Source organism: Candidatus Darwinibacter acetoxidans (assembly GCF_041936445.1).
GTDB lineage: Bacteria > Bacillota > Limnochordia > Darwinibacteriales > Darwinibacteriaceae > DTU010.
Genome location: NZ_JBHGXH010000197.1, coordinates 1 through 40,923 on the forward strand (window position 1 = coordinate 1; position 40,923 = coordinate 40,923).

Sequence of the window (40,923 nt, forward strand, 5' to 3'; positions counted from 1 at the left end):
TGAACCTCCTGGTTCATTCCTATGATATAGGCCGGTACATTGTGGGTGGCGTTCCAGTGTTCTTTGCGTACTGCTTCGATGAACGCCTCCGCTTCTTCCCGGGTCTGGACGGGCTTGATGCGGGCAATGAACTTGGACTTCTTTTCAATGAGTGTTATCTCCGCCTCCCGGGCCACCGTCCTGTACTCCGCCAGCATGCAATCACCTCGCCTTAGGGTTCCACATTTCTTTGCGTCTTCCTTCCAGTTCTGCTATGCTAAGCACGGAGGCGAGAAAAGACATGGAGATCATCCGGCAGCTCGCGGCAGAGCTCCAGCTGCAACCAGATCAAGTTGAACGCACAGTCAAACTGCTCGATGAAGGCAGCACCATCCCCTTCATCGCCCGCTACCGCAAGGAAGCCACAGGTGAACTGGATGAAACGGTCCTGAGGAAACTGGCGGAACGCCTGGATTACCTGCGCAGCCTGGCCAGCCGCAAAGCAGAGGTCAGGCGGCTCATTGAGGCACAGGAAAGACTCACTACCGAAATCAGCAAAGCCATAGAAGCGGCCTCTACCCTCCAGGAACTGGAGGATATCTACCGCCCGTTTCGGCCCAAGCGCAAAACCCGGGCCTCGCTGGCCAAAGAGAAGGGCTTGGAACCCCTGGCAGATCTGCTGTTGGCCCAGGGCCAAGAAGACCCCAGGCTGCTGGCGCAGCGGTTCCTGAATGAAGAGGTGACCAGCACCGAGGAGGCGCTGCAGGGAGCTCAGGATATCCTCGCTGAGCGCTTCGCGGACGATCCTGCCCTCCGGGCCAAGATCCGCACGTTCACCTACAATACAGGCCTGATCATCACGGAAAACAGCGATGCTGAAGATAACCCAGAGGCTCAGGAGTTCCACCTCTACTTCGACCACTGTGAAGATGCGGCCAAAATCCCGCCCCACCGCATCTTGGCCGTCAATCGGGGAGAGCGGCTGGGCTTTTTGAAGGTAAGGATCCAGGTCGATGCAGCACGTGTCCACAGCCTGCTGGCGGGGGAAATCATCAAAGACAGCTCATCCCCCGCGTCGCCCCATCTCCAGGCTGCCATCGAGGATGGCTATGCGCGGCTTTTGGCCCCCAGCCTGGAGCGGGAGATCAGAAATGCCCTCACGGAAAGGGCGGAAAAGCAAGCCATCGCCATCTTTGCCCAAAACCTGCACAACCTGCTCATGCAGAGCCCCGTTAGGGGCCGGCGAGTTCTGGGCATCGACCCGGCCTACCGCACCGGGTGTAAGGTGGTGGCCGTGGACGAGTTCGGCAAGCTCCTGGAGTACACCACCATCTATCCCCATGAACCTCAGAAAAGGTGGGACGAAGCCCTGAGCACTTTGGCCTCCCTGGTGAACAAGCACGGGATCACCCTGATCACCATCGGCAACGGCACCGCCAGCCGGGAGACCGAGCAGCTGGTGGCCGAGCTGATCAAAGCAAGCTGCCCCCAGGCACAGTACTTGGTGGTCAATGAGGCGGGGGCCTCGGTCTATTCCGCCTCGGAGCTGGCCCGGGAAGAGTTCCCTGACCTGGATGTCTCCATGCGGGGCGCGGTATCCATCGCCCGCCGGGTGCAGGATCCCCTAGCGGAACTGGTGAAGATCGAGCCGAAATCCCTGGGTGTAGGCCAGTACCAGCACGATGTGAATCAAAAGGAACTGGGCCGCGCCTTAGATGCGGTTGTGGAAAGCTGTGTGAACCATGTGGGTGTTAACCTGAACACCGCATCCAGCGCCCTGCTGCGCTATGTGTCCGACCTGTCGGCCAAAACGGCCCAGGCCATCGTGGAGCACAGGGAGGCCAACGGCATCTTCCAAACCCGTGCCCAACTCAAGCAGGTGAAGGGCATAGGCCCCAAGACCTTTGAACAGGCCGCGGGCTTTCTGCGCCTCGGGGAAGGCCCAGAGCCTTTGGACAATACCGCGGTGCATCCCGAATCGTATCCCCTGGCCCGCCAAATTCTAGCCTTGATCGGCTCTAGGGCAGAAGACCTGCAGGACAATGCAGCCTTAAGGCAGATCAGGGAAAAGCTCAATAAGCTTGATCCAATCAAGGTGGCGGAAAGCCTGGGGGCGGGGGTGCCCACTGTGCGGGACATCATCGCTTCCCTGGGCCAGCCCGGCAGGGATCCCCGGGATGAGCTTCCCCCGCCGCTCTTCAGGGCGGATGTGCTCAGCCTGGATGATCTCAGGGCAGGCATGGTCCTCCAGGGCACGGTGCAGAATGTGGTTGATTTCGGGGCTTTTGTGGATATAGGTGTGGGCAAAGCGGGGCTGGTGCACATCTCCCAGCTCAGTGACGATTACGTGCGCCACCCCACCGATGTGGTCCAGGTGGGGGATATCGTCACGGTGCGGGTGCTCGCGGTCGATCCCAAGCTGCAGAGGATCAGCCTAACCATGAAGACACAAGTCTGAACACCCAGAGCCTAGGGGGCTGCTGCAGTGTCCAATAACGAGAATACGGACTCGCCAAGGAGCCCGATAGGCAAAAAGGAGCGCTGCTCCCCACTCCAGCGAGTAGTTCTGCAGCGCCCCCCTATAGCTACCTCAGTTTGAACTCAACATAGATGTGTTCGTATTCCTCCAGCACCTTGTCTACACCAATGTAGAAGCTGGTGTTGGCCGCCACCTCATCGGGGAGGTTAAGCATGGGGTTCTCCCTGTAGTAGTCGGGAAGGTACGGCTCGGCCGCCTTGTTGGGTGTGGTGAACTTGGTGATGTCGGCAATGCGGGCTGCAATCTCCGGCCGCATGATGAAGTCCAGGAACTTGTAAGCGCCGTCTTTGTTGGGCGCTTCTTTAGACATGACCCAGCAGTCGATGAAGATGGGCACGCCCTCCGTGGGGAAGACCGGCTGCAGCGCAGGGTCGGCCGCGTTGCCCTTCACCGCCTGGTTGGAGTACATAAAGCCAACCACAGCTTCCCGGTTGATCAGGGAGTCTTCGGGAGTGTTGGTCTCAAAGCGCACGATGTTGGGCTTCAGGGCAAAAAGCTTCTCCCTGGCCTGGGCCACTATGGCTGGATCCGTTTCGTTGTACTCGTAGCCCAAGGCCTTCAGGGCAATGCCCATGACCTCCACGGACCAGTCCACCGTGACCACTTTACCCCGCAGCTCCGGCTGCCAGAGATCAGCGTAGCTGGTGATGGGCTTGGCCCCCAGCTTTTCCACCTCTTCATGGTTGACCAAAAGCAGCGAGATGGAAATGGCATAGGGAATGGCGTACTCGCTCTGGGGATCGTAGTAGTTGCCCAGATACAGGGGGTTGATGTTGCCGTAGTTGGGCAGCTTGGACTTATCGAGTGCCTCCAGCAGGCCGTTCTGCCTGAGGATATCCACCATGTAGTCGGTGACGATGAGCAGATCGTATTGATCGGGGTTGGCTTCCAGCAGCGACTGCATGTCCTCGTTGGAGGTCACTTCTTTGTAGTTGACTCTAATGCCGGTTTCCTGTTCAAACTCCTCGATGACCGCCCGGGGGACAAAATCACCGCCCCACGTCATGAGGGTGATTTCCTGTGCCGCCAGGGCACCGGAAACAGCAAGGACCAAAACGGCGATAGTCAGCAGTACAGCGCTTGTTCTCTTCACTTAGCAAACCTCCTCTGTTTGGTGATGATCTGACTTAACCCTATTATGAAGAACGTTCCCACTAAAATCAACGTGCAGAGCGCGTTCACCTTAGGGGTAACGCCCACACGCATCATGGAGAAGATGTGCACCGGCAGCGTGGTGCTGCGGGGGCCGGACATGTAGGTGGAGATGATCACATCATCCAGGGACATGGCCAGGCACAAAAGGGAAGCGGTGACGATGGAGGGAGCCACCAGCGGCAAAATGATGGTGCGCACCATCTGTGGTACGCTTGCCCCCAAGTCCAGCGCCGATTCCAGGATAGCCGCATCGATCTCCTGCAGCCGCAGCCGCACCATGATGTACACGTAAGGCACGCAGAACAGGGAATGGGAAAGAACGAGGGTCAAGATCCCAAAGGGCAGCCGCAGGGCGTTGAAAAAGAAGAGAAGCGACACCCCCAAGGCCACCTCCGGGACGATGAGGGGCAGAATCATTATGCCCTGGATGGCCCTTTTCATGCGGGCGGTGACCCACATGGAGACAACTGCGGTGAAAGTGCCCAAGACTGCGGAGAGGATGGCGGTAAGCACAGCCACCTGTATACTCACCTTAAAAGCCTCCCCGATCACCCGATCCCTCAGCAGCTGGCGGTACCACTCCAGACTCCAGCCGGTCCACTGGGCCGTGGAAGAACTGGCGTTGAAGGAATAAAGAACGACGCTGAGCACAGGCAGGTACAAAACAACAAAGAACAGCGACAAGTAAAAGACGCCGAACCTGCTGGCTTTACCCCTCATTGGAACAGCCCCTCCCCGCTCTTATCCTTGGTCACCCGCCAGTAAAAGAGGAGAACCAGCAGCGCCAGGGCCACCATGCCCAAGGAGAAGGCCGCGGCCAGGGGCCGGTTTCTGCCCCGGGTGGCCAGGGTATGGATGAGATTCCCCAGAAACACCGTATTTCCTCCCCCCAAGAGATCGGAGACGAAGTACAGGCCCAGGGCCGGGATGAAGACCAGGGTAAAGCCGCCCACGATACCCGGCAGGGTGAGGGGTATGGTGATTTGGAAAAACGTCTGCCACCTGCTGGCCCCTAAATCGTAGGATGCTTCCAGAAGCGAGCGGTCCAGTTTATCCACGGAGTTAAACACCGCCACGATCATAAAGGGCAGGAGCATATAGGCGGTGCCAACCAGGCTGGTACCGAATTTGTACATCATGGGCAGGGGCTGCTGGATGATCCCCAGAGCCTTCAGCAAATTGTTGATGAGGCCCGCATTGCCCAGCAGAATCATCCAGCCATAGGTCCTGAGCAGACTGGAAATCCAGAACGGCAGCATCACAAGGCCCAAGGCCAGGGCCCGCCGGCGGGGGCTCAAGTTGGAGGTGATGTAAGCCACCGGGTAGCCCACAACCAACGTGATCAAGGCGGTGAGCAGGGCCAGACGTAAAGAGTTCCAAAACACCCGCAGGTAGATGGGATCAAAGGCCTTGCGGTAGTTATCCAGGGTGAACTGGTAGACGATGTTGCCCAGGTGGTCACGGGACAGAAAGCTGATGGCCACCACCAAGAGCATGGGTATGCCCACCAAAACCCCGATCCAGAGCAGAATAGGTACGGCCAGCAGATTATTCTTCCAGCTTCTCATCTTACCAGCCTCTCTCTTCCCAGCCGGCTTCCTTGGGGAGCAAAATCGCTCCGCTCTCTTCCCAGGCTGCGTAGACCGTATCGCCCACCGCGCAGTCGCAGTCTGTTTTCTGGTATTCCACGATGGTCAGCACCTGATCTAAAACCTTCACTTCGATGCGGATCTGCGAGCCCGCGTAGTGAATGGACAGAACCTCGCCCTTAAAGGCGTTTTCCACTGCCTCGCAGGAGAGCCGCATTTTGTCCATCAAGATGGCCAAAATCGCCTCTTCACCGGCGCGCAGGGCACCCTGGGCGCTGCAGGAGCGGCGCACGGTCACCACGTTTTCACCCAAGCGCACCCGGCAGTACTGCGAACCAGCTTCCACAACCTCCACGGGGAAGATGTTGCGGTCCCCGATGAAGCTGGTGACAAACAGGTTGGCCGGGTTGTTGTAGATCTCCCGGGGTGTGCCCAGCTGCTGTACCTCTCCCTGATCGATGACCACGATGCGGTCGGACATATTTAAAGCTTCCTCTTGGTCGTGGGTGACGTAGACAAAGGTGGTGCCCGTCTTGCGCTGCAGCCGGGAGAGCTCGGTCTGCATGTGCTTGCGCAATTTCAGATCCAGGGCACCTAAGGGTTCGTCCAAAAGCAAAATGGCCGGCTCGTTGATGAGCGCCCTGGCAATGGCAATTCTCTGCCGCTGCCCCCCGGATAGTTGATGGGGCATGCGCTGTTCATAGCCGGACATCTGCACAAGCTCCAGCACCTCCGCCACCCGCTGTTTCAACGCAGCCTCGCCCAGGGACTTTTTCATGCGGGGGCCGTAGGCAATGTTGTCGTAGACATTGAGATGGGGAAAGAGGGCGTAGTTCTGGAAAACGGTATTCACATTACGCTTATTGGGCGCCAGATCCTTGATGGAAGTGCCGCTGAGCAGAATATCTCCCGATTGAATGCGCTCCAGCCCTGCGATGCAGCGCAGCAGCGTAGTTTTGCCGCACCCCGAGGGCCCAAGCAGTGTGAGGAACTCCCCTTCGTTAATGGTGAAGGTGATATCCTTCAGAACATGGACATCGCCGTAGTACTTGTTCAAATTGACCAGTGCGAGTAGTGGCTGCTTCACAGACAACTTCCTTCCCCAGCGTACTACTAAAAAGAACCTCCAAGGTCAGTATAGTTTAGTTACTAGGCAATGTCAAAGGTAGAAGTGGCTTTTCAGCCTTCCCGCAGCGCCTCCACGGGCGGCAGCTTAGCCGCCTGCCAGGCCGGGTAGAGGCCGAAGAGCTGGCCCATGGCCACCGCCACCACAGCCGCGAGCAGCGCGGCCTGGGGGTGCAGCCCCCCTACATCAGCCAGCCTGGAATAGAACACCTCCGCCAAAATGGCGTTGAGCAGGGTGGGGGAAGTGAAATAGGCGGCCAGAAGGCCAAGGATCGACCCGGCCAGGGAGAAGACCAGGGATTCGTTGAGGATCTGGGCCACAATGGACCGCTTGGAAGCGCCCAGGGCCTGCCTTAAGCCGATTTCCCGCGTCCTTTCCACTACGCTCACCAGCATGATACTTAGAATGCCAATGGCACTCACCAAAACGGCGATAAAGGCAAAGGCGCCCAAAAAGAGGCTTACCGTCCGCAGCTGTTCACTTAAGAAGCGGTTGGAATCCTTTACGTACTCGCCGTTTACTTCCATATCCTCCACAGACCGATCCGCGAGCAGCACCCGAGCCTCTTCCACCGCTTCATACAGCCTGCCCGGCTGCGTCTTGATATAGATGTACTGGTAGGACGGCTCAAAAACGTCATAGGAAACCCACACCCTGGTGGTGCCCAGGGGAAAGAGGAGGTGAGCCTGGCTGATAAAAAACTCCAGCAGCGCGGAGTGGGGTTTGTAGACGCCGATGATCTCAAACTCCATGGGCCCTTCCCCGAAATCGCCCAGGTTGATGGTTTTACCCAGGGCCGACTGGCCGGGAAACAGCTGGGCTGCCACCACATCGGAGATCAAGACCACCCGGTTTTTCTGCTCTTCGTCGGCTTGGGTGAAGAAATGCCCCTCCACTAGCTCCAGCCCCATGGCCTCGCCGTAGTGGGCGGTGGTTTCCGCGGCGGTCTGCACGGAGTAGGTCAGACCCTCCACAATAATCCGCTGCATCCAGAGTTCTTGGAAGATAAAGGCCTGGTCAATGTGCTCACCTTGGAGAAGCTTGACCAGATCGTCGTAGCGGAGATTGCTGATACTGGAAACAACCTGCCCTCCACCGGGAATCTCTTCGGTTCTGGAGACCGAAATCTTCGCCAGGGTTTCCCCGAAGGTGCTGTGCACCCCCTCCAGGCTTCCCGCGGCCTGGAAGTTGAGGGACAGGATCAGCGCGACAATCCACACCCCCAGCCCCACCTGCAAAATGGTGAGCAGGGAGCGCAGGGGTCTCTTTTTCAAAATCCGCAGGGTAAACTTCAGGGTTTCCACCATCTTCCCCCCTCAATCGGTCCGCAGGGCATCCACGGGATTGGTGCGGGAGCCCAGGTAGGCCGGGTATACTCCGAAGAAGAGGCTGACCAACAAGCCCAGGGCGATGCCTAACCCTAAACGGGACCCCCATCCCCCGGACCAACCGCCCAAGCTCTTTTTCAAAAGCTCGGCGAAGGCAAAGGAAAGGGCGATCCCCAAGACGGAACCCGCCAGCCCCAGTACCACAGCTTCCAGCATGAACTGCCTGAACACCTGGCCGCGGGAGCTGCCCAAGGCCATGGACAAACCCACCGCCTTGGTGCGCTTCAGCACCCTGGCCAGCATCAGGTTGAGGATGTTGATCACCGCGATCACCAGGCCCACGGAGGCGAGCATCCCGATGAGCAGGGCATAGCGCTGCACCTGCTTGATGGACTCCCGCCAATCGTCCACCGGACTGCGCAGGGCAAAGGCCTCTTCCCCCCAGAGCAGCGCGGCTTCACTTTGCACCACTTCCCCAGCTGAGGCCAGGTCCACCCCGGGATCCACGCCCACATAGATCTGGTAGAAGTGGGTGGTATCATCGGGCCCCCCTCTATAGGAGGGATGCACCGTCACGGGCATCCAAGCCGTGCGGCCGTCGTTCAGAGCCATATAGGGATCGCTGTCGTCAGGTGGGGCCAGCACCCCGATGACGGTGAAATCCACCGCCTCTTCGCTGTGCAGGTCCAGGGGGACGATCTGTCCGATGGGATCCCCATCGCCAAAAAGCTCCTCCGCCAGCCTGTGGGTGATGACCAAAACGCGGCTGGCGCCCAACAGATCCGCCTCCACGAAGAAGTTTCCCTGAGCTAGCTGGGAGTTCTTGAAAGAGAAATAGGCGGGTACAGTACCGGCAATGTATATTTCGTTGCCCCGGAAGCGGTACCAATCCTCATCCTCTCCCACCTCCTCGGGGAGCAGCTCCGTGGCGGCCGACCACCCCTGCTCCACGTAAACGTGCATGGTGGGCGGCAGGCGCCGCTGCAGCTCCAGGATCTCTTCCAAAGTGACGCCGGACCAGCTCAGGCTGTCCTGCTCCGGGCCCAGGAGGGTGATGGGGACCTGCTGCCACATCAGGGAATCCTCCCTGCCCAAGATCTCCAGGGTGCGGAAGTAATCCAAGCGCTGTATACTGCTGTACTGCTGACCCACGGAAATGAACATGGACAAAACGGTGATGATCACCCCGATCCCCAGCCCGATGGCCAGGATCACCAGGATGGATTCCAACCGCTGGCGCCGGGAGTGGCGCAGCGCCCATTTCAGCTGATCCGCAACGGACATCTCAGCACCTCCTAGTTCACAACCTGGAAGAGCGCATCCTTAAGATCGCGCCCGCAGAGCTGCCACAGCTCCGCGGCCCTCAGGGCATAGTCCAGCTGGGCGTGGAAGTAGTCAAACCGGGCTTTCTCTGCGGCTAAGGCAGCTTCCGCCACCTGCAGATCGGTGACCAGCCCCGCGGCCTGCTGCCTCCGGCGCAGCTCCAAGTCCTCTTCCGCTGCGGCCAGCAGCTCTCCCAGGAGGCCTACCTGCCTCTGCGCGGATGTGAGGGCCTGGAGGCTGCTGCGCAGCTCGCCTAGGAGGGCATTTTCCTGGCCCTGCAGGTTGTGCTCCGCCTTGGCCGCGGCCAGCTCCAGTTCTTCCACCAGCACATCCCTGGGATAGAGGGCTTTGGAGGCGGTAAGCCCCACGCTCCAGTTCAGATCCTGGCCCGCCTGCACTCCACCGGAGACCTTCACCTGCCAGCCCCTGCTTTTCCGCTCCAGCTCCAGCTGGGCCCGGGCCTGCTCCAGTTCCGCTTCCGCCCGGCGCAGCTCTGGACTTGCCGCGAGAAATTCCCCCTCCAGTTCTTCCTGGGAGAATTCCAGATCCAGGCTGTGCACCTTGAGCTGCGGTTCGTAGAAGATGGGCTCCGTGCTGCCTAGAACATTTTGGAGCTGGAGCTGCAGCTGGTTTACCCTTTCCGCCGCGGCTGCCAGGGAAGCGCGCTGATCCCTCAGTTCCCGGCGCAGCTGCAGGTCATCGTAGTTGGGCACCTGTTGCGCGGCGGCCAGCTTGGCCTCCAGGTGCTCCAGGACCCCTTGGGCGTAGGCCCTCTGATCCAGCGCCTTTCTGAGGTCAACGAGGAGGCGGAAAACCTGGAGTACCAGGCTGTTCACCTGGCGCTGCCTGCTCTCCTCCACTGTCAGTTCGGGCGCCGCTTCCTGGGCGGGGGCAAAGAAGTCGTAGTCCAGGTTCAAACTGCCCTGGGGCTCGATGCCCAGCTCTTTGTCCTCCAGGCTGACTGTGACCTTCCCGCTGAGCTTCAGGTGGCTGCCCAGGGGCATGGTCAGGGACAGCGAACCGTGGGGCCCCTGCCAGGTGCCGTTCTCCAGCCCCGCGGGATGGAGCTCCGCCCCGAGCTGCGGCTGCTTCTGGAGAGCCGCCCGGCGCTGGGCCAGATCCTGCTCCCAGAGGAACAGGGCATGGCTGGTGTTGTGCTCCAGGGCTGTTTCCAGAGCCTCCGCCAAGGTTAGGGGCCTCAGCTCACCCGCGGCTGCGCAGCTGGCCGCCAGGGCGGCAAGGAGTACCAGGGTCAGTGTGAATCTGCATCTAGTCTGCATGCTGCTCACCTGATTCTTCCTGCTGACCCATGGCCTGCAGCAGCTTCACCCGGGCCAAGCTGTACTGGAGCAGACTCGCGCTGTACTCCTGTTCCAGCTGGGCCAGTCTTTCCTGCTTGGCCACGATGTCCGCGTTGCTGATTACACCCGCCTGGTACTTGCTCTGCTCCGCCTGGAGGGCTTTACGCTCCAGCTCAATATTGCGCGCGGCCAGCTCCAGGGCATGGGCCTGGTCCAACAGAGCGTAATAGTCGCCGCGGATGCGGAAATACAGGGCCTGTTCCGCCTGCTGGAGCTGGATTTTCGCCTTCTCTTCGCTAACCAGGGCCTGCTCCAGCTCCACCCTGGGGGTAAAGGGGCTTTGGGCCGCGAGCACAGCCTCCTGCGCCCTGGCCAGCCTCTCCCGGGCCTCGGCCACGGAGGCGTCCAGGGCCAAAGCCAGCTCAAAGCAGGTCTCCAAATCCCAGGTAAAGGGCACAAACGCCAATAGCAGGCGCTCTGTGAGGACAACTTCCGTATCCAGGGGCAGCCCCAGCAGTTCGTTGAAGCGCATGCGCTTGGTTTCCAAATCGATCACCGCCCGCTGGTGGCGGTGCTCCGCATCGAACAAGCTGTTGCGGCTGCGCTCGATGTCCAGTGAAGAAAGCAGGCCCGCTTTGAACTTGTTCTCATCCATGGCCAGCTGGTTTTCCGCCCGTTCTTTGGCCCGCAGGGCGTTTTCCACGGTGGTTTCACTCTGCAGAAGCTCTTGATAGGCGGAGCGCACCTGATCCTTGAGCTCCTTGGTTTTCTCGGCGTAGGTCTTTTCCGCCTGGGCCCACTCCTTTTCCGCTTCCCGCAGCATATCCGCATCGCCCACAATCTGGGCCCGCTCCAGGTTGGCCTTGGCGCTTTCCCAGTCCAGGGTGGCCAGGCGGTAACTTAGATTGTGCTGCAGGGCCAGTTCCGCCGCTTGCTCCACAGTGAGCTCCAGGGGCTGGGCCGCGGCCTTGGGGCCCGCCCCCAGGCCCAAAACCAAAGCCACCAGCACTAAAAAAGATAGGCTCCTTCGCATCTTCCGCTCCTCCCTTAAGCCTCTAGGGCAGCTTCCTGCAGGGGTCCATCGGAAACGATCTTCCCATCCCGCAGGCGCAGCAGGCGCCTTCCGTAGGCGCTCACCGCAGGGTCATGGGTCACAATTACCACGGTGGTGCCCTGCTGGTTGAGCTCTTGGAGCAGGGTCATGATCTCGGCCCCCTGGTCAGTGGCGAGATTCCCCGTGGGCTCATCCGCCAGAAGCAGGGTGGGGTTATTGGCCAGCGCCCGGGCGATGGCCACCCTCTGCTGTTCGCCCCCGGAGAGCTGGGTGGGCAGATGCTTCAGCCTGTGGGCCATACCCACCTGCGCCAGGAGCGCCTCGGCCCGCTCCCGCCTCTCCCGCCGGGGCCGGCCGGCATACATCAGGGGCACCATCACATTCTCTAAAGCAGTGAGCTCTGGGAAGAGGTTGTAGCTTTGAAAGATGAACCCAAAATGCCGGTTGCGGATTTGGGCCAGCTCCCCGTCGCGGAGCTGGGTGATATCCACCCCTTCCAGATAATAGGCGCCGCGACTGGGCTGGTCCAGGACGCCCAAAATGTTGAGCAGCGTGGATTTCCCCGAGCCGGAGGGCCCCATAATGGACACAAACTCTCCCCGCTGGATCTCCAGATCAATGCCCTCCAGCGCCTGCACCACCACATCACCCATGTAGTATTCCTTAGCAACTCCTTCCAGCCTGATCACAGCGCATGTCCTCCTTCGGACAGAATCTTGATCTCGTCCAGATGGCGAAAGGCATCGTAGGAGCTGATGATGACCTTTTCTCCCAGCTCCAGGCCACGCAGAATCTGCACCGCATTGCCCTGGAACAGCCCAAACTGGACGTCCCGCTTTTTGGCGGTACTGCCTTCGATCACATACACAAAGAGCTGCTGGCCGCTGGTCAAATAGGCTCCCCGCGGCAGGTAGAGGCTGTCTTTGTGCAGCTGCAGGTGGATACTGGCCGTAACCGTACTGTTGGGCCGCAGATGGGACACCTCTTCCAGGAAGTCCACCCGCACCAGCACCGTCGGCCCATCGCTGCCCTGCTTAGCCTGGGGAGCGATGTAGGAGACCTCTCCCGCGTATTCGCTCTGCCCCAAGCTGATGGTGACCGGGGTGCCCACCCCGAAGCGCTCGGTCTGCCCCGGGGGAACCTGCAGCTCCACCACCTGCCGGCTCAGATCCGCAAGTTCACCCAGCTCCTGGTGGGCGGTGACCACCCGGTTGCTGGGGAGTTTCAAAGAGAGAATGCGGCCGGCAAACTCCGCCGTCACTAAGAAGTTGTCGATCTTTTCCTGGGCCTTGGCCAGCTTCTCCTCGCTGATGGCGATGGTCTTGGCGATGGCCGCCTTTTCCGCCTCCTGCCTGCGGATCAGCAGTTCCAGCTCCCATTCGCTCTGGGTGATCCGGCGCTTGGCGGCCTCCACCGCCTGCTCCGCCTTTTCCAGCTCTACCCGGGGGATGGAGCCGTACTCGTAGAGCACCTTCTGCAGCTCCAGCTGTTCTTCAGCAGCCGCCAGCTGCTCCTGGGCTTCCAAAACCTTCAGGCGCTCCGCCTCCAGCTCCCGCTCGTGGATAATCTCTTTCTGGGCCAGCTCCGCCCGGGCCTCGCCCAGCTCGGTTTCGGCCGCATTTTTCTCCGCGGCGATCTCTGCCGAGTACAAACGGAAGAGGGGATCCCCCGCCGCCACGTCCTGCCCTTCCTGGACAAAGACCTCCTCAATGGTTCCGCCCACCTTGGGCGCGATAATGGCCACCTGCTCCGGGATCACCGTTCCCCTAACCGGTAAAGTCTCCAGGAAGTCCTGCAGACCCACGGAGGCGTAGGTGTAGAAGTTGAGCACAAACTCTTCTTGTTTAGGCATGAAGAAGTAGTAAGCTCCGTAGGCGATGAGCGCGATGGCCGCCAAAGTAAACAGGGCCAGGCTCAGCTGCCGCATCCTGCCCGGCGTTTTTCGCTTCTGCTGCTTACGGAGCCTTTCCGGAAGAATTGGTTCGCTCATGGGTCTGACCTCCTCCGGACGATCTTTCTGGTTTTGCCCTTCCGTTCCTGTTGTGAATTGCTGGATGAGCCCGGAAGCGGCGGGCCTGCTGCCTCATTTTTCGCCAACCTACAGGCAATTCCTCTGCAGCCCGGGTTACCCCGGGTAACCGTTTTAAAAAGAAAGCCAGGCAGCCCTGGGGCTGAATCCTGGCTCTTTGCCTTCCTCAGGCCAGAATCTCCTCGATTTTCTCCAGCAGCTCCTGGCTCAGTTCCACATCCACGGCCTTCACGTTGGCCTCGATCTGCTCGGGCCGGGAAGCGCCCACCAAGGCACTGGCCACATTGGGCTGCCGCAGCACCCAGGCCAGAGCCATCTCCACTAAGGTCATCCCCGCTTCTTCCGCCAGATCCTGCAGGGCATCCACCTTCTGGAGCACTCCCGCCTCCAGGAGGCCCTTGATGAACTCGTTGATCTCGGGGTTGGCCGCCCTGCTCCCTTCGGGGATGCGCCCGCCCCGGTATTTCCCGGTCAAAACCCCCTGGGCCAGTGGCGAGAAGACGATCTGGCCGATGCCATGCTTGGCGCAGACCGGGATAACTTCCTTTTCGATGTAGCGGTTGAGCATGTTGTACACCGGCTGGTTGACCACGATGCGGTCCAGGAGGTAGCGGTCGGCAATGCGCACCGCCTCTTCGATCTGGGCGGCTGTCCACTCGCTCACTCCGACGTAAAGCACCTTACCCTGGCGCACCAGATCGTCAATGGTGCGCAGCGTCTCCTCCACCGGCGTTTCCGGATCATAGCGGTGGCAGTAGAAGATGTCCACGTAATCCAGTTCCATCCGTTTGAGGCTGGCATGCAGCTGTTCGAAGACGTGCTTGCGGGAAAGGCCCCGGTCATTCGGGCCATCCCCCATGGGCCAGAAGGCCTTAGTGGTGATAATGTACGACTCCCGGGGGAAGACCCGCAGCGCCTTGGCCATCACCCGTTCCCCTTCTCCCCGCTCGTAGACGTTGGCGGAGTCGAAGGAGTTCACTCCCAGCTCGTAGGCGCGGCGGATGGTTTTGATGGCCCGCTCTTCCTCCACCGATTTGCCGTAGGTGAGCCAGCTTCCCAAGGAAATCTCACTGACCTTCAGACCAGAACGGCCTAACTTGCGGTACTTCATGGCAACAGCTCCTCTCTTCAGGATATTTCCGCAGTTTTTCCCGTAAGGGCACTGGACAGCATCAACTTGATCCGGTTCAGCTGGTTAACTTCGCTGGCACCGGGATCGTAATCTATGGCAACTATGTTACTATCTGGATAAGCATTCTTCAAGCCCCTGAGCACTCCCTTCCCCACCACGTGGTTGGGCAGGCAGGCAAAGGGCTGCATGCAGACGATGTTTTTCACTCCGCTTTCAATGAGGTCGATCATCTCCCCCGTGAGGAACCAGCCTTCCCCCGTCTGGTGTCCCAGGGAGATCAGTTTGGAAGCGGTCCGGGCCAGCTCCTGGATGAGCTTGGGCGGAGTGAAGCGCCTGCTTTTGGCCAGCACCTCCTTGGCGGTGCGGCGGTAGAGCTCAATAATGCCGATTATCAAGTTGCTGGCGGCAACCTCCAGCTTCTTGCCGGCCAAATAACGGTATCTGAAGCTGATACCGAAAAGCGAATAGAGGAGAAAATCGGTCAGGTCAGGGACCACCGCCTCCGCCCCCTCCGCTTCCACCAGGCTGACAATGTCGTTGTTGGCGGTGGGATGGTATTTAACCAGGATCTCCCCGACCAGGCCCACCCTGGGTTTGACCTGATCCACCGTTTCCAGGGAGTCAAACTCCTCCACCAGCTTCACTATGTTCTTCCTAAAGCGCTGCGGCGAGGGGGAACGCAGCGACAGCCTGCAGATTTCATTCCACTTCTCGTAAAGCAGATCCCCAGAGCCGGGCACCTTCTCGTAGGGTCTCACCCGCAGCAGGCATTTCATCAACAGATCGCCGTAGACCAGAGCCATCATACCCCTGTGGAGCAGGGGCGGAGTTAACTTAAAGCCGGGGTTCTTCTCAAAGCCCTGGGCGCTTAAGGAAAGGACCGGAATGTGCCCGTAACCGGCATCCTGCAGGGCCTTGCGGATAAAGCCTATATAGTTAGTGGCCCGGCACCCGCCCCCGGTTTGGCTGATGATCACCGAGGTTTTCTGCAAGTCGTACCGTCCGGAGTTCAGCTCCTTGAGGAGCTGCCCCACCACGATGATCGCCGGGTAGCAGGCATCATTGTTGACGTACTGCACCCCCACATCCACCGCCTCTTTGTCCAGGGCGGGACAGACCACCATGTTGTAGCCGGACAGGCGGAACGCTTCCTGCAGGAGGCGGAAGTGGATGGGTGCCATCTGGGGAACGATGATGGTATGCTCCTTTTTCATGTCCCTGGTGAAGATCCTCCGCACGTAGCGGTAGGGACTGCCCTGGGGCCTGCGGCCCTGCCGCTCCCTTTCCAGAACCGCAGCCTTCAGGGAACGCAGCCGGATTCTAGCCGCGCCCAGGTTGCTGATCTCATCGATTTTCAGGCAGGTGTAGATCTTGGAGCGGGCGCTTAAGATCTCCTGCACTTGATCGGTGGTGATGGCATCCAGGCCGCAGCCGAAGGAGTTGAGCTGGACCAGTTCCAGGTTTTCCTCATGGGCGACGAAGCTCGCCGCCGCGTACAGCCGGGAATGGTAAGCCCACTGATCCACAACCCTCAGGGGCCGGGCCACCTGGCCCAAATGGGCCACCGCATCTTCGGTGAGCACCGCCCAGCCCAGCTCGTTGATGAGCTTGGGGATCCCGTGGTTGATTTCCGGATCCAGGTGGTAGGGGCGCCCGGCCAAAACGATGCCCCGCAGACCCCGCTCTTTGAGGTAGGCCAGGGTTTCTTCGCCCTTGCGCCGCACATCTTTCCGGTAGCGGGCCAGCTCTGCCCAGGCCTTCTCCACCGCCCTCTCCACTTCCGGAAAACCTATGCCCAGGGGAGCGAACTCTTCGTGGAGACGCTCGGTGAGCCTGCGCTTGTGGTGGAAGGGCAGGAAGGGATACATGAAGGTGACCTGCCCGGTCTGGATGGGTGTGACGTTCTGCCTGATCACTTCGGGGTAGGAAACGACGATCGGGCAGTTGTAGTGATTGTCCGCCTGGGGCTGTTCCTTGTGTTCATGGGTCAGGCAGGGGTAGAAGATGAAATCCACGCCCTTTTCCACCAGATCCATGATGTGCCCGTGGGCCAGCTTGGCCGGATAGCAGACCGATTCGGAGGGGATGGTTTCCATGCCCTGTTCATAGATGGCCTTGGAGGAGCGGGAAGACAGCACCACGGAAAAACCCAGTTCAGTGAAGAAGGTGAACCAAAACGGGTAGTCCTCATACATGTTCAAAACCCGGGGAAGACCCACCCTGCCCCGCCTGGCCTTGGCGGGATCCAGGGGCTCGTAGGCAAAGAGCCGCTCATAGCAGTAGTCAAAGAGGTTGGGCAGCTCCTCTCCCCGCTGCTTCTCCCCGGCACCCCGGCTGCAGCGGTTGCCGGAGATGTGGCGCCGGCCCTGGCCGAAATAGTTGATGGTGAGCAGGCAGCTGTTGCCGCAGCCCCGGCATCGGGTGTGCCGGGTTTCCAGGGACAGCTCCTCCAGCGCCCTGCGGTCCAGCAGCGTAGAACGGTGTCCCGGGGTCCATCTCTCCCTGGCAATGAGGGCAGCTCCAAAGGCGCCCATGAGCCCCGCGATATCTGGTCTGACCACTTCTCGCTGGGCCAAGCGCTCAAAGGCCCGCAGCACGGCATCGTTGTAGAAGGTTCCCCCCTGGACCACCACTTTGCGGCCCAGGTCAGTGGCGCTCCGCAGCTTGATCACCTTGTACAGCGCGTTTTTGACCACGGAATAGGCCAGGCCCGCGGAAATATCGCCCACAGTCGCCCCTTCCCTTTGGGCCTGCTTGACCCGGGAGTTCATGAAAACCGTGCAGCGGGAGCCCAAATCCACGGGCTCGGAGGCAAAAAGGGCTTCCTGAGTAAACTCTTCGATGCTCAAATTCAAAGAATGGGCGAAGGTCTCCAAAAAGGAACCGCAGCCCGAAGAGCAGGCTTCATTGAGCAGGATCTCATCGATGGCCCCATCTTTGATGCGCAAACACTTCATATCCTGGCCCCCGATATCCAGGATGAAATCAACGCCGGGCAGGAAGAAGTCCGCGGCCTTGTAGTGGGCCACCGTCTCGATCTCTCCCAGATCTACCTGCAGCGCGGCTTTGATCAACCCTTCGCCATAGCCCGTCACCGCGGAGTTGGCGATCCAAGCGCCATCAGGCAGGGCAGCGTACAGCCCCAGCACCGCCTGGCGCACGGATTGCAGGGGCTTGCCTTTGTTACTGCCGTAATAGGTGTAGAGGATGGAACCCTCCTCGTCGATGAGCACCGCTTTGGTGGTGGTGGAGCCCACATCCAGCCCCAAGAAGCACCTGCCGGAAAACCCAGCCAGATCGCGCCTGGCCGCGGCATGCCGGCCGTGCCGGGCTCTGAACTCCGCCAACTCTTCCCCACTGGAAAAAAGGGCTGGCAGCCGCAGTGTCTCCTCCATCTTCACATCCTGGGCCCCCTTAACCCGGGCCATCAGGGCAGAAAAAGGCACGGGATTGCTCCCCAAGGCAGCGAGGGCGGCTCCCACGGCGATGAACAGCTGGGAGTTCTCCGGAAAGATGGCCTGACCATCTTTGAGCTGTAAGGTCTCCACGAACCGCTTCCTCAGCTCTGAGAGGAAGTACAGGGGGCCGCCTAGAAAGGCCACGTTGCCCCTGATGGGCCGGCCGCAGGCCAGGCCGCTCACCGTCTGCACCACCACCGCCTGGAAGATGGAAGCGGCGATATCCTCCGGGGCAGCCCCGTCGTTCAAAAGGGGCTGGATATCGCTCTTGGCGAACACCCCGCAGCGGGCTGCGATGGGATAGATGATCCGATGCCCCTTGGCCAGTTCGTTGAGGCCCGCGGCGTCGGTCCGCATGAGCACTGCCATCTGGTCAATAAATGCACCGGTGCCCCCGGCACAGATGCCGTTCATGCGCTGTTCTACCCCGCCGCGCAGAAAAGTGATCTTGGCATCCTCTCCACCCAGCTCGATCACCACATCCGTCTGGGGGTAAAAGGCTTGGATGGCCTGGGTGCCCGCGATCACTTCCTGCACAAAACTCACGCCTAGATGCTCCGCCACGGCAATCCCGCCGGAGCCGGTGACGGCCACGGTCACATCATCTTCCTGAAACTGCTCATACGCCTGGGTAATCAGGCTCACAACCACCTCTCTGATCTCGGCGTAGTGCCGCTGGTACCTGGAAAAGAGTACCTCGAGGTTTTCATCCAGGACAACCAGTTTGACGGTTGTGGAACCCACATCGATGCCCATGTGCACTACTCTGCCCAACCACAAGTGCCTCCGTTTCTGCGAAATCCCTAACAAGCATAGTATGCTGCGCGGCCTGGAAAACCCTTCCTAAGGGGTTCACTCAGCACTGGGAGTGTCGGATTCCAGCGCTCCAGCTCCCCGCCTTTATTGATTGAATTATCTCTCCATCTGTATTCTCCTTTAATTTTTCGGTTTAGGAACAGAACTCCCTTACGGAAAAGAGCCGATCCCGGAAGATCGGCTCCTTAGAGTTCCAACTCGTTTTTACTGCCGCGCATAGGCCGCGATGGCGTCCCGGAGAAACTCCGCTGCCCCTTGCCCTGCTTGGTCGTCGTAGTAAGCGGCGAAGCGCTCGTCGGCCACGTACATCTCCGCCAGGCCCGCATGGGCCTCCTTGGAGTAGGTGGGCCAGAAGAAACCGAGCCACTTGCGGTGCAGCTCCGCAATCCTCCATCCCGCGGGCCCCGTGGGATCCTCCTTGCCCACCGCTGCTGCCAGGGAGTCAATAATCTCCTTGCTCAGCCGCTCCACCTCCGCGTACTCCTCTTCAGTGAGGTTCATGAGCTTGGCGTTGGAAGCATCCACCGCTTCAGCGCCCCACCTCTCCCGGGCCTCCTTGCCATACTTCTCCTCGTTTTCCCTGATCAGCTTTTCCTTAAAGCCCCGGAACCTGTCTTTGTCCTCCATGGGTGTTCCTCCTTCCAGAGCAGCTAGAGTCTGGTCCACGTTTTGGAGCAGCAGATCCAGCTGCCTTCTTTTTTCCAGAAGGCGTTCACGGTGTTGGCGCAGGGCCTCCTTCTCGTCAAAGTGAGGTGCATCCATCAGTGCCTTGATGGTCTGCAGATCCACCCCCAGCTCCCGGTAAAAGAGGATCTGCTGCAGACGCTTCACCTCTGCCGGCCCGTACATCCGGTAGCCTGCCTCGCTTACCCAGGCGGGCTTGAGCAGATCGATCTGATCGTAATAGCGGAGGTTGCGGCCGCTGACCCCTGCTAGATCACCCAACTGCTTCACTGTGTACTCCATGAACTCACCTCCCAAGAAAAGTATAAACCTTGACGTTACGTCAAGGTCAAGGGGAAAAACAAAGCGTACTGCGATCATTTCTGCCTTTCCCTTTTCTCGGCTTCCATCCTCTCCTGGAAGTGTTTGAGATGATCGTGATCAGCACTCATGATCTCCGAGACGAGCTGTTGGCTTTGGGGATCAAGTTCGTCAATGCGGTCTTCGTAGGCGTGGATGCCTGTATCTTCCCCTGCGTAGACCTGTTGCAGCAGATGGGAGGGGCCCCTGAGGGCGTTGATTTTGGCCCAGATGCCCGCCATGGTTCCCGCCAAACCCGTCTCCGTCTCGGGAATCCCACCCAGTTCCCTGATGCGCTGGGTCAAGAGCCTGGCATGTTCTTCGTGATCCGCGGCAAACTGCTGCAAAAGGGCCCGGACATGCTCATCGCCCTGCAGGGCTTGGGTTTCCTTGTAGATTTTCATGGCCATGAGCTCACCCTTAAGGAGTTCGTTGAGAGTATCGATATAGCTTTGTTGTTTTGAATGTGTTGTCATCTTTCTTCCCCCATCTCTTTTCGGTTAGTGTGTGGTTAAGAAAGCCCCACCATGCCGAGCCACCTTGGAAGAAGACGGTTGAGAAAGATTGACAGCTCCTCCCCGCTAACGTAAGATCTCAGTACAGCTACGGAAGCGAGGTGGCATCATGATCCGCATTGTCAACGACCATACCGATCCCAGGATCAACTTGGCTGTGGAAGAGTACGCCCTCAACTACCTGGATCCTGGGGAAGAATACGTGATTCTCTGGCAGAACGAACCCACGGTGGTGATCGGGCGCAACCAGAACACCCTGGCGGAGGTGAACGGCCCGTTTATCAAGGAGCGGGGCATCCACGTGGTGCGGCGCCTCTCCGGCGGCGGTGCAGTGTACCACGATTTGGGCAACCTCAACTTCACCTTCATTGTGGACGCGGAAAAGGAGCGGGTGAGCAACTTCGAGTACTTCACCCGGCCGGTCATCCAGGCCCTGGCCAGCCTGGGCGTGCAGGCCGAGTTTTCCGGCCGCAATGATATTACAATTGACGGCAAGAAGTTCTCCGGCAATGCCCAGTACTGGTCCAAAGGCCGCCTGCTCCACCACGGTACCATCCTCTTCAACTCCGATCTAGCGGTGGTGCAGGAAGCCCTGAATGTGAAAGTGGACAAGCTCCAGTCCAAGGGTGTCAAGTCTGTGCGGAGCCGGGTGACCAACATCTACCCCTACCTTAAGACCCCCATTACCATCGAAGAGTTCAAGGAAGTTTTGTGGCAGTACCTGATCCCGGGGGGAGGTCAAGAATACGTTCTCAGCGCTGAGGAATGGGCCGTGGTGCACAAGATCAAAGAAGAGCGCTACGCCCGCTGGGACTGGAATTACGGCGCTTCGCCCGAGTGCGAAATAGAGAAGGAGGCCCGCTTCACAGGGGGTAAGTTGGAGCTGAAGTTCAACGTGCGGGACGGTCTCCTGCAGGATCTGCACATCTTCGGCGACTTTTTCGGCCGGAGGGACGTGAAGGAACTGGCCGCAAAGCTCAACGGCACGCAGTACCGGGAAGAAGCAGTTCGAAAGGTTCTAGCTGAAAGCGAATTTGGCGAGTACTTCTTCAATATCACCAGGGAAGAATTCCTCCAGTGCCTGTTTGACTAGAGTCGGTGAGGTGTTCCCAGGGAGAATAAGGCGGTGACCCAGCGGTGCTCTACTTCGCCGAATCTCTAAGGAAAGGCCATTAAAAAGGCTCCCCTTGCTCTGGAGCTAGCCAGCGCCGGGGAGCCTCTTTTCTTTTCCCGCCTATTTCTTCTTAAACACGTGAATCGCCTGGCCCAGGGCCGCATGGGCCGCCTCCATAACCGCCTCGGAGAAGGTGGGATGGGGATGGATCGCCCTGGCCAGTTCATGGACGGTGGCTTCCAGCTCCAGGGCCAGTACCGCTTCGGAGATGAGATCCGTGGCATGGGCCGCGACGATGTGTACCCCCAGCACTTCCCCGTATTTCCCATCGGCCACGATCTTGATCAGACCCTCCGGTTCTCCTTCGGCCAAAGCCCTGCCGTTGGCGGCCAGGGGGAAGCTGCCCACGATAACCTCGTGTCCGCGGCGAATGGCTTCCTGTTCCGTAAGGCCCACCATGGCCACCTCCGGGAAGGTGTAGATGCACGCGGGCACCCGGGCGTAGTCTATCACCGCACTGCCCCCTAAGATGTTTTCCACCGCGACCAAACCTTCCGCGGAAGCGGCATGGGCCAGCATCTGCCGCCCGTTCACATCGCCGATGGCGTACACGCCGGGGATGCTGGTTTCCAGGCGGTCGTCGGTGCGGATGGCACCCCGTTCCAGTTCCAGGGGCAGTTTGGAAACCGCGTTCAAATTGGGCCTCCTCCCCAGGCTCACCAGGACAAGATCACCTTCGAATACCCGGCTCTCCCCTTTGATCTCCGCCGTAACCCGGGAACCGTCAAAGCGCTGGATATCTGCTCCATTGTGGATCTCCACGCCCTTTTTCTGCAGCAGCCGCTCCATGTACCGCTGCAGGTCGGCATCGAGGCTCCCCAACACGGTGAATTTTTCCAGAACGGTTACCTGGGAACCTAGGGCGTTGAACAGAGCGGCAAATTCCATGCCCACAACTCCCCCGCCCACGACAACCAGCCGCTCCGGGATCTTCTTCAGCTTCAGGGCTCCCGTGCTGGTAACCGCGGCTCCGCTGTGCAGCGCTTCCTGCAGGCCGGGGATGGGGAGCACTGCGGGGCTGGAGCCGGTGGCGATGATCAGATGCTCCGCGGAGATCTTCTCCCCGTTGACCATGACGGTGTGGGGGTCCAAAACATCTCCCCAGCCCCGCACAACTTCCACTCCGTTCTGCTGGAGCAGACCCTTGACCCCTGAGTTGAGCTGCTTGACCACGCCGTCTTTGCGTTTCTGCATGGCGGCCCAGTCGATGCTCACCTTCCCCTCCACCTGCACTCCGAACTTCTCGGAGCCGAGGATGTCCTGATACACCCGGGCGCTTTTGAGCAGGGTCTTGGTGGGGATGCACCCTTCATTCAGGCACACCCCGCCCAGTTCACCGGCTTCGATCAGTACAGTCTTGGCCCCCAGCTGTGCGGCGCGGATGGCGGCCACATAGCCGCCGGGACCGCCGCCCACTATGGCAATTTTGTAGCGTGACATCTTTTTTCCCCCCTAACTCAGCAGGAGCAGGACCGGCTGCTCCAGATAGGCCCGGAGCTTGCGCATGAACCTGCCTGCGCTGCCTCCGTCAATGAAGCGGTGGTCAAAGGACAGGGTCACAGGGAGGATGTGGCGGATGGCGATCTGGTCGTCTTCGCCCACCACAGGCCTTTTGGTGATGGCACCGATTCCTAGAATCGCTGCTTCGGGATGTTTGATCACCGGTACCCCTGAAAGGGCCCCCACTGCGCCGTAGTTGGTCAGGGTAAAGGTGCCCCCCTGGATTTCCTGCAGGGAAAGGGTCCGCTCCCGGGCCTTTTCCGCCAAGCTCTGCACTTCCCTGGCCAGCCGCAGTAGTCCCTTCTGATCCGCATTCTTGATCACGGGAACCAAAAGCCCCTCGGGGGTGTCCACGGCGATGCCCAGGTTGTAGTACTTCTTCAGCACAATCTCCTCGGTCTCCGCCGAGAAGGAAGCGTTGAAAATGGGCAGTTCCTGAAGGACGAGGGCAGCTGCTTTGATGATGAAGGGCATGTAAGTGAGCTTGACGCCTTCCCGCTCAGCCCAGACCTTAGCTTCCCTTCTGAAGTTCACCAGTTCCGTGACGTCGATTTCGTCCATGACCGCGGCATGGGGAATCTCCCGCTTGGATAGGGCCATGTTCCTGGCCACCGTCTTGCCCAGGGTGGTTAAGGCCACCCGCTCTTCTCCGCCGGACGTTTGGGCCCCGGCGGGGGCTGGCGCTGGGGGCTGGATTGGGGAAGCGGGAGCTGCAGTTTCAGCCTGGCTCGCCTGGGGGGCGGGCCGTTTCTGGCCGTTGGCCGCCTTGAGGATATCTTCCTTCATCACCCGGCCCCCGGGGCCGCTGCCGACAAGGGTATTGATATCCACCCCCAGCTCCTTGGCCATCCGGCGGGCCACGGGGGTGGCCAGGGCTTTGCGCCGGGGAGGTTCCTGGGCCGCCGCCTCATGCTCGCTGCTGGTGGCCAGGACATGATCGGAGGTTTCCAGGGCACCCACCACCGCCGCGTTATCCTCCGCCACAGGTTCAGCCTGCGGGCGCGGCGCCTTGGCGCCGGCTTCACCGATCTGCACCACCACATCGCCCACGTTGATCGTATCCCCCACTTCACCAAACCTGGCCAGGATGGTGCCGTTTGCCGGTGAGGGAATCTCTGCGTTCACTTTATCCGTTTCCACGAGGAAGAGGGAGTCGCCCTCCTTAACCTCTTGGCCTACTTCCACAAACCACTTAAGAATCACACCTTCGGTAATCCCTTCCCCGATATCCGGGAATCTGAATTCCAGCACGGCTGACCCTCCTCGCCTTTAAAAGTTTGCCACCTGGCGCAGACCGGCGGCCATGCGCTGGGCATCCATGAAGTAGTGGTGTTCGCCCCGGGGCAGGGGAATGGTAATGTCAAAGCCCGCCAGGCGCAGGGGCGGCGCCTCCAGGTAGAGGAATGCCCCTTCGTTGACCAGGGCCACCAGTTCTGCTCCGGGCCCGAAGGACTTGGCCGCCTCGTGCACCACCGCAAACCTGCCGGTCTTCTTCACCGATTCCAGGATGGTCTCCCGGTCCAAAGGAGAGATGGTGCGCAGGTCGATCACTTCGGCGTCGATTCCCTCAGCCTGGAGCAGTTCAGCGGCTTTCAGCGCTTCGTGGAGGTAGGCACCCCAGCTCACCACGGTCAAATCGCTGCCGGGCTTGACCACCTTGGCTTTGCCGATGGGAATGGTGTAATCCTCCTCGGGCACTTCCTGCCGGAAGGCTCTGTAGAGCTTGGAGGGTTCCAAAAAGATCACAGGATCATCGTCCCGGATGGCCGACAGGAGCAGCCCCTTGGCATCATAGGGCGTAGAGGGCACCACCACTTTCAGGCCGGGGATGTGGCCGAAGAAGGTATCTAAGCTCTCCGAGTGATGCTCCAAAGCCTTAATGCCGCCCCCATGGGGCATGCGGATGACCATGGGCAGGTAGCGCTGGCCCCGGGTGCGGTTGCGCATCCTGGCCACATGGGAGATGATCTGGTTGAAGGCCGGGTAGACAAAGCCGGAAAACTGGATCTCCGCCACCGGCCGCAGCCCATTTAAGGCCATGCCCACCGCGGTGCCCACAATGGCCGACTCGGCCAGGGGCGTGTCGAAAACCCGCTCCTCGCCGTATTTTTTCTGCAGGCCCACGGTGGCCCTGAACACGCCTCCCTCAACCCCCACATCTTCGCCGAAGACCACCACCCGCTCATCCTGGGCCAGGGCCAGGTCCAGGGTATGGTTAATCGCGGTGATCAGGTTCATAAGGGCCATTTAGTCCACCTTCCCTTCTAGATACTGGAGATACTCCTCGTACTGCTCACGGACGTGGGCAGGCATTTCCTTGTAGGTGTACTTGAACAGATCCTCCACCCTGGGCTCGCCCTCCGCCTCAACCTGGCGGAACACCTCCAGGGCGTAAGCACCGTACTCCTCGTAAAGGGCCAGATCCTGCTCTTCGCTCCAGAGACCCTTGCTGATCAAGTAAGCCTTCATCCTGCCCAGGGGGTCCCGGGGCTTCCAGGCTTCCACTTCGCTGTCCTCCCGGTACTTGGTGGGATCATCCGACGTGGTGTGGGCGCCCAGGCGGTAGGTGTAGGCTTCGATCAGGGTCGGGCCTCCGCCGGAGCGGGCACGCTCAATGGCCTCCTTAACCGCCGCGTACATGGCGAAAAGGTCATTGCCATCCACCACCATGCCGGGGATGCCTGCGGCCACCGCCTTCTGGGCTATGGTCTTGGCTATGGTCTGCTTGGTCCTGGGCACGGAGATGGCATACTGGTTGTTCTGGACGATAAAGACAACGGGAGCATTGAACACCCCGGCGAAGTTCAGCGCCTCGTTGAAATCGCCGGTGGAAGTCCCGCCATCGCCGATATATGCTACGGTTACGTCGTTTTCACCTTTGATCTTGGAAGCCATGGCCACCCCCACTGCATGATGCAGCTGGGTCCCGATGGGCACGGCGATGGGCAGTACCCTCACTCCTTCTGGAAAATGGCTGCCGTACTCGTTGCCGTACCAGTAGAGGTAGACGGTCTTCAGGGGAACTCCCCTGTAGAGCCAAGCACCAAGTTCCCTAAAGGCCGGAACCAGCCAGTCGTTTTTCGCCATGGCCGCGGCCGGCCCCACCTGGGCCGCTTCCTGCCCAGTGTTGGGGGCATAGGTGAGCATGCGCCCCTGCCTCTGCAGCTGCAGCGCCTTGTCATCCGCGGCTCTGGTGAGCACCATGGTCTTGTACAGTTCCAGCCACTCTGCGTCGGAGAGGGCGGGCATCAGTTCCGGTTCTTTCACGACTCCATTCTCATCCAGGATCTGCAGCATCCGCCCGGAGAGGGCATCGTAGTCCCGGATCAGCTGAGCGGTATATTCTTGAATCAACACAGCAACCCCACCTTTCCGGCTTAATTTATTAGTTGGTCGCTTAGTTTTAGCATAGCAGATGTGAGAATGGTTTTCAATCTCATTCAGCCAGGAAAGCCCTTCTTTACAATTTCTTTCCAAATACAGCAGGAAAAGGCTTGGACAGGCGCGCAAACACCCCCAAAACGGGGGTGCCGCCAGCGTCTAGATCTGAATCGTATGTAGATCCAACTCATTCCGGTATTTCCTGGTGATCCAGGGTGAACTCGATGATCAAATATCCATCGTGATTGTCGTATTTGAAAGTATACACTTTGCCGTTGAACTCCCGTTTGATCTGGGCCTTGGGGTTCTCCCTGACCAGCGCTGCGCGGGTATAGATGGTCCTTTTCTCCGCGTTGGTCAGAGATTCATCATCGAGTTCCTGGTAGATTTGGTTTATGGTGCGGTCGTTGTAGCCCATGACCACCACTTCCTCCGCGGCCGCATCAAACTCCTCCCTGCTGATCTCCCCCTCGAAGAACTTGTAAACGAACTGGACAGCATGCTCATAAACCGCCAGGTTGCAGGGGGAGTTCTCCCAACCATACCCCCTGTCGCCGAATTTCACCGGGAGCCTAATGGTCATGACGTTGTCCGCCAGCCTAGGTATCTTCACAGAGTGCACCATAGAGTATTTCTGCAGCTGGGGATCGACTAGGCAAGAATACAGCCCCGGCGCTACCCGGGCCCACCTCTGCCCTTGGGCGAAGGTCACATCGCCCATGGGAAACTCGTGGATGGTATTGTGCTTGTACTCGTCCGTTTTGTAGAATTCTATCCACTCCCCTTCGCTGAACTGGACGATTTTCTCCCGGCTCTGCTGCAGCGCTTTGACGGAGAACTCATCGTTTCTGGCGGCGGCGTTGGCGATGGACTCATCAAAGGCCGCCAGGATCGTGGCCCGCCAGCCTTCGCCAACCTCAGCCAGAACCTCATCCCTGATCTCCCTCAGCCTCTGCAGCAGGTACATCTTTTTCCGGCCGTACCGCTTGATCTCCTCGTAGCGCTCCTGCCCGGATGTGGCCTGGGGGATCGGCCGGAAACCATCCGCAGAGCCTCCGCCGGAACATCCCGCAAGTAAGCCGGAGAGAATGAGCAGCACCGGGAGGCAAAGTCCCGCTCCTCTTTTGGTCAAATCCTCCCATCTCCTCTCCCATGCCTTGCTGCCCACATTCCACGCCTGGAAAAAATACCCTTTATTTATCCCACCCAAACGGCAGACAACAAAAAAGCCCCGGGTTTAACCCAGGGCCCTGCGCCGCGCCAAGGTGCGCAGCTGCCGCAGGAAGTTAGGCCGGCGAACTGGCTGCGGTGTTTTCTTTTTGATCTGGTTTTCCAGGAGGTAGTGGAAATAGGGGCTGTTTTTCTCAGGGTAGCTTTGGGGAGTGCGCACCAGCCTGAAGAGCTGGTCCCGGTTGGCCGCCTCACCCGGCCTGAGCCCCCGTTCCCTAAACAGCCGCACGGCCACCTCGTAGCCCCGTTCGATCATCTCGGGAATATACTCCACCTCAAAGGTCCCGATGTTGTAGATCAATGGATTGATGGTGATCAGCCTGCTGCGCACCAGCGCCCGATCCTGCAGCCGGTCTTTATACTGCGCCCAGATCATGATATCCAAAGACTGGCTCAAGATCTCCAGGGGGCCTTCCGCCAGAATCGAATCCCGGCGCATGCCCGCATAACCCATGTTCACTCCCAGAACCCGCCCGGCGCCGCCCAGGCGCACGGCAACGTTCAAGGGATAGCCGTCCCTCAGCCCGCCATCCACGTAGCAGTCCTCGTCCTGGGCAAAGGCCGCGGGGACAAACACCCCGGGGATGCTGATGCTGGCCCGCACCGCTTGGGCAATGGTGAGATCATCCCGCAGGAGATATCCCCCGTATTCCCCGTTGTCATCGGGAGTTAAGCCTAAAGCTCGGTAGTCGCAAAACACGGTGGGCTGCCCGTTATTGAGGTTCACCGCGGGGATCAACAGCTGACACTTCTTAAGGTCCTGGAACCGCCCTATAGGCAGGCTCTGGGCAATGATCTGCTCCAGGGACCGGCCCCGGACAATCCCCGTGAGCCTGCGGAAATCCCAGGTCAGCAGGGCTAACACCGCGCCGGGCCAGTTCAAATCCACAATTCTGCCCTGGGCCCTGCTGTATTCCTGAAACAAACCCTCTAGTTCCCCGGCGCTGAGCCCCGCGGCATAGAGGGCCGCGACGATGGAACCGCCGGAAGTGCCCACCACCAGATCGGGCTCTAGATCGTATTCTTCCACTGCCTGCAGCACACCTACCTGGGCAGCGGCGCGCACGCTGCCTCCGGAAAGAACCAGTGCTAGTTTCTCGCTCAACTTGCAGCCTCCTTCACAGCCTAAGTTTGCTTGAGATTTGGGGAAGCAGGCTCGGCACAGATCAGGGGAAAAGGACTAGCAGAACTTGGTCAACATAGTGTATGTACCAGACCTCCGCCCGGTCCCTATAATGCAATTCCAAACATTCTGTCAATTTTGGCCCTAAAAGGACCCGCCCTGCGGGCCTAAAAGCCTAAAAGGTTGTGCTGGTAAACACCGCGGGACGGGGCATGAGGCTGATGCGGTCCAGGGGCCAGTAGCGCCAGATAGCGCGCCCGATGATCAGCTCCCTGGGCAGAAATCCCACCCGGCTGAAACGGCTGTCTTCGCTGTTGTTGCGGTTATCGCCCAGGACGAAATAAGTACCCTCGGGAACGATCTGGGGAGCGAACCCGATGCGGGCCGGCGCCAAGGTGTAATCCTCCTCTATGGGCTGGTCGTTGATGTAGACCACACCTTGAATGATGGCCACTTTGTCACCGGGCAGGCCGATCACGCGCTTGACGAACTGCTCGCTGGGATTGGACGGGTTCTTGAAGACGATGATCTCGCCCCGGGAAGGCTCGACAAAGCGGTAAGAGATCTTATCAACCAGAAGCCTCTCTCCGTGATGCAGCGTGGGCAGCATGGAATCCCCGTTCACGGTGTAGGCTCTAGCAATGAAGATCATGATGAAGGCGGCTATGATAATTGCGGAACCCAGGGTTTCCACAAGTTCGCGCAGCTGGCTTTTTGGTTTTCTGTGGACTACTGGTTTCAACCCGTTTACCTCCAAGGCTGTAGCTGAATGCATCCATATGAGAGTTCCACGTTGCGGGGGTAAATCCTGCCTAGTTTCCCCCACTGGACCCTGGAAACGGAATCCAGTTCAAAGTTCCCAAAAACAGGACTGGCGCACTTGCTTGTACAGCCGCACTGATTCCTGGAAGAGCCGCTTGTCCCGCTTGTCCAGGGCCTCATCGATGCGGGCCTTGAGGGCAATACCCCAAAGGACCAACTCCGCCTGCTCCCTAAGGAAGGAGGCAAAGCCCGCAGCCAGCTCCGGAGGGACGGCCTCGTTGGGCACGGCAACTTCGGCATACCAATCGGGCGTGTCCCCATGGAAGACAAGCTGCACATGGAGGAGCCCGCAGTAGCTCTGCAGGGCTTCCCAGGCCTGCGCAGGGTCGGTAAGGCAGAGTTCTGTGGTCTTCTGGGTTTTGCGCAGAAGCCCGCCATTTACCAGGATCAGCTGCTCCGACTCGCTGCCCAGGCTCAGTTCAAAGGGTATTTCCTCACTGCCCAACTGCGAGACCACCATGGTGTTGGGCAGGTAATCCCTGGTGGTGACAAAAACCAGCCGCTGAAGCTGGGCTGGCTCCGCCCAGATCCTGGCCAGCAGCTTCCGGCAGCCCTCGTCTTTCAGGGGAGCTTCGCAAAAACGGCGCAGCGCATATTCTTTGTGAATGACCATCTCGCCCCTCCTTGCAGAGAAGATCACTACACTATATGCGCGCGCCGCCTAAGAATGCAGGTGCAGGGTGAGCCCGTCATAGGCCAGGTGAATTCCCGGGGGAAGGCTGCTGCTCACCTTGCTGTGTTCCAGGAGATGGGAAATGTGGGTGAAATAGGTTTGTTTGGGCTGAAGCTCTCTGACCAAGGCCAGGGCCTGGTCCAGATGCATGTGGGCAGGGTGGGGGTTGAAGCCCACCACACCCAGGATCAGAAGATCCAGATCCCGCAGAAGTTCCAGTGATTCAGGGGGGATGCGGCTGCAGTCGGTGATGTAAGCTAGCTTCCCGATGCGGTAGCCCAAAATGGGCAGGGCATCGTGGAAGATGGGAATGGGCTCCACCAGGACATTCCCCACCTGGAAGGGCCCTTCCACCACGATGGTTTCGATCCAAGCCCGGTCCTCGTGGCGCTTTTTTTGGCGGAAGATATAGGCAAAGACTTCCCGCAGCTCAGCAATGGTGGGGGCGTTGCCGTACACGGGAACGTGCTTGTTGGTCAGGCGGCTGAAGACCCGCAGATCATCGAAGCCAAAGACGTGATCCGCGTGGCAGTGGGTGTAGAGCACCGCATCAACCTGGCGCAGACCTGCCTGCAGGGCCTGCAGGCGGAACTCGGTGGCGGTGTCAATCAAAAGGCTCGTCCCCTTCCAGCGCAGCCACAGGGAACTGCGGGTGCGCTTGTTTTTGGGATCCTGACTGGTACACACAGGGCAGGTGCAGGTTAAGACGGGGACGCCGTAGGATGTGCCGGTACCCAGGAAGGTGATCTGCATATTACCATCCTTTCCCTCCTTGACCAGAACGCTTGTTCTGTATTATAATTTAGGCGAACAGATGTTCCGGAGGAGGAGTGTCATGATCGTTTACTGTGGCTTGCGCCACTTTTATATTCGCCATTTTCAGCCGCCTGCGGAAGCGCAGGACGCATACTTTATTCTAACACACAAAAGGAAGGTCTGGGACTTCTCCCCTGAACTGAAAGACCACGGCTTCTCCATCCACAGCAGCAGCCAGAGGGTCCTGCAGCTGGATAAACCGGTGCTCACCTTCGCCATCGAGCTGGCTGATTTCCTGCCCGCTGCCCACGGCTGGCATGAGTTTTCCCGTCAGTACACCGACGAACTGGAGGTGGAATATCCCCACGCCTGGTATCTGCGCTTTGCCCAGCCAGCCATTTTCCAGCAGTTCCTCCTGGATTTTGGGGAAAAGCTGCGCCAGGAAAACTGCGAGGGCATTTGGGGCGCGGGGCAGAGCAAACTGGTGGCGAAACTAGCCGCGCACAACCTCAGCGGCTGGGAGCGGGTGGTTCCCGCGGAGCAGACAGCGAGCTTTCTGCAGCGCATCCCCCTGCACCGCCTGCCCCTGGACGAACTGGACGCCTTGGAAAAGCTGGGCGTCAAGACCGTGGGCCAGCTGGCGGAAATACCCCTGGCGGAGCTGGGCAGCCAGTTCGGCCCCAGGGCCCAGATCCTGCAGCAGCTGGGCCGGGGTGAAGATCTGGTCCCCTTCCAGGCCCAGCAGATCCAAAAATGCAGCTGGTCCCTGGACTGCACCACCCTGGAAGGATTTCTGCGGCCCCTGCTCCCCCACGAGCTCCGGCCCTATCTGCAGCGGGGTATGGAAGAGCTCGCGGCCGCCCTAAGGGAGCAGCACAAGGTCGCGGGCCAGCTGCAGCTGACAGCCCAGCTGGCCCAAGGTCCGCCCCTGGAAAAAAGCCGTCTCTTTAAAGAGGCTTCGGCCGATGCCGGGCTGTTCCTGCGGGCTGTGGAGAGCCTGCTGCCGGCGGAGCCCCTGGCCCAGCTCACGGTGGTACTCAGCAGGTTAGAGCCCTCCGCGGCCGCGCAGCTGAGCATGTTTTGGGAACCGCAGGCGCCCAGGCCCCTGGAGGAAGAGCTGGCGCCCCTCACCCAGAGAGGGGTAGAGCTTCCCCGCCGGGAGCGGCTGCTGCTGCTCTGGAGGGAGTGCTTCACATGAGCAAACTGGTCAACCAGCCCATTGAGCTTAAGTTTAGAGGGAGTTTTCCCGCGGCCTTCCACTTCGGCCGGGAGTTTAAAATCAAGTACATCTTAAACCACTGGCGGGAAGGGGGCCAGTGGTGGCTGGATGAACCGGAGCTCTTCGTCTATGAAGTGCTCACCGACAAATGCCGCTGTGAGCTGCATTTTCTACCCGAACTGGAGCAGTGGATTCTCTACCGCTTGACCGATTAAGGGAGGGGTCAGCATGTTTGTGCACCTGCATGTCCATTCTCCCTATTCTTTTCTCGACGGTGCCTCCTCGCTGGAGGCACTGCTGCACCAAGCGGACCAGTGGGAAATGCCGGCCCTGGCCATAACGGATCACAGCAATGTCAGTGCCGCGGTGGAATTCCACAAGCTCGCCCAAGGGCTTGGCATCAAGCCCATCCAAGGGGCGGAGATCACCACCGAAGACGGGACCCACCTGACGCTGCTCGCGGAAAACAGCACCGGCTACCAGTCCCTGTGCCGGCTGATCACCGCGGGCTTCGCCCGGGGCTCCCGGCACCAATGCCTGGTGCCCTGGGAGGCCCTGCGGGAAAATGCCCGGGGGCTGATTGCCCTCAGCGGCTGCCACCATTCAGGCACCGCCCAAGCCCTGCTGCGCCGGGACTACGCCCAGGCCAAGCTAGAGGTCCTGCGCCTGCTGGAGATCTTCGGTCCCGGGCAGGTTTACCTGGAAATGATCCAAAACTACCTGCCCTTCAGTAAACGCCTCTTGGAGGGGATAGCCAAGCTCCACGGAGATCTGCGGGTGCCGCTTGTGGCCACCAACAATGTCCACTACCTGCGCAAGGAAGATTTCCCCATCCACGATCTGCTGGTCTGCGTGCGCACCCAGACCACCGTGCACCAACTCCACCCCGAGCGCCCCTTCAACGGGGAGAACTACTTGGCCGCACCGGAAGAGATGCGAAGGCGCTTTGCCGCCTTCCCAGAAGCTGTGGAAAACACGCTGGAGATCGCCGAGCGCTGCAGCCCAGCCCTGGATCTGACGGAAAATCTCTTCCCTCGCTATTTCCCGGGGGAAGAGCCGGAAAAGGCCAGCCAGTTTCTGCGGGAACTCACCTGGCAGGGGGCCAGAAGGCGCTACGGTACCATCACCCCTGCCCTCAGGGAGCGCATCGAGCACGAGCTCAACATCATCCAGCAGCTGGATGCCGCCGATTATTTTCTAGCCGTGTGGGATCTGGTACAGTACGCTCAAAAACACGGCATTCGCTATGCGGGGCGGGGCTCCGCCGCGGATTCGGTGGTGGTCTACTGCCTGGGCATCACCAATGTGGACGCCTTTGCCAGGGGGCTGCTCTTCGAACGCTTCTTAAGCCTGGAGCGGGCCCAGAAACCCGATATCGACATCGATTTCGACGCCCGCTACCGGGACCAGGTGGCCGATTATGTGTACCGGCGCTACGGGCCGGAAAAAGTGGCCTCGGTCTGCACCTTCCACACCTATCACGCCCGCTCCGCCCTGCGGGATCTGGGCAAGGCTTTAGGCTGCAGCCAGGCGGAGCTGAAGCGGCTGACCAAAAACATCACCAGCGTCCCCGCGGACGGCATCCGCGCCCTCCTGCACAGGCTGCCTGAATTGAAGCACCATCCCCTGCATGGGGAAAAATACGCCAGGCTTTTAGATTACTGCGCGGCCATCAATGCCTTCCCCCGGCAGATGGGCACCCACCTGGGGGGCTTGGTGGTGAGCGGTGAACCTTTAACCAAGGTCACTCCCCTGCAGCCTTCAGCCAAGGGAGTGCTCATCACCCAGTTTGACAAAAACACCATTGAAGACCTGGGCCTGATCAAAATTGACCTCCTTTCCCTGCGCACCCTCTCCGCGGTTTCCGACACCGTGCAGGAGCTGGGCCCCAGGCTCAACTACAACGAGATCCCCCTTGATGATGGGGCTACCTTCGCCAGGCTGCAGAGGGGCGATACGGTGGGCATCTTCCAGCTGGAAAGCCCGGCCCAAAGGAGCCTGCAGTCCCGTTTGAAAGCAGATCGCTTTGAAGATATTGTGGCCAGCGTGGCCCTAATCCGGCCCGGGCCCATCAAGGGGAACATGGTGGATCCTTTCATCGCCCGCCGTCAAGGCAAAGAGCAGGTGACCTACATCCATCCCCAGCTGGAGAAAATCCTGGCGCCCACCTATGGGGTGGTCCTCTACCAGGAGCAGGTGATTGAAATCGCCACGGAGATCGCCGGTTTTACCCCGGGGGAAGCGGATCGCCTGCGCAAGGCCATGACTAAGTTCCGCTCCCAGGCGGAAATGGAAGCCATCGGCCGGGAGTTCATTCAAAAGGCCCTGGCCCGGGGGGTGGAGCGGCAGACCGCGGAAACCATCTTCTCCTATATTGTGGGCTATGCGGGCTACGGTTTCTGTGAAGCCCATGCCGCGGCCTTCGCGGACACGGCCTACCGCACCGCCTACCTTTTGGAGCACTTCCCTGCCCAGTTCTACGCGGCGCTCCTCAATGCGCAGCCCATGGGCTTTTATCCCCCCAACACCTTGTGCGTGCAGGCCCGCAGCCGGGGGATCACCATCCTGCCCCTGCACATCAACGAAAGCGCTGCCCAGTTCACCGCGGGTGACAACAACATCCGTATCGGCCTGAAGCAGGTGGCGGGCATGGAAGCAGCCTGCCTGGAGTCCATTTTGGAAGAGCGGGAGAAGAGCAAATTCAGCTCCCTGCAGGACTTTGTCTACCGCACCAAGGTGAAAAAGGATGTGGCGGAAAACCTGATCCTGGGGGGAGCCTTTGACTGGTTCTCCCCCAACCGCCGGGCGCTTTTGTGGAAGCTGCCCCACTACTACCAAAGCAAAGGGGGAAGCCTTTTCCTGGAAACTTCCCCTGCCTGCAGCCAGATTCCCGATTTTTCCCCCTTCGAGCGCTGGCTCAAGGAGTATGCAGTCCTTCGCCTCACCGCCCAGGGGCATATCATGGATTTCTTCCGCCCGCAGCTGCCCAAAACGGTGCTCACCAGCAGAGAAGTGGCGGCGCGCCGGGAGGGACCTGCGCAGATGGCGGGCTTGGTGATCCGGCCCCACCGGCCCCCCACCCGCAGCGGCCGGACGGTTGTCTTCCTGACTTTGGAAGACGAGTACGGGCTGGTGGATGTCACCGTCTTTGAAGATGTGTACAGAAAGTACGGTAGGGTTTTGTACAGCGAACCTCTGCTTTTAGTCACAGGTACCATCTCCCGGCGGGATGAAGCGGAGCTGGCCAGCATCATCGCCACCGGCATTACAGCCCTGCGTTAAAAATACTGGGGGGAGCTCACCTGGACGATCTGCTCCTCTTCGCCCGTTGCGGCATTGAGGTAGATCAGGTAGTAGTCGTCTTTGTAGCGCACGCCCAGCCTCCTGGTGAGCACTTCCCCCTCCTCCGCGGTGGGGATCAGCGCAAGTTTTTCCTGGAGCACTTCCAGGCCATCCCTGAGCTTGCCCTCCACCACCTCCCCCCTCTTCAGGGGCTCTTCGCTCCCTTCCCGCCGGCTCTGGGCTGTGTAGAAGGAGGTGCCCCAAAAGCCCAGGATGCTCCCGTCCGCGGCACTGACCTGAACCTTCACCGGCTCGGCATAGCGCAGGATGCCTTCCCGCTCAGGTACAAAGGTCAAAGTGGCCCTGTTCTGCAGCACCTGCACATCGGTGATCTGCAGGGGAGGAAAACCCCGCTCCTCCAGAAATGCCCGGCCCGCTTCCACCATCTCCTGGGTAGAAAGCCGGCGGGAGTCCACCTCCGCCGAGTCCATCATCCAGAGCACCAGGCCGCCCCTTTGGGAAACCTCCACAACAATGCGGCCCCGCTCATCCTTGGCCTCCACCGTGTAGGTGGGGATCTGCCCCTTGGACTCGCCGGTCACCTGAAAGTGGAGCCCATCCCGACGGCAAAAACTTCGCGCGGCCTCCACAGCCTGCTCCGGCTCGATGCTCTCCCCAGTGATTTCCCCCCTTGTGAGGGGTACCCGCTCAGCCCAGGAGGCATCCAGCTCCCCCAGGCCCGCATTGATCGCGGTAAAGGCCTGAAGCAGCTGGGGTACAGTTGCTTTAGCAGCGAAGTACTCCTGCCAAGAAACCCAGGGAAATTCCTGCTGCTTATCCAGGAGCAGGCTGCCCAGTTCCCCGCTGACATACTGTACCTGCCCGTAGAGCTCCTCCAACACCTGGGGATCCGCTTCTTCCTGGACGAAATAATAGGTCTGCTCGTAAACCGCGGCCAACAGCCCGCACAGGCCCTCCAGGTCGATTTCTCCCAGGGGCAGTTCTCCCAGATTGCTCTGGGCGGCGTAGACCAGGCGCCGCAGGTTGGAGCCGATCAGGCCCCGCTGCTTGCTGCTCACCGCCAGGCGGGCCCGCCCCAGTTCCCCGGCGAGCTGCTGGAAGTGGGTGGCCAGCTCGCCTAAAGCCCTGCGGTAAGCGGCTTCCACCTGGGCTTGATAGGTGCGGTTCAGGTAGTACTGCCCCGCGGCAAACCCCACACCCAGAAGGAGCAGGGCGAAGATTATTGCTGTGAGCTTTCTGCGCAGGGTTCCGGCCATGTCACCGCCCCTCAGCTGGCAAAGACGTGTTTGCCGATGGTTTTCAGCACAGGGCGCTGGCGGATCCAGGCACTCCGTGTTTTGTTGGGGTTGTAGAAGTAGAGGGCTCCCCCCGTGGGGTCCCAGCCGTTGAGTGCGGCGTGGGCAGCCTGCAGGGCCGAGTCATTGGCAGGTTTGTTGACGGTGCCGTTGGCCACCACTGAAAAGGCCAGAGGTTCGTAGACCACCCCGGGGATGGTGTTGGGAAACTCGGGGTGTTTGACCCTGTTTAGGATCACCGCAGCCACCGCCACCTGGCCGTCGAAGGGCTCCCCTTCCGCTTCTGCCCGCACCACCCGGGCCAGAAGATCCAGGTCGGTTTCGGAAAAGGTCTGCCGCCAGCTTTCCAGCTCAGCTCCCTCTTCCGGGGGAGCTTCCGGCGCAGGCACCTGCCAGCGGCTCCAGATCAGCAGGATAATCAGCAGCAGGGCCGCGGCTAACCCCAGGCTGAGCAGCCGTCTAGCAAGTTTACCCAAGGCAGTTCATCCTTTCTCACAGTAAGAAACGGCAGGATAACCCGGCCTCATCCAGAACTATTATCTGGATGCACTTCGGTCCCTTAAGGAGGATGTTTTGATGCATTTATCCAGTTTGGCTGTGCGCCGCCCAGTGGCGGTCACTGTTTTTGTTATTATTGCCCTCATCTTCGGAGTTATTTCCCTCCAGAGAATTGGCATCGACCTGCTGCCGGATATGAACTTCCCCTATGCGGTGGTGGTCACCATCTATCCGGGCGGAGCAGCCCAGACCGTGGAGCAGAATATCACCATCCCCTTGGAGGGGGCGCTTTCGGGCATCAACGGCCTCCGGCGCATGGATTCCTACAGCCTGGAGAACGTTTCCGCTGTCCTGCTCCAGTTTGAGTGGGGCACAGACATGCTCACCGCCCTGGATGCGGTGCGCAACAACATGGCCCAGGCAGCCCTAACCCTGCCCGATGGCGCCCAGACCCCCGTGGTGGTGCAGATCAACCCCAACGACTTCCCCTTGATGCTGGTGGGCGTAACCTCCCAGGGCCTTTCCCCTGTTGAGCTGTCGGAAGAGCTGGAAAAGCTCCGGCCGCAGCTGGAGCAGATCTCCGGTGTGGCCCAGGTGAGCCTGCTGGGCACCGCCAGCGAAGAGATCCAGGTGCTCTTTGATCCCGACCACCTCAATGAACTGGGTCTAACCCCGGTGATTCTGCAGCAGCTGATCTCGTACCAGAATATCGTGGTGCCCGGCGGAGCAGTGACCGCGGACGGCGTGCGCTACATCACCCGGGCGGGCAGTATGATCAACAGTATCGAAGAGCTGGAAAACATCATTGTCGGTATGAAGCAGGGCAGCGGCATCCTGGGTCTGGGAGGCTTGGTTCCTTCCTTGATTTACCTGAGCGATGTGGCCGAAGTTTCCACGCGGGTGGCACCCCGGGAAGGCATCACCCGCTACAACGGGCAGGATACCGTGCTCATCCAAGTGATGCGCCAGAGCGGGGCGAACACGGTCCGGGTGGCCGAAAGGGTCAAGGACACCCTCAGGAAGATAGAGGCGGAATACCCGCATCTAGAGTTTACGACCATCACCGATCAATCGCTGTTCATCAGCCAGAGCATCAGCTCCCTGGCTTCCAGCGGCATGATCGGCGCGCTTTTGGCCGTGGCGGTACTCCTCTTCTTCCTGCGGAATATCTCCAGTATTGTCATTATCGCCTTGTCCATTCCCGTCTCCGTCATCGCCAGCTTTGTCCTGATCTACCTCTCCAACCTTTCCCTCAACCTCATGACCCTGGGCGGGCTGGCTCTGGGTGTGGGCATGCTGGTGGACTCATCCATCGTGGTTTTGGAGAACATCTACAGGCACCTCACGGAAGGGCGGGATCGCCTGGCGGCCTCCCGGGACGGCGCGGGTGAACTGGCCAGTGCTCTTTTGGCTTCCACCCTCACCAACGTGGTGGTGTTCCTACCGGTGATTATCCTGGAAAGCCTGGCCGGACAGCTGCTCAGGGAGTTCGGCCTGTCCATCTCCTTTGCCCTCACCGCTTCCTTCTTGGTCGCTTTGACGGTGGTGCCGGCCTTGACATCCAAGCTGCTTAGGGCAGGGCGAGCCATGAAACCCCAGGGCCAGTCCTTCGCGGGCAGGGCCCGGGCCGTCTATGCCCGGCTTTTGGAAAAGGTCCTGGCCCGCAAGGGCTACACATTCGCCCTGGTGATCATCCTCCTGGCGGTGGCCCTGGCGGTCTATCCCCTGCTGAATCAGGAGTTTCTACCCAGTTTTGACGAAGGTTTCTTAGGGGTACAGGCTATGCTCCCGGCTGGTCTGCCCCTGGAGAGGGTGCGGGAGAAGATCATGGCCATCGAAACAGACCTTCTGGCCATTCCTGAGGTGGCGGCTGTGGCCGTGCAGGCGGGCGACCAGGGCGAACTGGATGTGGTCAGCCTGGTCCGGGGAACGGACGCCAGTGCCGCCCAGTTTTTCCTGACCCTCGTCCCCCATGACCAGCGCCAGCGCAAGGCCCGGGAGCTTACAGATGAAATCCAGGAAATCACGGCCAGGCACGGAGTTCTGCGGACCAATATTTCCGACAGTTCGCTGTTCGGCTCCACGGCCAGCACCCTGTTGACGCCCAATCTATCCGTTGAGATCCGCGGCGAGGATTGGGACGTCTTAGTCGAACTGGCCCAGGAACTCAAAGGCAGACTCCAGCAGATCGGCGGTTTCCGGGACGTGCAGGACACCACCTTCCGGCCGGCCCAGGAGCTGTTCCTCAACGTGGACACCTCCCGGAGCATCCTGGGAGGCTTCACCGCCGGACAGGTGGGGCTGGGTATGCGTTATGCCACAGCGGGGCTGGTGGCCACCGATATCCAGATTGGAAAACGGAGCCTGCCGGTTGTGCTCAGACCCAACTCGTCCATTGACTCGGTGGATGACCTGCTCAACACCAAAATCACCTCGCCCGTGACCATCGCCGGCCTGGGTGAAAACCCCATCGTGCTCAAGGAAGTGGTGCAGCCGGAGACGATCACCACCGACGCGGTGGCGCAGCGCACCGACCGCCTGCCGGTGATCTACGTAACCGGCATTTTGGGCGATCTGTCCCTGACCGAAGCTGTGCGCAAGAGCGAAGAGATCATTGCCACCATGAACATTCCTCCTGGATACCACATCAGGGTAGGCGGCCTGCAGGATGTGATATCCGAATCCATAGGCGAACTGACCCTGGCCCTAATTTTAGCTGTGGCCTTGGTTTACCTGGTCATGGCCGCGCAGTTTGAATCGTTCCTCCAGCCCTTCATCATCATGTTCACCATCCCCCTGGCCCTGATCGGTGCCCTGGCCGGCTTGTGGGCAGTGGGCGGCAGCCTGGGCATCATGTCCATCATCGGTATGATTGCCCTGGCGGGGATTGTGGTGAACAACGCCATCGTGCTGGTGGATTACATCAACCTTAGGCGCCGGCAGAACCCCGAGCTTCCCGTGCGGGAGGCCATCCTCGAGGCCTGCCAGGTGCGCCTGCGGCCGATCCTCATGACCGCGATCACCACCATTTTCGGCCTGCTGCCGGTGGCCATCGGTTTTGGTGTGGGTGCAGAATTCCAGAGGCCCCTGGCCGCAACCATCATGGGCGGCATGGTCTCTTCCACCCTCCTGACCTTGTTCGTTATCCCCACCGTCTACGAGTTCTTCGCCAACCTGGAACGCAAGCCCAAAAAGCAGGCACAGCACCAGGCGGTATAAGCTCTATAGGGCGCCCTCGGATCTTCCACCCCTGCATGAACCCTCGACCTAAAGGATGCAACGCACACATTCAAAAGCCCAACGTGTTCCCACGTTGGGCTTTCGGCTGTCTGTGATTTGTACCTTTCCGCTCCCCATGGGCGTCACGTTCCGACGTTTCGCCCAAAGCCTGCTTGCCCGGGGATGCCAAGATCCGATCCGCTGGCAGACTAGTCCCCCTTACTTCTTCTACCGGAATATGATGGTTTAAAAGAACATCATGTTCGTACGTATCGTCAAAGCGAAAGACAAGAAGTATGCTCAAGTCGTAGAGTCTTTCCGAAATGGGAAGCAGGTCAGCCATAGAGTTCTTTGGTCGTTAGG

32 protein-coding genes are annotated in these 40,923 nt (G+C 59.9%); 6 read left to right on the top strand and 26 right to left on the bottom strand.

The features are described 5' to 3' along the window. Positions 1 to 197 (bottom strand): YigZ family protein (locus ACE4YL_RS07485; RefSeq protein ID WP_461367199.1); only part of this gene is annotated, 197 nt, incomplete at its 3' end. 83 nt (positions 198 to 280) lie between these two features. Here ACE4YL_RS07485 and ACE4YL_RS07490 point away from each other — a divergent pair. Further along, entirely contained in the window at positions 281 to 2,437 is a 2,157-nt protein-coding gene (locus ACE4YL_RS07490) for a Tex family protein (RefSeq protein ID WP_461360333.1), read from the top strand. A gap of 127 nt (positions 2,438 to 2,564) precedes the next feature. Here the strand turns inward: ACE4YL_RS07490 and ACE4YL_RS07495 are convergent, their stop codons facing one another. The 14 genes from ACE4YL_RS07495 to ACE4YL_RS07560 all read right to left on the bottom strand — a co-directional run bounded on the left by ACE4YL_RS07495 (position 2,565) and on the right by ACE4YL_RS07560 (position 20,328). Beyond that, complete coding sequence (locus ACE4YL_RS07495) at positions 2,565 to 3,611, bottom strand: ABC transporter substrate-binding protein (RefSeq protein ID WP_461365233.1); 1,047 nt, start codon at positions 3,609 to 3,611, stop codon at positions 2,565 to 2,567. Beyond that, positions 3,608 to 4,393, bottom strand: coding sequence for an ABC transporter permease (locus tag ACE4YL_RS07500; protein ID WP_461365232.1), 786 nt, complete (start codon positions 4,391 to 4,393; stop codon positions 3,608 to 3,610). Before ACE4YL_RS07500 ends, ACE4YL_RS07495 begins: the two co-directional genes overlap by 4 nt. Continuing rightward, positions 4,390 to 5,241 carry an ABC transporter permease gene (locus ACE4YL_RS07505; protein WP_461359752.1) on the bottom strand — a complete coding sequence of 284 codons (852 nt, stop codon included), beginning with the start codon at positions 5,239 to 5,241 and terminating at the stop codon, positions 4,390 to 4,392. The genes ACE4YL_RS07500 and ACE4YL_RS07505 overlap by 4 nt, the downstream gene beginning before the upstream one ends. A gap of 1 nt (position 5,242) precedes the next feature. After that, positions 5,243 to 6,349, bottom strand: a complete 1,107-nt coding sequence (locus tag ACE4YL_RS07510; protein ID WP_461359753.1) for an ABC transporter ATP-binding protein — start codon at positions 6,347 to 6,349, stop codon at positions 5,243 to 5,245. A 92-nt stretch (positions 6,350 to 6,441) separates the two neighbouring features. Continuing rightward, a complete protein-coding gene (locus ACE4YL_RS07515) occupies positions 6,442 to 7,692 on the bottom strand; it encodes an ABC transporter permease (RefSeq protein ID WP_461366881.1) in 1,251 nt (416 codons plus the stop codon). Positions 7,693 to 7,704: 12 nt separating this feature from the next. Further along, on the bottom strand, positions 7,705 to 9,000 hold the full coding sequence (locus ACE4YL_RS07520; protein ID WP_461359755.1) for an ABC transporter permease: 1,296 nt from the start codon (positions 8,998 to 9,000) through the stop codon (positions 7,705 to 7,707). 11 nt (positions 9,001 to 9,011) lie between these two features. Next, the gene (locus tag ACE4YL_RS07525; protein WP_461369446.1) at positions 9,012 to 10,319 is read right to left on the bottom strand and encodes a TolC family protein; all 1,308 of its coding nucleotides are present in this window, start codon (positions 10,317 to 10,319) and stop codon (positions 9,012 to 9,014) included. Continuing rightward, positions 10,309 to 11,373: a TolC family protein gene (locus tag ACE4YL_RS07530; protein WP_461367084.1), complete on the bottom strand. Its 1,065-nt coding sequence runs from the start codon at positions 11,371 to 11,373 to the stop codon at positions 10,309 to 10,311. Before ACE4YL_RS07530 ends, ACE4YL_RS07525 begins: the two co-directional genes overlap by 11 nt. Before the next feature lie 14 nt (positions 11,374 to 11,387). Further along, the gene (locus tag ACE4YL_RS07535; protein ID WP_461359757.1) at positions 11,388 to 12,083 is read right to left on the bottom strand and encodes an ABC transporter ATP-binding protein; all 696 of its coding nucleotides are present in this window, start codon (positions 12,081 to 12,083) and stop codon (positions 11,388 to 11,390) included. Next, on the bottom strand, positions 12,080 to 13,384 hold the full coding sequence (locus tag ACE4YL_RS07540; protein WP_461359758.1) for an efflux RND transporter periplasmic adaptor subunit: 1,305 nt from the start codon (positions 13,382 to 13,384) through the stop codon (positions 12,080 to 12,082). Before ACE4YL_RS07540 ends, ACE4YL_RS07535 begins: the two co-directional genes overlap by 4 nt. A 205-nt stretch (positions 13,385 to 13,589) precedes the next feature. Then, positions 13,590 to 14,534, bottom strand: coding sequence for an aldo/keto reductase family protein (locus ACE4YL_RS07545; RefSeq protein ID WP_461359759.1), 945 nt, complete (start codon positions 14,532 to 14,534; stop codon positions 13,590 to 13,592). Between the two features lie 17 nt (positions 14,535 to 14,551). Then, positions 14,552 to 18,787 (bottom strand): acyl-CoA dehydratase activase-related protein, encoded by a 4,236-nt coding sequence (locus ACE4YL_RS07550; RefSeq protein ID WP_461365231.1) that lies wholly within the window; start codon positions 18,785 to 18,787, stop codon positions 14,552 to 14,554. Positions 18,788 to 19,033: 246 nt separating this feature from the next. Further along, positions 19,034 to 19,795 carry a MerR family transcriptional regulator gene (locus ACE4YL_RS07555; RefSeq protein WP_461358170.1) on the bottom strand — a complete coding sequence of 254 codons (762 nt, stop codon included), beginning with the start codon at positions 19,793 to 19,795 and terminating at the stop codon, positions 19,034 to 19,036. A 74-nt stretch (positions 19,796 to 19,869) separates the two neighbouring features. Next, complete coding sequence (locus ACE4YL_RS07560) at positions 19,870 to 20,328, bottom strand: demethoxyubiquinone hydroxylase family protein (protein WP_461358171.1); 459 nt, start codon at positions 20,326 to 20,328, stop codon at positions 19,870 to 19,872. Between the two features lie 148 nt (positions 20,329 to 20,476). On the opposite strand from ACE4YL_RS07560, the gene ACE4YL_RS07565 reads away from it, so the two are divergent. Beyond that, complete coding sequence (locus tag ACE4YL_RS07565; RefSeq protein WP_461358172.1) at positions 20,477 to 21,460, top strand: lipoate--protein ligase; 984 nt, start codon at positions 20,477 to 20,479, stop codon at positions 21,458 to 21,460. A gap of 141 nt (positions 21,461 to 21,601) precedes the next feature. Here ACE4YL_RS07565 and lpdA read toward each other — a convergent pair whose 3' ends face one another. The 9 genes from lpdA to ACE4YL_RS07610 form a co-directional block, all read right to left on the bottom strand. After that, positions 21,602 to 22,981, bottom strand: a complete 1,380-nt coding sequence (gene lpdA / locus ACE4YL_RS07570) for a dihydrolipoyl dehydrogenase (RefSeq protein ID WP_461358173.1) — start codon at positions 22,979 to 22,981, stop codon at positions 21,602 to 21,604. Between the two features lie 12 nt (positions 22,982 to 22,993). Then, positions 22,994 to 24,292 (bottom strand): dihydrolipoamide acetyltransferase family protein, encoded by a 1,299-nt coding sequence (locus ACE4YL_RS07575; RefSeq protein ID WP_461358174.1) that lies wholly within the window; start codon positions 24,290 to 24,292, stop codon positions 22,994 to 22,996. Positions 24,293 to 24,310: 18 nt separating this feature from the next. Next, the gene (locus ACE4YL_RS07580; protein WP_461358175.1) at positions 24,311 to 25,288 is read right to left on the bottom strand and encodes an alpha-ketoacid dehydrogenase subunit beta; all 978 of its coding nucleotides are present in this window, start codon (positions 25,286 to 25,288) and stop codon (positions 24,311 to 24,313) included. Next, positions 25,289 to 26,398 (bottom strand): pyruvate dehydrogenase (acetyl-transferring) E1 component subunit alpha, encoded by a 1,110-nt coding sequence (pdhA, locus tag ACE4YL_RS07585; RefSeq protein WP_461358176.1) that lies wholly within the window; start codon positions 26,396 to 26,398, stop codon positions 25,289 to 25,291. A gap of 211 nt (positions 26,399 to 26,609) precedes the next feature. Then, complete coding sequence (locus ACE4YL_RS07590; RefSeq protein ID WP_461358177.1) at positions 26,610 to 27,554, bottom strand: hypothetical protein; 945 nt, start codon at positions 27,552 to 27,554, stop codon at positions 26,610 to 26,612. A gap of 105 nt (positions 27,555 to 27,659) precedes the next feature. Beyond that, positions 27,660 to 28,757, bottom strand: coding sequence for a patatin-like phospholipase family protein (locus tag ACE4YL_RS07595; RefSeq protein ID WP_461369447.1), 1,098 nt, complete (start codon positions 28,755 to 28,757; stop codon positions 27,660 to 27,662). Between the two features lie 193 nt (positions 28,758 to 28,950). After that, the gene (gene lepB, locus ACE4YL_RS07600; protein ID WP_461358179.1) at positions 28,951 to 29,517 is read right to left on the bottom strand and encodes a signal peptidase I; all 567 of its coding nucleotides are present in this window, start codon (positions 29,515 to 29,517) and stop codon (positions 28,951 to 28,953) included. Between the two features lie 108 nt (positions 29,518 to 29,625). After that, positions 29,626 to 30,210, bottom strand: a complete 585-nt coding sequence (locus ACE4YL_RS07605) for a hypothetical protein (RefSeq protein WP_461358180.1) — start codon at positions 30,208 to 30,210, stop codon at positions 29,626 to 29,628. A 48-nt stretch (positions 30,211 to 30,258) separates the two neighbouring features. Next, positions 30,259 to 31,023 carry an MBL fold metallo-hydrolase gene (locus ACE4YL_RS07610; protein ID WP_461358181.1) on the bottom strand — a complete coding sequence of 255 codons (765 nt, stop codon included), beginning with the start codon at positions 31,021 to 31,023 and terminating at the stop codon, positions 30,259 to 30,261. A gap of 82 nt (positions 31,024 to 31,105) precedes the next feature. Here ACE4YL_RS07610 and ACE4YL_RS07615 point away from each other — a divergent pair, with 82 nt between their 5' ends. Genes ACE4YL_RS07615 through ACE4YL_RS07625 form a run of 3 tightly spaced genes read left to right on the top strand, consistent with a single transcriptional unit; the run spans position 31,106 to position 35,527 of the window. Then, a complete protein-coding gene (locus ACE4YL_RS07615) occupies positions 31,106 to 32,224 on the top strand; it encodes a DinB/UmuC family translesion DNA polymerase (RefSeq protein ID WP_461358182.1) in 1,119 nt (372 codons plus the stop codon). Next, positions 32,221 to 32,460: a DUF6504 family protein gene (locus ACE4YL_RS07620; RefSeq protein ID WP_461358183.1), complete on the top strand. Its 240-nt coding sequence runs from the start codon at positions 32,221 to 32,223 to the stop codon at positions 32,458 to 32,460. The genes ACE4YL_RS07615 and ACE4YL_RS07620 overlap by 4 nt, the downstream gene beginning before the upstream one ends. 13 nt (positions 32,461 to 32,473) lie before the next feature. Next, on the top strand, positions 32,474 to 35,527 hold the full coding sequence (locus ACE4YL_RS07625) for a DNA polymerase III subunit alpha (protein WP_461365230.1): 3,054 nt from the start codon (positions 32,474 to 32,476) through the stop codon (positions 35,525 to 35,527). On the opposite strand, the gene ACE4YL_RS07630 is transcribed toward ACE4YL_RS07625, so the two are convergent. Next, positions 35,524 to 36,804: a PepSY1/2 domain-containing protein gene (locus ACE4YL_RS07630; protein ID WP_461358185.1), complete on the bottom strand. Its 1,281-nt coding sequence runs from the start codon at positions 36,802 to 36,804 to the stop codon at positions 35,524 to 35,526. The two genes, ACE4YL_RS07625 and ACE4YL_RS07630, sit on opposite strands and share 4 nt — an antisense overlap. Before the next feature lie 11 nt (positions 36,805 to 36,815). Further along, the gene (locus ACE4YL_RS07635) at positions 36,816 to 37,319 is read right to left on the bottom strand and encodes a cell wall hydrolase (RefSeq protein WP_461358186.1); all 504 of its coding nucleotides are present in this window, start codon (positions 37,317 to 37,319) and stop codon (positions 36,816 to 36,818) included. A 100-nt stretch (positions 37,320 to 37,419) separates the two neighbouring features. Here ACE4YL_RS07635 and ACE4YL_RS07640 point away from each other — a divergent pair, with 100 nt between their 5' ends. Further along, the gene (locus ACE4YL_RS07640; protein WP_461367282.1) at positions 37,420 to 40,560 is read left to right on the top strand and encodes an efflux RND transporter permease subunit; all 3,141 of its coding nucleotides are present in this window, start codon (positions 37,420 to 37,422) and stop codon (positions 40,558 to 40,560) included. The last annotated feature ends 363 nt before the right edge of the window (positions 40,561 to 40,923 follow it).

Excerpts from the sequence above, each read along its gene's own strand:
- ACE4YL_RS07610 (WP_461358181.1), bottom strand. The coding sequence starts at position 31,023 with ATGCAGATCACCTTCCTGGGTACCGGCACATCCTACGGCGTCCCCGTC.
- ACE4YL_RS07630 (WP_461358185.1), bottom strand. The coding sequence starts at position 36,804 with ATGGCCGGAACCCTGCGCAGAAAGCTCACAGCAATAATCTTCGCCCTG.
- ACE4YL_RS07560 (WP_461358171.1), bottom strand. The coding sequence starts at position 20,328 with ATGACAACACATTCAAAACAACAAAGCTATATCGATACTCTCAACGAA.
- ACE4YL_RS07565 (WP_461358172.1), top strand. The coding sequence starts at position 20,477 with ATGATCCGCATTGTCAACGACCATACCGATCCCAGGATCAACTTGGCT.
- ACE4YL_RS07530 (WP_461367084.1), bottom strand. The coding sequence starts at position 11,373 with ATGCGAAGGAGCCTATCTTTTTTAGTGCTGGTGGCTTTGGTTTTGGGC.
- ACE4YL_RS07620 (WP_461358183.1), top strand. The coding sequence starts at position 32,221 with ATGAGCAAACTGGTCAACCAGCCCATTGAGCTTAAGTTTAGAGGGAGT.
- ACE4YL_RS07520 (WP_461359755.1), bottom strand. The coding sequence starts at position 9,000 with ATGTCCGTTGCGGATCAGCTGAAATGGGCGCTGCGCCACTCCCGGCGC.
- ACE4YL_RS07500 (WP_461365232.1), bottom strand. The coding sequence starts at position 4,393 with ATGAGGGGTAAAGCCAGCAGGTTCGGCGTCTTTTACTTGTCGCTGTTC.
- ACE4YL_RS07555 (WP_461358170.1), bottom strand. The coding sequence starts at position 19,795 with ATGGAGTACACAGTGAAGCAGTTGGGTGATCTAGCAGGGGTCAGCGGC.
- lpdA (WP_461358173.1), bottom strand. The coding sequence starts at position 22,981 with ATGTCACGCTACAAAATTGCCATAGTGGGCGGCGGTCCCGGCGGCTAT.
- ACE4YL_RS07625 (WP_461365230.1), top strand. The coding sequence starts at position 32,474 with ATGTTTGTGCACCTGCATGTCCATTCTCCCTATTCTTTTCTCGACGGT.
- ACE4YL_RS07580 (WP_461358175.1), bottom strand. The coding sequence starts at position 25,288 with ATGGCCCTTATGAACCTGATCACCGCGATTAACCATACCCTGGACCTG.
- ACE4YL_RS07490 (WP_461360333.1), top strand. The coding sequence starts at position 281 with ATGGAGATCATCCGGCAGCTCGCGGCAGAGCTCCAGCTGCAACCAGAT.
- ACE4YL_RS07545 (WP_461359759.1), bottom strand. The coding sequence starts at position 14,534 with ATGAAGTACCGCAAGTTAGGCCGTTCTGGTCTGAAGGTCAGTGAGATT.
- ACE4YL_RS07640 (WP_461367282.1), top strand. The coding sequence starts at position 37,420 with ATGCATTTATCCAGTTTGGCTGTGCGCCGCCCAGTGGCGGTCACTGTT.
- ACE4YL_RS07605 (WP_461358180.1), bottom strand. The coding sequence starts at position 30,210 with ATGGTCATTCACAAAGAATATGCGCTGCGCCGTTTTTGCGAAGCTCCC.
- ACE4YL_RS07505 (WP_461359752.1), bottom strand. The coding sequence starts at position 5,241 with ATGAGAAGCTGGAAGAATAATCTGCTGGCCGTACCTATTCTGCTCTGG.
- ACE4YL_RS07525 (WP_461369446.1), bottom strand. The coding sequence starts at position 10,319 with ATGCAGACTAGATGCAGATTCACACTGACCCTGGTACTCCTTGCCGCC.
- ACE4YL_RS07540 (WP_461359758.1), bottom strand. The coding sequence starts at position 13,384 with ATGAGCGAACCAATTCTTCCGGAAAGGCTCCGTAAGCAGCAGAAGCGA.
- ACE4YL_RS07615 (WP_461358182.1), top strand. The coding sequence starts at position 31,106 with ATGATCGTTTACTGTGGCTTGCGCCACTTTTATATTCGCCATTTTCAG.